The following is a 56,673-nucleotide window of genomic DNA, read 5'->3' as shown; positions in this document are numbered from 1 at the left end:
CGTGTTCGCCATCGTCCTCTGCGTCCTCGCCGCTGCCGCGGCCGTCGTCGCCTTCGTGGAGGGCAGCCTGCTCGGGATCGTGTGGGTGCTGATGGCCGGCATCACGTCGAACATGGCCTGGTTCTACGTGCGCAAGGCGAAGGCCGAGAAGGCGCGCGACGCGGGCTAGGCGGGACAGGCGGGCCGGACGGGCTCAATTCCCGGTCGGGGTCGTGCAGAAGCCGCTGGTGTCCTGCCAGAAGCGGTAGAGGTCGCGGCCGCAGTAGGTTTCCAGATCGCTCACCCCGAGGGTGGACAGCAGGCCGTCCACCACCTCGAAGAAGTACGCGTTGATCTCCGGGATCCACAGCAGCGCGAAGACGGCCAGCAGGCCGAACGGCGCCAGCGGCGCCACCTCGCGGCCCGGTGGGAGAGCCAGGGCTCGATGACGCCGTAGCCGTCGAGGCCCGGGACCGGCAGGAAGTTCAAGATCGCCGCCGAGATCTGGAGCAGGGCGAGGAAGGCGAGCGCGAAGCGGAACGCCGGCGGGACCCCGTCCAGGGCGTCCAGCCAGAACGGGGCCGTGCAGACGACCGCGAAGGCGACGTTCGTCAGCGGGCCGGCCGCCGAGATCAGGCTGTGCCGCCAGCGGCCCTCGATCCGGTCGCGCTCGATGTACACCGCGCCGCCGGGGAGGCCCACGCCGCCCATGATCACGAAGAGCACGGGCAGCACGATGCTGAGCAGCGCGTGCGTGTACTTGAGCGGGCTTAGAGTTCAGCCACGTAACCCTGTCTGACCTGCACTGGTGCCTGCTCAGCCCAGCGGGGTCGCGCAGAAGAAGCCGCCCTCGTCGCGCCAGAAGGTGTACAGCTCGCGGCCGCAGTGGGCCTCCAGATCGGTCACGCCGACGGAGTCCAGCAGGCCGTAGACCGCGTCGAAGAAGAACCGGTTCACTTCGGGGATCCACAGCAGCGCGAACACGGCGATCAGGCCGAACGGTGCTAGCGGCTCCACCTGCCGGCGGATGCCGTACGACAGCCAGGGCTCGATCACCCCGTAGCCGTCCAGCCCCGGCACCGGCAGGAAGTTCAGGATCGCCGCCGTGACCTGGAGCAGTGCCAGGAACGCGAGCGCGAGGCGGAACGGGCCCGGGACTCCCTCCAGGGCGTGCAGCCAGAACGGCGCCGTGCACACAACGGCGAACGCCACATTGGTGAGTGGGCCCGCCGCCGAGATGAGGCTGTGCTTCCAGCGCCCTTGGATCCGGCCGCGCTCGATGTACACCGCACCGCCCGGCAGACCGATGCCCCCGATGATGATGAAGAGCACAGGAAGGACGAAACTCAGCACTGCGTGGCTATACGCCATGGGATTGAGCGTCAGGTAGCCCTTGGCGCCGACGCTGAGGTCGCCGCTGTGCAGGGCTGTGCGGGCGTGCGCGTACTCGTGCAGGCAGAGGGAGACGATCCACGCCGCCGTGACGAAGAGGAAGACGGCCAGCCCGGTGCTGGTCGAGTACCCCGTCCACACGGCCCACCCCGTCACCGCCATGACGGCGAAGATGCCTATGAAGACGGGACTGATCTGCCGCTCGCCGCGGTGGTGGCTTCGGTTGCCCTGGTGACCCATACGGTGAACCTATCCCGGGGCACGGGCCGGAGCGGGGCCGGGGCCGGGGACAATGGACCGGTGCGCTACGCGATTCTCGGCACCACCCAGGCCATACGCGACGACGGGAGCACCGTCCCCGTCGGCGGTCCGCGCCTGCGCGCGCTCCTGACCGCGCTCGCGCTGCGGCCCGGGCGGGCGGTGCCGGCGGCCTCGCTCATCGCGGAAGTCTGGGACGGGGACCCGCCGGCCGACGCCCCGGCGGCGCTCCAGGCGCTGGTGGGACGGCTGCGGCGGGCGCTGGGGCACGAGGCGGTGGGGTCGGGGGAGGGCGGCTACGTGCTCGCCGCCGCCCGCGACGACATCGACCTGTACCGCTTCGAGCGGCTCACGCGGGCGGCGGCGACGGCCGCCCCGGCCGGGGCGGCCGACCTGTACGACGAGGCCCTCGCCCTGTGGCGCGGCGAGCCGCTGAGCTCCCTGCCCGGCGCGGAGCCGCAGGCCGCCCGCTGGGAGGCGCTACGGATGGACGCGCGCCGGGGCCGCCTGGAGGCGGCGCTGGCGCTGGGCGAGGCGGAGCGGGTCCTGCCGGAGCTGTCCGCGCTGTGCGCCGGGCTGCCGCTGGACGAGCCGCTGCAGGCCCTGCGGATCCGCGCCCTGCGCGACGCGGGCCGCCCGGCGCAGGCGCTGGCCGCCTACGACGAGGTCCGCCGCGACCTGGCCGACCGCCTGGGCACCAGCCCGGGCCCCACCCTCCGTGCCCTCCACGCGGCGCTCCTGACCCCGGCCGACCCCGTCTCGCGGCCCCCGTCATCCGGGGCTGCCCCCGTCACGCGGAACCCGTCCCCGCCCGCCCCGACCGCCCGCCCGGACGCCGCCGATGCCCGCCCCGCCGCCGATGCCCGCCCCGACGACGACGGCCGGCCCGCCGATGCCGCGGCCGCGGCAGGGCCCGTACCGGCGGGGCAGGGGAATCTGCGGGCACGGCTGACGACCTTCGTCGGGCGGGAGGACGACATCCGCGTCATCGGGGACGATCTCGCGCGGGCGCGGCTCGTCACCCTGCTCGGGCCCGGCGGCGCCGGCAAGACGCGGCTGTCGCAGGAGGCCGCCGAGGCGCATGCCGGGGACGGCTGGCCCGACGGGGTGTGGCTCGTCGAGCTGGCCCCCGTGGACGACCCCGAGGACGTCGCCGAGGCGGCCCTCGCCGCGCTCGGTGCCCGTGAGACCAAGCTGCGCGGCGCCTCCGCCGAGGAGATGCGGGTGCTCACCGACCGGGGCGGCGACAGCGCCCTCGACCGGCTCGCGGAGCACTGCGCCCGGCGCCGCCTGCTGCTGATCCTCGACAACTGCGAGCACGTCGTCGGGGCCGCCGCCGATCTCGCCGACCGCCTCCTCACGCACTGTCCCGGCGTGCGGATCCTGGCCACCAGCCGGGAGCCCCTCGGTGTGCCCGGCGAGACGCTGCGCCCGGTGGAGCCGCTGCCCGATCCCGTCGCGCTGCGCCTGCTCGGCGATCGCGGCTCCGCCGCCCGGGCCGGGTTCACCGTCGACGACGACCCGGCGGCCGCAGCCGAGATCTGCCGGCGTCTGGACGGGATGCCGCTCGCGATCGAGCTGGCCGCCGCCCGGCTGCGACTGCTGACCCCGCGCCAGATCGCCGACCGCCTCGACGACCGCTTCCGGCTGCTGACCAGCGGGAGCCGTACCGTCCTGCCCCGCCAGCAGACCCTGCGCGCGGTCGTCGACTGGTCCTGGGACCTCCTCGACGAGCCCGAACGGGCCGTCCTGCGCCGCCTGTCCGTCTTCGCCGGCGGCTGCGACCTCGACGCCGCCGAGGCCGTCTGCGCGGACGGCGAGGACGCCGCCGACCGCGCGGACGTCGCCGACCTCCTCGGCTCCCTCGTCGACAAGTCCCTCGTCGTCGCCGCCCCCGGCGCGGACGGCAACGGCATGCGCTACCGGCTCCTGGAGACCGTCGCCGAGTACGCCGCCGAGCGCCTCACGCGGGCCGGCGGGGACCGCGCCGCCACCGAGCGCCGCCACCTCACCCACTACCGGGAACTCGTCCGCACCATCGAGCCGCAGCTCCGGGGCCACGGCCAGCGCGCGGCCGCCGACCGGATCGGCACCGAGTACGAGAACCTCCGTACGGCCCTGCGCCGCTCCATCGCCGCCCAGGACGTAGGCGAGGTGCTCTGCCTCGTCCACTCCCTGTGCTGGTACTGGCAGATGCACGACCTGCGCACCGAGTTCCGCCACTGGTCCGGAGCCGTCGCGGCCCTGGGCCCCGACCCCTTCGCCCCGCCCCTCGTCCCCGCGCCGCCCGTCTACGAGCGGGTCGTCGACACGCCCCCGCCGTACGGGGGCGAGCTGCTCACCGAGGCCTGGCGCGGCGTCCAGATGATGTGCCTGGCCTCCAGCGACCAGACCAGCGAGAACTGGTCCAGCCCCGAGGTCCGCGCCAAGGTCGACTCCATGGTCGCCGTGTACCGCCCGGGGCTGCCGCAGACCTGCCGGGCCCCCGGCGTCCTGTGGATCTACGCCGTCATGATCGCGGGTGATCCCGCACTGCTCCAGCGCGTCGTCGAGGAGACCGTCGAGACAGCCCGGACGCTCGGCTACCGCTGGGAGCTCGCCTCCGCCCTCCAGCTGCGCGCCAACATCCTGGCCAACCGCGCCGACTGGGCCGGAGACGCCTCGCGCGACGCCGAGGAGAGCCTCGCCGTCTTCCGCTCGCTCGGCGACGACTGGGGCTGCGCCGAAGCGCTGTCCGCCCGCGCCGAGTCCCTGGAGAAGCGCGGCGAATACGCCCTGGCCGCCCAGGACTTCCGCGCCGCCATCGAACACGCGCGGCGGCTCGACGCCAAGGCCCAGGTCACGGTGTTGCAGGTGCGGATGGCCGGGACGCTCACCGAGGACGGGGACATCGAGCAGGCGGAGGAGATCCTCACCGGCCTGATCCCCGGCATCCGGCAGTTCGGCAACGAGGCGATGCCCGCCGCCCGGATGTTCCTCGCGGGCATCTACGGCCGCACCGGCCGCATCCCCGAGGCCAGGGCCGAACTCCAGTCGCTGCGCGACGAGTTCGCGCTCGGCGCCTACGCCATCTTCGACGGGTTCCTGCTCGGCACGATGGCCTGGCTCGACAACCAGGAGGGCAAGTACGAGGACGCCCTCGCCCTGGTCCGCCAGGCCATGGAGAGCGTCCGGGACCCGCTCGCCCTGATGATCGCCCCGCAGCTCCCGGCCGTGTACCTGCTGACCGCGGCCGTCGCCCACGTCGAACTCGGCGGCCCGCGGCGGGAGTACGACGCCGCGCGGCTGATCGGCGCCTATCGCGCCCAGCTGCCTCCCGCCCACTTCCCGATCAGCACCGAGCGCGCGGACCTGGAGCGGGCCGAGAGCCTGGCCCGGGCCGCGCTCGGCGACAGCGCCTGCGAGGCGGCGTACGCCGAAGGCGGCGGCCTCACCCTGGAGGAGGCCACCGCCCTCGTCTGATCCGGTCCCACTGATTCACGGCCCGTCCGGGACGCGATCCGAACGGACCGCCCGGATCAGGTCTTCTGGCGGAACTTGCGGATGGCGAGCGGCATCGTGATCGCCGTGATCGCCACCGACCAGCCGAGGGTCATCCACACGGAGTGGGCGACCGGACCGCCGTTGATCAGTCCGCGGGCCGCGTCGGCGAGGTTGGACAGCGGGTTGTAGTCGGTGAAGCTCTGGAGCCAGCCCGGCATCGTGGACGGCGGGGCGAAGATCGAGCTGCCGAACTGCAGCGGCATCAGGACGAGCATCGCCATGCCCTGGACGGCCTGCGCGGTCTTCATGGTCAGACCGAGCAGGATGAAGATCCACATCAGCGAGGCGCCGAAGATCGCCGACAGGCCGATGGCGAGGAACAGGTCCAGCACCGAGGTCTTGATCGACAGGCCGAGGATGAAGCCCACGGTCAGCAGGATCCCGATCGCGACCATCATGCGGCCGATCTCGACCACGATCTTCGCGAGGAGCACGGACGACCGGGCGATCGGCATGGACCGGAAGCGGTCCATCACGCCCTTCTTGAAGTCGTCGTTGACGCCGGTGCCCACCGCCATGGCGATGTTCATGCCCATCATGGCCATCAGGCCGGGCACCACGTAGTTGACGTAGTCCGCCTGGTTGCCCTTGCCGGAGATCGCGCCGCCGAAGACGAACACGAACAGCAGCGTGAAGATGATCGGCATGAACAGGACGTCGAACATCGACTCGGGGTCCTGCTTGATCTGCAGGACGTTGCGGCGCACCAGGGCGCCGATGTGCCGCAGATTGGCCCGCAGGCCGATCCGGCCCTCGCCGACCGGGCCCTGGGAAGAGCCCCGTGGGGCGGTCGCGGGGGCGTGGGGCTTCGTCGTGGTTACGGTGCTCATGCCGCGACCTCCTCGGTCTGCTCGGTGGGGATCGAGTCCTCGGGCGCGGAGGGCTTCTGGCCGGTGATGGACAGGAACACCTCGTCGAGGCTGGGCAGGTAGGTGCCGAGGTCGGCGATCGGGTACCCGCGGGCGGCCAGCAGGCCGACCACGGCGGTCAGCTGCTCGTCGCTCAGGATCGGGACCAGCAGCACGCCCTCGTCCGGGACGGCCTGCGAGCCGGCCACCCCGTCCAGCCCGGCCTCCGCGATCGAGCGGGCCATGCCCGGCAGGTCGGAGGAGGAGGCGGGACGGATCTTCAGCGTGCGGCCGCCGACCCGGGCCTTCAGGTCGTCGACCTTGCCCGTGGCGATGACCTTGCCGCGGTCGATGATCGTCAGCTCGCTGGCGAGCTGCTCGGCCTCTTCCATGTACTGGGTGGTGAGCAGGACGGTGGCGCCCTCGGCGACCATCCGCTGCACCTCGTCCCACACCTCGTTGCGGGTACGGGGGTCCAGGCCGGTCGTCGGCTCGTCCAAGTAGAGGACGGCCGGGCGGCCGATCATGGAGGCGGCCAGGTCGAGCCGGCGGCGCATGCCGCCGGAGTAGTGCATCGCGGCCTTCTTCGCGGCCTCCGTGAGGGAGAACCGCTCCAGCAGCTCGTCGGCGCGGGTCCGGGCGTCCTTGCGGGACAGGTCCAGCAGGCGGCCGATCATGTAGAGGTTCTCCCAGCCGGAGAGCTTCTCGTCGACCGAGGCGTACTGGCCGGTCAGGCCTATGGTGCGGCGCAGCTGCCGGGGCTGGCGGACCACGTCGTACCCGGCGACGGTGGCGGTGCCGGAGTCCGGGATCTCCAGGGTGGACAGGCAGCGCACCAGGGTGGTCTTGCCGGCGCCGTTGGGGCCGAGGACCCCGAGGACGGTGCCCTCGCGGACATCGAGGTCCACACCGTCGAGGGCCTTGGTCTCGCCGTAGTGCTTGACCAGCCCCCGCACCGTCACGGCGTGCGAGCCGTTCGGCGGATTGTCGTCGTTTCGCGTCATGCCCTCATGGGACCATCCGCCACTGACAAAGCACCGACATCCGACCGACAGCGAACCGACGGCCCGCCGACGGTCGTATCGGCGGGCCGTCGGCGGGCGGTTCGGCTAGTGGAACGAGTGCTCGGCCTGCGGGAACGTTCCGCCGACCACGTCCTCGGCGAAGGCCTTCGCCGCGTCGCCCATCGTCCGGCGCATGTCCGCGTACTGCTTGACGAAGCGCGGCAGCTTCCCGCTCGTCAGCCCCATCATGTCCGTCCACACCAGCACCTGCGCGTCGCACTCCGCGCCCGCGCCGATGCCGACCGTCGGAATGTGCAGGGACCGGGTGACCTCGGCGGCCAGCTCGGCCGGGACCAGCTCCAGCACCACCGCGAAGGCACCCGCGTCCTGCGCCGCCTTCGCGTCGCGCAGCAGCTGGTGCGCGGCCTCGTCGCCGCGCCCCTGCACCCGGTAGCCCATGGCGTTCACGGACTGCGGGGTCAGACCCAGGTGGGACATGACCGGGATGCCGGACTGCACGATCAGCTCGGTCTGTGCCAGCGAGCGCTCGCCGCCCTCCAGCTTCACCGCGCCGACCCCGGCCTCCTTGACGAGCCGGGTCGCACTGCGCAGCGCCTGCACGGCGCCTTCCTGGTACGAGCCGAAGGGCAGGTCGCCGATGATCAGGGCCCGGCTGGTGCCCCGTACGACGGCCGCCGACAGCAGGGTCATCTCCTCCATCGTCACCGGGACGGTGGTCTCGTAGCCGAGGTGACAGTTGCCCATCGAGTCGCCGACGAGCATGACCGGGATGCCGGCCTCGTCGAAGACGGACGCGGTCATCGCGTCGTAGGCGGTGAGCATGGGCCACTTCTCGCCGCGTTCCTTGGCGAGGGTGAGGTCGCGGACGGTGATGCGCCGGGTGCCCGTGCCTCCGTACAGCGTCTGGGAGGCTTCGCGGGCAGGCGAAACGGCATGCGTCATTGCAACTGCTCCTTGGTGTTCATCTCGAGGCACCCTTACAGCGTCCCCGGACTCACCACCATGGTGGCACTCGTCCGGCCCGGGCGGGAAGTGGCACGAGGACCGTTCGTCCCGCCGTTCATCACACTCCCGGCCCAGCACGCCCCCGTCCGGCCCAATGTGCGCGTTTCGTGACAAGCGGAACTACGACCGCTCGGCCGTTCGTCCTCCCGGACGTACGGCCGACACAATCGGCACGGAACGCTCCGCATATCGCCTAGGGTCAAGAGGCGGGGACGGAGCGCGAGCACGGCAGCGAGGGCAGTGGCATGGCACAGGCGTACATGACGGAGACGGGGAACGGCGGCTCGGAGCCCGAGCCCTCCCGATCCGGTCTCCGGCGCCGACTGGCCGATCTGAGGGGCGACCGCGGCATCTGGCGCCGCGGGGTCGTGCTCGCCGCGCTCGCGGCGCTGATCTCGCTCGTCATGATCTTCCACGCCTCCCTGCCCAACGACATCGGCAACCTCGGCAGCCTCACCGAGACCTTCCTGCCCTGGCTGGGCCTGGCCGTCCCGGTCCTGTTCGCCGCCGCGGTCTTCCGCAAGTCCGCGACCGCGTTGATCGCGATACTGCTGACCGCCGCGGTCTGGGTGAACCTCTTCGGCGGCCTGGTCACCGACAAGTCCCACGCCGGCGGCAACCTCACCGTCGCCACCCACAACGTCGACGCCGACAACACCGACCCGACCGGCACCGCCGCGTCCGTGGCCAAGTCCGGAGCCGACGTCCTGGCCCTGACCGAGCTCAAGGGCAGCGCCGTCCCCGTCTACGAGAAGGCCCTCGCGGGTACGTACAAGTACCACTCGGTCGAAGGGACCGTCGGCGTCTGGAGCAAGTACCCGCTCATCTCCAGCGCGCCCGTCGACATCAAGATGGGCTGGACCCGGGCCATGCGCGCCACCGTCAAGACCCCCCACGGCGACGTCGCCGCCTTCGTCGCCCACCTGCCCTCGGTCCGCGTCAAACTCAACGCCGGCTTCACCGCCAACCAGCGCGACAACAGCGCCGACGCCCTCGGCGCCGCGCTCGCCGCCGAACCGCTGGGCAAGGTCGTCCTCCTCGGAGACCTCAACGGCACCGTCAACGACCGGGCCCTGTCCGAGGTCACCTCGCAGCTGCGCTCCACCCAGGGCGCGTCCGGCGACGGCTTCGGCTTCAGCTGGCCCGCGCAGTTCCCCATGGCCCGCATCGACCAGATCCTGGTCCGCGGCGTCACCCCCGTGGCCTCCTGGACCCTGCCCCGCACGGGCAGCGACCACCTGCCCATCGCGGCCCGGGTCACGGTCAAGTAGGACCCGCCCCGCCCGCCCCGCCGTACACATGCCGGNNCCGGCATGTGTACGGCGGGGCCGAACTGCTACGCGTGCTCGCGCCAGCCGTTCGTGATGGGCAGCCGGCGGTCCTTGCCGAAGCCCTTCGCGGAGATCTTCGTGCCCGGCGGGTACTGCCGGCGCTTGTACTCCGCCGTGTCCACCATCCGCAGGGTCTTCGCGACGAGCTCGCGGTCGTAGCCTGCCGCGACGATCGACTCCAGGCCCTGGTCGCGGTCCACGTACAGCTCCAGGAGCCCGTCCAGCACGGGGTAGTCCGGCAGCGAGTCCGTGTCCACCTGTCCCGGGCGCAGTTCGGCGCTCGGCGGCTTGACGATGGAGTTCTCCGGGATGGGCGGGGTCTCGCCGCGCTCGGCCGCCGCGCGGTTGCGGTATTCGGCGAGCCGGAAGATGTCCGTCTTGTAGACGTCCTTGATCGGGCCGTACGCGCCCACCGAGTCCCCGTACAGGGTCGAGTAGCCGACGGCCAGCTCCGACTTGTTGCCCGGGGCCAGCACGATGTGGCCCTCCTGGTTGGAGACCGCCATCAGCATGGTGCCGCGCAGCCGGGACTGGAGGTTCTCCTCGGCGAGCCCGGTCAGGCCCAGCGAGCCCATGTACGCGTCGAACATCGGCTCGATCGGCACGGTCCGGAAGTTCAGGCCGGTCCGGTCGGCCAGGTCGGCCGCGTCGCCCTTGGAGTGGTCCGAGGAGTACTTGGACGGCATCGAGATGCCGTACACGTTCTGCGCGCCGATCGCGTCGCAGGCGATGGCGGCGACGAGCGCGGAGTCGATGCCGCCGGAGAGCCCGATCAGGACCGAGCGGAAGCCGTTCTTCCTGACGTACGCGCGCAGACCCACGACCAGCGCGTCGTAGATCTCCTCGTCGTCCTCCAGGCGCTCCGCGTAGCCGCCGGTCACGACCGCCTCGTACGGCTCGACCGGCTCCTCGGAGAGGACCACCCGGTCGATGCGCAGGCCGTCGTCGACGACGCCCTCGACGGGCGTGGCCGAGGCGGCCGGCAGGTCGAGGTCGACCAGTACGCAGCCCTCGGAGAACTGCGGGGCACGCGCGATGACCTCGCCGCCGGCGTCGACCACGATCGAGTCGCCGTCGAAGACCAGCTCGTCCTGGCCGCCGATCATCGCCAGGTAGGCGAGGGTGCAGCCGGCCTCCTGGGCGCGCTTGCGGACCAGTTCGAGGCGCAGGTCGTCCTTGTTGCGCTCGTACGGGGACGCGTTGATCGAGATCAGCAGCCCGGCCCCGGCGGAGCGGGTGGCGGGGACGCGGCCGCCCTCCTGCCAGAGGTCCTCGCAGATGGCCAGGGCCACGTCCACGCCCCGTACCCGGATGACGGGCTGGGTGTCGCCCGGCACGAAGTACCGGAACTCGTCGAAGACGCCGTAGTTGGGGAGGTGGTGCTTGGCGAAGCGCAGGACGACCTTCCCGCCGTGCAGCACGGCGGCGGCGTTCTCCGGGGACCCCGCCGGGCGGCCGAGCCGGGGCGCGGCCTTCTCCGTACGGTCGAGGTAGCCGACGACGACCGGCAGGTCGCCGAGGCCCTCGGCCGCCAGCCGCTCCGCGAGCTCGCGCAGCGCCATACGGGAGGCATCGACGAAGGAGCCGCGCAGGGCGAGGTCCTCGACGGGGTACCCGGTCAGCACCATCTCCGGGAACGCCACCAGGTGGGCGCCCTGTTCGGCGGAGTGCCGGGTCCAGTGGACGACCGAGTCGGCGTTCGCGGCGATGTTGCCGACGTGCGAGTCGATCTGATTCAGAGCGAGGCGAAGTTGAGGCACGGGCCCAGTGTAATCGTCTTTCTGACGCGATGTCCTGGGAGCCCGCGATTCAGCCGATCGGACCGCTGTACTTCACCGAGGGCAGCCGGCCGCCGGGGGTGATGTCGGCGCTGAGGTTCGCGGTGCCCTTGGGGACCTCGTAGGCGATGACCCCGGTCGCCGTGGCACCCGGCAGGATGTCGCCCTTGACCATCTTGGGCATCTCCCCGTCGAAGACGATCTTGCCGGCCAGGCCCTGCTCGTCACGGACGTTGGGCACCGAGTAGATGACGTTGAGGGTCTCGGTCGAGTTGTTGGTGATGGTGAGCGTCAGCTCGACCGCGTTGCCCACCTTGATGTACTCGCTGTCGGTGACGTACTTCTTCGGCACCGACACCTTCACCTCGACGCCGCTCGGGTACTTGAACGTCTCACCGAACGGCAGCGCGCTGGTCAGGCCGGGCACCTGGGACGGGGACGGCGAGGCCTTCGGCGTCGGGAGCGGCGGGACGCTGGGGCGGACCAGGTCGTCCTCGTAGTCCCCGTAGCGGCGGTCCTCGGCGACGATCTTGTCGATCTTGTCGGTGACGGCTTCGGTGATGAACCAGCCGCCGACCGAGGCGCCGAGGCCGAGGAGGCTCAGGGCGGTGCCGAAGGCGGCCATCGTTCCGCGCGGGGCGCCGTTGCGGGAGCGGACGACGGCCGCGATGCCGAGGCCGAGGCCGGTCAGGGCGAGGAGGGCGCCGGCCCAGAAGAAGAAGGGGATGAGGCCGACGAGGATGCCGAACAGGCCGAGGAGCAGCGCGGCGACCGCCATGCCGTTGCTCGCGGACGGGGGCGGCGGGAAGCCGGCCGGGTGCGGGGCCTGGAAACCACCGACGGGCGTACCCCAGGGATTGCCCGGGTTGGGGCCGCCGTGGCCGTACGGGGCTCCGTACGCGGGCGCCGGCGGAGCGGCGGCGGCCGGCGCGGGGTGGACCGGGGCGAAGGTGCCGGGGGCCGGGGCGGCGGGCGGCGTCGAAGGCTGCGCCTGCGCGGGGACCTCGGCCGGGACCTCGGCCTGCGCGGGGACCTCGGCCGGGACCTCGGCTTGGGTGGGGACCTCGGCCTGCGTGGGGACCTCGGCCGGGACCTCGGCCTGCGCGGGGACCTCGGCTTGGGTGGGGACCTCGGCCGGGACCTCGGCCTCCGCCGCGGGCTTCTCGAGCGACAGGGGCTGCGAGGGCGCGGGTATGGAAGCCGATTCGGGTATGGGGGTGCCCTCGGGCTCCGTCGGCGGGCCGGACGGGGTGAGGGGCGGGTTCTGCGGGGTGCTCATACCGGCGGGAAGTCCTTCAGGTCGCAATCGGCGCGTGACGATCACCAGCCTGTCATGCCCGGCGGCCTCCCCGCCGGGCAATTCGGACCGGGGCCGCGCGGCCCCGGAGGACGCGGGCCCGGTACCGCGCGGACGGCCGCACGGCACCGGGCCCGCACGAGGCGGCTATTGCCCGGACGGTGCCTGGCGCTGGTAGCCGAACGCCGTCATCATCCCGGCCTCCGCGTGGTACACGTTGTGGCAATGCACCATCCACAGGCCGGGGTTGTCGGCGTCGAAGTCCGCCGTCAGGGTCCCGTTCGGGAGGACCACCGCCGTGTCCTTGCGGACCCCGCCCGGCCGTCCTCCGACCGCGAAGGTGTGCCCGTGCAGGTGCAGCGGGTGCCACATCGTTGTGGAGTTGTTGAACTCCAGCCGGATCCTTTCGCCCGCCTTCACCGGGTGCAGCCGGTCCGGCGCGTACGGCTTGCCGTCGAAGGCCCAGTCGTACTTCGCCATCCCGCCGGTCAGCTTGATCTTCACCGTGCGGTCCGGCTCGCGCGCGGCCAGCGCCACCGGCTCCGCCGCCTTCAGGGCGTCTGCCGTCAGCGGCCGCCCGGACAGCTCGGCGGGCCGGGTCGCGGCGGTGGGCGCCGTGCCCGGAGCGGTGCGCAGCAGGGCGAGCGCCGACGCCGAATCCCCCTTGCCCTCGGCCAGCGCGGTCAGCGGGAACACCCCGTCGCCCGCCGTCACCAGGACGTCGTACCGCTCGCCCATGCCCAGCAGCAGTGAGCGCGCCTCGGCGTGCTCGACCGGGAAGCCGTCGGTGTGGGTCACCGTCAGTTCGTGGCCGCCGAGGGCGATCCGGAAGGCGGTGTCCCCGCCCGCGTTGATGATCCGCAGCCGGATCCGGTCGCCGGGGCGGGCGGTGAAGACCGACGGGTCCTCGGGAGTACGGCCGTTGACCAGGTAGTGCGGGTACGCGACGTCGCCCGCGTCCTTGCCGAGGACCTCGCTGTCGCCGCCCATCAGGACGCGGGACGGGCCGGCACCGTCCCCGGCCGCCGGGGCGGCGGGGGTGCCCGCCGAGCCGTGGCCCGAGTGACCGCCGCCGCCCGGGCTCGCGGCCATGCCCTTGCGCAGTTCGGCGAGGACGGCGTCCGGTGTGGAGCCGTCCACCCCGTCGAGCCAGTCGTCCAGGACCACCACCCACTCCTTGTCGTAGGAGAGGGGCTCCTTGGGGTCCTCGACGATCAGCGGCGCGTACAGGCCGCGGTCCTGCTGGACCCCGGAGTGCGGGTGGAACCAGTAGGTCCCCGGGTGCGGGACGGCGAACCGGTACGTGAAGGAGCCGCCCGGGGCGATGTCCCGCTGGGTCAGCCCCGGCACCCCGTCCATGTCGTTGCGCAGCGCCAGACCGTGCCAGTGCAGGGAGGTGGCCGCGGGGAGGTTGTTCGCGAGGGTCAGGGCGAGGGTGCCGCCCGCGGTGACGCGTACCTCCCGGCCGGGCAGCTGATCGCCGTACGCCCAGGAGCGGACGGTGCGGCCGCCGCCGAGGTCGAGCGGGGTGGCGGTGGCCGTCAGGCGGAGCTCTGTGAGCGGGCCGGTGGCCTTGCGGGCGGCCTCGGCGGCCCGTACTTCGGGGCCGGCCGGGTCCACGTAGCCGCCGGGGACCGTGGCGGGGGAGGGGCCGCCGCCCATGGAGCCGGAGCCGTGGTCCATGCCGGCCATGCCGGAGCCGGCGCCCGAACAGGCGGCGAGCAGCCCGGAGCCGGCGAGTGCGGCGCCCGCGCCGAGCACGGCGCGGCGGGAGGGCAAGGAGTCCCGGAGGGAGGGAGGGGCGGAGGGCGAGAGGGAGGACGAGAGGGAGGGCGAGTGGGAACGCGCGGAAGAGCGCATGGCGGAACACCTCGTGGTGTCGGTGTACGAGCGGGCGGGCACCGTCTGCCGCCGCCCCGAAGGCATGCGGGGGCGACGACGGAGCCCGGCCTATACGCGCAGCACCGTCAGCAGGTCGAGGAGTTCGCGGGGAGGTGGAGGGTCCCGGCCGCCGGGCAGGCCCGGCGCACGAGCCGCGCCCCCGAGCGGCGCGGCACGGCGCGGGCCGGCCAGCCCGGCTCCGAGGATCAGCAGGGTGAGCGCGCCGAGCACGGCGACGCACACCGACATGGGGTCCATGCCGGTGTGGGGGCGCGGTGCGGCGGCGGCCACCACGGCGACGACTTCGGTCAGGTCCCGGGCCTCCGCGGCGGCCGCCGCGGATGCCCCCGACATCGCGGACCCGTCCGGCAATTCGGTCGAGCCGTGTGCGGCCGGGGCAACGGAGTGGCCGGCGGGTGCGTCTTCCATGGCATGGGACCGATCCGGATGGCCCAGCGTGTGCATGGCGGCGATGCCCAGCAGCAGCGCGGCGAACAACAGCAGCCGGGACCACCGGACTGCTCGTCGCTCGGTACGCAGGGCGGGGCGCGTCATGGGCGGAACCCTACCCGGGGTGGGTATCCAATCGGAGTACCGGGCCCGCCGTGTTTAGGATTAGTCGCACTATGTCCCTAAAAGGTCAGCCACGTCATCCGGGTCGGCTCGTGAACAGCACACCGGGACCGCCCGGCCCGACCCCGGCCGGCGCACGCCCCGTCGCGGTCCTCGTCGGGCTCGGCGCCGCCGCGTACACCGCGTGGGTCCTCGAAGTCGTCCTCTCCACGGGCCTCAACCCCATCGAGACGTACGTCAGCGAGCTCGCCGCCCAGGACCAGCCGCTCGGCGGCCTGTTCCGGGCCACGGACTTCACCGCCGGGCTCCTCGTCTTCCTCGGCGGACTCCTGGCCCTGGCGCGCCTCGTCCGGCACCGCGACTCCCGCCGCTTCTGGTCGGTCACCGGCTGGGCCGGGGTCACCCTCTTCGGCGCGTCCACCGCCGCCGACGCCTGGCTGCCGCTGAGCTGTGCGCCGACCGTGGACCCCGAATGCGCGGCCCGGGAGACCGCCGGACTGGTCCCCGCCACCCATCAGGCCCATGCCGTCAGCAGCAGTCTGGCCATGACCGGCGCCCTCGTGGGGATCGTGGCCCTCACAGGCGCCGCCCGCCGCTACGGCCGCCTCGCCCCGCTCGCCCGCTTCGGCCCCGTGCTCGTCGTGTGCGAACTGCTCGCCACCGCCTGGACCCTGACCGCCATCGCGATGTTCACCGCCGGACACGGCACGTGGGCCCTCGGCGCCGGGCAGCGGCTGCAGGTGCTGTTCGTGGCCCTCTGGCTGGGACTGCTCGCGTACTCCGTCCACCGGGAAGGCCGTACGTGACCGGGCCCCCGGCCGTTCCCGGCCGGTTCCTGCGCGTCCCGGCCGTCGACGGGGTCCCGCTGCACGTGGTCGTCGAGGGGGCCGGACCCCCGGTCGTGCTCAGCGCCGGGCTCGCCATGGCCTGGTTCGACTGGGACCCCGTCGCCGAGCTGCTCGTCGCCGCCGGCCGCACCGTCATCCGCTTCGACCGGCCGGGGCACGGGCTCAGCGCCCCCGCCGTCCGGCCGCCGAGCGCCGCCGGGGAGGCCCACCGGATCGCCGGACTGCTGGACGCGCTGGGCCTGGGCAGCGCGCGCGCCACCGTGGCCGGGCACTCCATCGCCGGGTTCCACGTCGAGGCCTTCGCCCGGCTCCATCCCGGGCGGACCGCCGCCGTGGTGCTGGTCGACAGCAGCGTGGAGGAACACCCCCGCCCGGTCCTGTCCGCCGGCGTGCGCACCGCCGCCGCCCGCGCGCTCGGCCGGGCCGTGACCGCCGCCGGACTGCCCGCCGCGCTGGGGCCGTGGGCCCGGCGGGCCACCGTACGGGCCTCCCGCGTCGGCGGTACGGACCCGGCCGCGCGGGACCTCGTACGCCGCTGCTACCGGACCGGCCGGGTCTGGCGCGGAGCCCTCCTGGAGAACTCCCGCTACTTGGACGTGGCCGCCGAGGTGCCGGCGCTGCGCGCGGAGCACCCGCTGACCGCGCCCGCCACCGTCCTGATCGGCCACGACGGCACCACCAGCCGCCGGTCCCTGCACTGGCTGGCCCGCCAGGCGGAGCTGGCCGACCGGCTGGGCGCCCGCTTCGTGGTCGCGGAGCCGGCCGGGCACCTGGTCATGCTGGACCGCCCGCACCAGGTGGCACGGGCGGTCCTGCACGCGGCGGAGCCGGGGGCGTAGCCGGGGCCTGGCCCCGCGGTGGAACCGTGAGGCCTAGCCCTTCGCGTAGACCTTCTCCGCCCAGCCCGCTATCTGCTGGTCGGAGAGGTGCTTCGCCAGATCGGCCTCGCTGATCATGCCGACCAGCCGCTTGTCCTTGATGACGGGGAGCCGGCGGATCTGGTGGCTCTGCATCTCCTCCAGCACCTCGGAGATGTCCGCGCCCGCGTCGATCCAGCGCGGGGTGCCCTGGGCCATCTCGCCCGCGGTCGTCTTGGCCGGGTCGTGGCCCTTGGCCACACAGCCGACCACGATGTCGCGGTCGGTCAGGATGCCGCAGAGGCGTTCCTTGTCGTCGCTGATGGGCAGCGCGCCCACATTGAGGCGGCTCATCAGCTGAGCCGCCCGGTCCAGGGTCTCGGTGGCGGGGATCCACTGGGCCCCGGGGTGCATGATCTCTCCGGCGGTGGTCATCGCGTAAACCTCCTGAGCGCGCCGTAGCGGCAGGGCGCGGATGCGCCCACCTCGGCGTTCCCATCGTCATTCGCCCGTTCGGACCACGCGACTCCACAGGGGCGAGACGGGGCCGTACGGGTGACCGCGCAGGCGGCCGCGCGGCCGCGGCGGGCCTTGCGAGCGCCCGCGCGCGGCCGTACCAGCGCCCGCGCGGGCACCCGTACGAGCACCCGCGCGGCCACCCGTACGGCCGCGCCCCGTCGTCACTCCGCGGGCTCGGCCCCGCGCTGCCCGAGCATGTCGGCCATCAAGGCGAGCTCCGACTGCTGCGCCGCCACCATGCCCTGGGCCAGTGCCCGCTCGGCCGGGGTCTCGCACCGGGTGGCGCATCCCCGGGCCATCGCGACGCCGCCCTTGTGGTGCTCGGTCATCAGCCGGAGGTAGAGCACCTCGGCGTCCCGGCCCTCGGCGGAGCCCAGCCGGGCCAGCTCCTCCTTGGTGGCCATGCCGGGCATCAGGGCGCCGGGCTTGGTGACGACGCCGCCCATCTCGTGACCGCCCGCGGCGTGGCCGTCCGTGCCGTCGCCGTCCGTGCCGTGACCGTCCGTGCCGTGACCGCCCGCGGCGTGGCCCTCGGACCCCATCCAGGACATCGGCGGCTCGTCGGCCACCACCTTCGGCAGCCCCCACAGGTCCAGCCAGCCCAGCATCATGCCGCGCTGGTTGGCCTGGGTGTTGGCGATGTCGTAGGCGAGGCCGCGCACGGCCTCGTCCTTCGTGCGGTCGCGCACGATGAAGGACATCTCCACCGCCTGCTGGTGGTGCACGGCCATGTCCCGGGCGAAGCCCGCGTCGGCGGAGTGGAGCCCCGGGGCACGGGGAGACGTAGCGGAATCGGCCCCGCCGGCGGTGGCGACCGTGGCCCCCACCGCGAAGAGCAGCGCCAGGCCGACGGCCGTGCCCGCGGCCCAGTACGTCCGGGACGGGCGGGTCACTTGTCGGCCAGCCCGTTCGTGCAGGCCGCGCCCGGCTCGGGGGTCTGCGGGCCCTGCACGTACTTGGTGAAGAACTGCGCCACCCGGGGGTCGTCGGCCTTCTCCACGGTCAGCTGCTTGCCCCACGCGCTGAGCATGATCGTGCCGGTCTGCTCCTTGGCGGGGCTCATCAGCGTGTACGGGGTCTTGGCAACCGTCCCGGCGAGCGTCTCGACGTCGGCCTTGTCGGCCTTCTCGTTGTACGTCACCCACACGGCGCCGTGCTCCAGCGAGTGGACCGCGTTGACCTCGGGCAGCGGGTTCTTGTAGACGTCGCCGTTGCAGTTCATCCAGCGGGGGCTGTGGTCGCCGCCGACGGGCGGGTTCATCTCGTACTTCACCGGGGTGTCGACGTGCTTGCGGCCCAGCTTCGCCGCGTCCCAGGTCTGCTCGCCGTTGACCGGCGCCTTCGCGGCCGCCTCCTTGGCGTCCTTCTTGTCCTGCTGGTCGATCATCACCCACGCGCCGAAGCCGATCAGCCCGGCGACGATGGCCGCGGAGGCGGTGATCGCGATGGCCTTGTTGCGGCGGTCGCGCATCTGGTCGGCGCGGCGCATCTCGGCTATGCGCGACTGGCGGGAGCTGTTGTCTGACTTCCTGCTGGCCATGTGCCCTGAATCCTTCTGCTGAGGGGGGTGGAGGAGATACGCGCGTGATGTACGCGCGTGTGCCGGAGCCGGATCGGTCAGGTCCGCAGCACCTGGAGGGCGTACAGGTCGGGGCCGCGCGCGAGCGCCCGGGGCGGCCGGGCCGGGCCCGCGTAGGCGGGGGGCCCTCCGGGCCAGGGCGCGCCGGAGGCCGCCTGCAGGGCGGCGGGCGGCGGCACGGGCAGGACCCCGGGGGTCACGCGCGAGAGCGGGGAGCAGCCGGGCAGGTCGTGCGGCGACACGCAGACGACGTGCCGCGCACCCGGGGCGTGGGCGGCCGGATGGCCGGCCCCGTGCTCCGTACCGGGCCGCGCGCACAGGAACACCGTGCCGGCCAGCACCCCGAAGGCCATCAGGAGGACGGCACGCCGGGGCAGCGGACGTCCTCGACGTCCACGCTCCGCGTGCTTCCCGCCCCCCATGGGCGCCGATGGTAATGCTCATGACGGGCCCAAGGTCAGTGCGGGGGTGCGGTCGGCTTTCCGGGGTGCGTAATCTGGCGGAAACCACCGCTGGCGATACTGGGCCGGCCCGACTGTGCCCCCGGTCCCCGTGACAGTGGTGCACAGGCCGCCTGAACTGCGAGGATGAAGGTATGGACAAGCAGCAGGAATTCGTCCTCCGGACGCTCGAGGAGCGGGACATCCGCTTCGTGCGCCTGTGGTTCACCGATGTACTGGGCTTCTTGAAGTCCGTAGCGGTCGCGCCGGCGGAGCTGGAACAGGCCTTTGACGAGGGCATCGGGTTCGACGGCTCGGCGATCGAGGGGTTCGCGCGGGTCTACGAGTCCGACATGATCGCCAAGCCGGACCCGAGCACCTTCCAGATACTGCCGTGGCGCGCGGAGGCTCCCGGGACCGCCCGGATGTTCTGCGACATCCTCATGCCCGACGGCTCCCCCTCGTACGCGGACCCCCGGTACGTCCTCAAGCGCATCCTGAACAAGACCTCGGACCTGGGCTTCACCTTCTACACCCACCCCGAGATCGAGTTCTTCCTGCTGAAGGACAAGCCGCTGGACGGCACCCGGCCCACCCCGGCCGACAACTCGGGCTACTTCGACCACACCCCGCAGAACGTCGGCATGGACTTCCGCCGCCAGGCCATCACGATGCTCGAATCCATGGGCATCTCGGTCGAGTTCAGCCACCACGAGGGCGCCCCGGGCCAGCAGGAGATCGACCTGCGCTACGCGGACGCGCTCTCCACGGCCGACAACATCATGACCTTCCGCCTGGTCATGAAGCAGGTAGCCCTCGAACAGGGCGTCCAGGCCACCTTCATGCCGAAGCCCTTCTCGGAGTACCCCGGTTCGGGCATGCACACCCACCTCTCCCTCTTCGAGGGCGACCGCAACGCCTTCTACGAGTCGGGTGCCGAGTACCAGCTCTCGAAGGTGGGCCGCTCCTTCATCGCGGGCCTCCTCAAGCACGCCGCGGAAACGGCCGCGGTCACCAACCAGTGGGTCAACTCCTACAAGCGCATCTGGGGCGGCTCCTCGCGCACCGCCGGCTCCGGCGGCGAGGCCCCCTCGTACATCTGCTGGGGCCACAACAACCGCTCGGCCCTGATCCGCGTCCCGATGTACAAGCCGGGCAAGACCGGCTCCTCCCGCGTCGAGGTCCGCTCGATCGACTCCGGCGCCAACCCGTACCTGACCTACGCCGTCCTCCTGGCCGCCGGCCTGAAGGGCATCGAGGAGGGCTACGAACTCCCGGCGGGCGCCGACGACGACGTCTGGGCCCTCTCCGACGCCGAACGCCGCGCGATGGGCATCGAGCCCCTCCCGCAGAACCTCGGCGAGGCCATCTCCCTGATGGAGCGCAGCGAACTGGTCGCCGAAACCCTCGGCGAGCACGTCTTCGACTTCTTCCTGCGCAACAAGAAGCAGGAGTGGGAGGAGTACCGCTCGGAGGTCACGGCCTTCGAACTCCGCAAGATGATGCCGGTGCTGTAGCACGAGCACCGGGCACGCTCCATCCCTCCGGGCCGACGGTCGACGACCGCCGGCCCGGAGCCGTCTCGCGAGAAACAGAGCATGGTCGTCCACACCGCCGACCACCGCCGCGCAGGAGATGTACAGGAATTCGGGGGCGGACCTGGACCTGACCACGGTCTTGCGCCTGGGACGCGACGAGTTGGGTCCGGGGCGGTACGAGACGCTGATCTGCCCGGGAACGATCGAAAGCATCCCGCTGCTGACGTTCACCGCCCCATGGACGCTCCAGGACATCGAGCCGCTCATGCCCTCCGCCGCGTACCTGCGCTACCTGGCCGGCGGCCTGCTGGAATCGGGACCCTGGGAGGAGCCGGACATCGCCGACTACCTGTCCTCCCGCCCCGGCGCGGCCGGAAACCGGACCCCGGCACACGTGCTGGAGCTCCTCACGGGCAACACCGGCCGCTAGCACCGGCGTACGGGTAGGGCCCCGCTCCCGGGTGACCGGTCGCGGGGCCTTTTGCGCGGGTGTCTCGCCGGCTACGGCCGGGGGATCGCCTTGTGCCAGACCAGGCGGGTGGGGTTGGGGAGGGTCGTGGTGACGTGGAGTTCGGCGTCCAGGCCCAGGACCGCCGTGGTCGTGGCGCCGCCCTGCTCCTGGGTGCCCGCCGGGGCGCCCGCGTAGAGCATCTGGGACTCCGTCCACGCGGGCGGGCCGCCGAGGCCCGTCGTGCTGATGGTGCCCGAGTCGGCGCGGCCCGACAGGAGGCGGCCCGCGACGCCTACCGCGCCGTAGCCGGCCCGGCCGCCGGCCTCGGCGATGCTGGAGACGGCCGGCTTGGCGGCTCCGGCGCCGGCCGTGACCAGGGCGGTGCGCACGACGCCCGAGTCGGGGCGCCGGAAGTACAGGCGCACGCCCGCGGCCTCCGGGGTCGCGGTGAGGGGCACGGTGGTGGCGGGCAGGCCGGTCGGGAAGGGCCCGGCCAGCGGGGCGCCCGGAGCGGGCTGGATCCAGGCGAGCACGGACCCGGTGGTGGCGACGTAGAGGTGGCGCCGCCCGGCGGCGTCCGTGGCGGTCACCGGGTCGCTCTGCAGGTCGGTGCCGCCCAGCTGCTGCCAGTCGGAGAAGGCGCCCGAGGGCTGCTGGAAGCGGGCGAGCAGGGTGCGGCGGGAGTCGCGGACGTACACGGTCAGCCGGCCGTCCTGGTCGGCGGCCGCCGAGGGGGCGCTGATCGCGGAGGTGCCGGCCTCGTCGGTGGATTCCGGGGTGCCGAGCGAGACCCACGCCCCGAACGGGCCGCCGGGCACGGCCTGGACGGCGTAGACGATCTCGCGCCGGTAGTCCTGCGGCCGCTCGCCGAAGACGGTCCGGGTGGCGAGGACGGCCACGCGCCCGTCGGGGAAGCGGGCGGTGGTCGCGCCCGGGTCGATGCCCGTGCCCGGCAGCAGGTCCGGCCCCTGCCAGGCGGCCGCGGCACCGGTGCCGGGGCCGCGGGTCCAGACGGCCATCTGGCCGTCGAGCGCGGCGAAGGCGTACAGCCGGCCGGGCGTGCCCTGCGCCAGCCAGGAGGAGTTGTCGGCGCGTGCGTAGCGCAGCGACTGGGCCCAGTTGTGGCCGGTCGGGTTGCCCGCCACTTTGCGGTCGCCGCAGCCGTAGGGGGAACCGCAGTGGTTCTGCTTGTCGTGCCACGCGTACGTCTTGAGGAAGCCGATCTTCGTCTCGGCCGTCTGCGGGTCCAGCGTGTGAGGCAGCGTGCCGTTGTGGTACCCGAGGTAGCTCTGGACGGAGAAGTGGGGCCGCTGCCCGACCGGGACGCGCGCGGCGTACGAGGCCGCGGCGGCCTGCGCGAACCGCGCCCCGTACATGTGGTCCTGGTGGTCGGTGTAGCGCCCGCTGTCGGCGTAGCGCCCCGGCGTCGGGTCCTGCATCCGTATCGTCGTCGGCTTGTACCGCTCCAGGATCCCGGCTATCGCCGCTATCGCCTGGTCCTTGGTGTACGTGTACGCATGCTTGACCGGGGTGCCGGTCGCGAACTGGGGGACGAGCGCCGGTATCCGGCCGTTCCACAGGCCGCGCAGGCTCTCCGGCGTGTCCGCGATGGGGGCGCGGGCCTCGCGCATCTGCAGCCAGACCAGGTTGATGTGCGGTTTCGCCACGAGGACGTCCAGCTCGGCCTGTCCGCCGCCGGCGGTGGGTATGACCGTACGCTGCCACGCGCTGGTGCGGTCGCCGGTGGCCATCTGCGCGTAGGCGGAGCGTATGCCGTTCTGCCGGGCCTCCGAGTAGTGGCCGCGGTCGGCGGGCTGCGTCGGGTCCTTGGCGCCATCGCCGTCGGCCTCGTTGCGGCCGTCGGCCTCGCCGGAGGTGAGGTACACGGTGGTGAGCGGGGTGCCGGCCAGCAGGGAGCGGCTGAGGTCGGGGTTCATGAAGAACAGGTCGTCGTCGGGGTGTGCGGCGATCTGGACGACCGATCCGGCGGTGGTGCTCGCCGGGCGGGCGGTCGCCGGGTCCGTTCCCGCCGAGGCTTCGGCGGCCGTCTGCTGCCCGGAGGCTACGGCGAGCGCGCCGGTGACCCCGAGGGTGAGCATCGGGAGCACGGTCGCCAGAAGGAAGCGTCGGCGGGAAACGGGCATGGGATTACGCCTTGGGTGTCGTTCGGCAGGAAGAACCACTGAGCAGCCGGTCGGTCGGTGTCGGTCAGTCAGTGAGAGGCCATTCCGGGCAAGTTGGTTCACCGGGTTCGCCGATGACTTCACATTTCCGGAAGTGGCCGATTGGGATTGTGCCTCGTGTGATCCGTGTGTGCGGATGTGATCGGTATGTGGACGGTATGCGGAGCTTGTCCCTCCGGACCGGGCCGCCGTGGCCGGGCGGATCGACGGGGCCGTGCGGGCCGCCGGCCGGCAGTGCGGGGTCGGGCATGGGGCTCCTCCTGGCCGGTCGCCGGGAGGCGGGCCCCAGTGCGCCCCAAATCTGCCAATAATCTGACAATCCATCCCACCGTGTCGGTGAGTCGAACGCCTGCTCCGGCTAGGCTCTCCCCGGGCGGACGCGCGGACCCGGACCACGCCGGCAGTGGGATCCCGCGAAACCGCCCGGCCAGGGCAAAGGCAGGCGACGTACGCGGGAGGCGGCGGGATGACAGTCCCGGGACGCAGGAGCAGTACCTTCAGCCGGCTGCTGCGCAGCGGCTTCACCGACCCCTCCGCCGCCGCCCGGCTGCTCGACACCGAGGCGCTGGCCGCCGTACGCACCGATCCGGTGCTCCTCGACGCCCTCGGGGCCACCGCCGACCCCGACCTCGCCCTCCTCGGGCTGGTCCGGCTCGCCGAGGCGCAGTCCGCCGACGAACTGCCCGTACTGCTCGACACCCTCGTCAGCGCCAAACCCCTGCGCGACCGCCTCCTCGGCGTGCTCGGCGCCTCCGAGGCCCTCGGCGACCACCTCGCCCGCCACCATCAGGACTGGCGGGCGCTGGTCACCTACGAGGCCGCCGACCTGCACCCGGGGCTCCCGGAGTTCGAGCTCGGCCTGGCCGCCGCGCACGATCCCATCGCCCTGCGCGTCGCCTACCGCCGCTGCCTGCTCTCCATCGCCGCCCGCGACGTCTGCGGCACCACCGACGTCGCCCAGGCCGCCGCCGAGCTCGCCGACCTCGCCACTGCCACCCTCCGCGCGGCCCTGCGCATCGCGAGCGCCGCCGCCCCCGCGGACGCGGCCGCCTGCCGGCTCGCCGTCATCGCGATGGGCAAGTGCGGCGGCCACGAGCTGAACTACGTCTCCGACGTCGACGTCATCTTCGTCGGGGACGCCGCCGCCGGAGCCGACGAGGGCAAGGCGATCCAGGCCGCCACCCGGCTCGCCTCCCACCTCATGCGGATCTGCTCCGAGACCACCATCGAGGGCACCATCTGGCCCGTCGACGCCAACCTCCGCCCGGAGGGCAGAAACGGTCCGCTCGTCCGCACCCTCGCCTCCCACCTCGCCTACTACCAGCGCTGGGCCAAGACCTGGGAGTTCCAGGCCCTCCTCAAGGCCCGCGCCGTCGCCGGCGACGAGACGCTCGGCGTCGAGTACGTCCAGGCCATAACTCCCCTCGTCTGGCAGGCCGCCGAGCGCGACAACTTCGTCGCCGACGTCCAGAAGATGCGCCGCCGCGTCGTCGACAACATCCCCGCCGCCCAGGTCGACCGGGAACTCAAACTCGGCCCCGGCGGCCTGCGCGACGTCGAATTCGCCGTCCAGCTCCTCCAGCTCGTGCACGGCCGCTCCGACGCCACCCTGCGCTCCTCCAGCACCCTCGACGCGCTCCACGCCCTCGCCGCCGGCGGCTACGTCGGGCGCGCCGACGCCGCCCAGCTGAACGACGCCTACCGCTTCCTGCGCGCCATGGAACACCGCATCCAGCTCTACCGGCTGCGCCGCACCCACCTCGTCCCCGAGGACGAGAACGACCTGCGGCGCCTGGGCCGCTCCATGGGCCTGCGCACCGAACCGGTCGCCGAGCTCAACAAGGCATGGCGCCGGCACGCCTCCGTCGTCCGCCGCCTCCACGAGAAGCTCTTCTACCGGCCGCTCCTGGACGCCGTCGCCCAACTCGCCCCCGGCGAGACCCGGCTCTCCCCGCGCGCCGCCGGCCAGCGCCTCGAAGCCCTCGGGTACGCCGACCCGGCCTCGGCCTTGCGCCACCTCGAGGCCCTCGCCTCCGGCGTCACCCGCAAGGCCGCCATCCAGCGCACCCTGCTGCCCGTGCTCCTCGGCTGGTTCGCCGACTCCGCCGACCCGGACGCCGGCCTGCTCAACTTCCGCAAGGTCTCCGACGCCCTTGGCAAGACCCCCTGGTACCTGCGCCTCCTGCGCGACGAGGGCGCCGCCGCCGAGAACCTCGCCCGCGTCCTGTCCGCCGGCCGCCTCGCCCCCGACCTGCTCATGCGCGCCCCCGAAGCCGTCGCCCTGCTCGGCGACGCCGGAGGCCTGGCACCCCGTACCCACGAGGCCCTGGAGCAGGAGGTACTCGCCGCCGTAGGCCGCGCCGAGAACCCGGAAGCCGCCGTCGCCGTGGCCCGCGGAGTGCGCCGCCGCGAGCTCTTCCGCACCACCGCCGCCGACATCATCGGCTCCTACGGTACGGAGGAGAACCCGGCCGAGGAGGACCACGGAGCCCTGGTCGACCGGGTCGGCGACGCCGTCTCCGACCTCACCGCCGCCACGATCGCCGGAGCCCTGCGCGCCGCCGTCCACGCGCACTGGGGCGACACCCTCCCCACCCGGTTCGCGGTCATCGGAGTCGGCCGCTTCGGCGGCCACGAGCTCGGCTACGGATCCGACGCCGACGTCCTGTTCGTCCACGAACCCCGCGAGGGCGTCGGCGAACAGGAGGCCGCGAAGGCTGCCCAGAACGTCATCGCCGAGATGCGCAGACTGCTCCAGCTGCCCACCGCCGACCCGCCGCTGCTCATCGACGCCGACCTGCGCCCCGAAGGCCGCTCCGGCCCGCTGGTCCGCACCCTCCCCTCCTACGCCGCCTACTACCGCCGCTGGTCCCTGACCTGGGAGTCCCAGGCCCTGCTGCGCGCCGAACCGATCGCGGGCGACGCCGAGCTCGGGGCCCGCTTCATCGAGCTCATCGACCCGCTGCGCTACCCGATGGAAGGCCTCGGCGAGGACGCCGTCCGCGAGATCCGCCGGCTCAAGGCCCGGATGGAATCCGAACGCCTGCCCCGCGGCGCCGACCCGACCCTGCACACCAAACTGGGCCGCGGCGGCCTCAGCGACGTCGAGTGGACCGTCCAGCTGATCCAGATGCGGCACGCCTGGGCCGAGCCGGGCCTGCGCACGACCCGGACCCGCCGGGCCCTGGCCGCCGCCCACTCGGCCGGGCTGATCCCGACCGAGGAGGCGCAGATCCTGGACGAGGCCTGGGTGCTGGCCACCCGGGTCCGCAACGCCGTGATGCTGGTCCGCGGACGGGCCGGCGACACCTTCCCCTCCGACGCCCGCGAACTGGCGGCGGTGGGCCGCTACCTCGGCTATCCGGAGGGCCGGGTCGGCGACATGCTGGACGACTACCGGCGCATCACCCGCCGTGCGCGGGCGGTCGTGGACGAGCTCTTCTACGGCGCGTAGACCGCCGGGAGGGAACACTGAGACCATGACCGACAACGCCTTCGTCATCGTCTCCGGCCTCCCTGCCAGCGGGAAGAGCACCCTGGCCCGCGGGCTCGCCACGCGATTGAGCCTGCCGGTCATCGACAAGGACGTGATCCTCGAGTCTCTCTACGACTCCCTCGGCGTCGGCGACAAAACGTGGTGCCACAAGCTGAGCCGGGCCAGTGACGACATCCTGTTCGCCCTCGCCGCCGATGCCGGGCGAGCCGTGCTCGTCAACTGGTGGCACCGCGACACCGCCCCCGGCCGACTGCACCAGCTCGACGCCCACCTGATCGAGGTGTTCTGCGACTGCGACACCACGCTCGTCGCCGAACGGTTCCACACACGCAAGCGCCACCCAGGACACCTCGACCAGAACTCCACCCGCGAACAGATCGACGACCGCGTCGCCACCTGGGCATCCCACCCAGGCCCGCTCGGACTGGGCGGGCCCGTCCTGACCGTCGACACCAGCCGGCCCGTCGACATCGCTGCCCTCGGCAAGGAGATCGGCACACTCCTCCCCGGCGAACGTTCCCGGTCGGAGACTCCCTAGCCGCGTACGACCCCGCCGCCGACCCCTGTACGGCGGCGGGGTCCTACGCGCCCCTCCCGGCCGGATCGCCAGGACCGGGGGTCAAGGGAGGAGCTTGTCGTAGCCCTTGTCCTGGTCGGAGTCGTAGACCTGCTTGCCCTGGGCGTCGTAGCCCTTGATCCGCGGGGCCTTGGTGACGGCCTCGTCCAGGACGCCGGTGGCGGCGAACCAGCCGTGGTCGAGGGCTGCTTCCACGGTGGCGCCGCCGTAGCTGACGGTGACCCGGGCGACGCCGGCGTCGACGGTGCCGATGCTGCCCCAGCGGTAGGGCAGCTTCCAGGGACCCTCGGAGCTCAGCCGCTGCAGGTAGAGCTTGCCTCCGTTGATGTCGGGGGCGACGGATCCGCTCTCGGGGTCCGAGTTCCCGCCGCTGGAGGCGTTGATGCCGCTCGCCCCGCCGTCCTTGATGTTGCAGATGAGCCGGGCCTGCGTCGGACCGTCCTTGACGGCGACGATGAACCGGCCGTCCCCCGGGGTGTTGTCGTTGCCGGTACTGCGGTGCGCGAGCAGGATCCGGTAGTCGGAGGCCACGCCCAGGTCCGGCCGCTGGATCCCCGACGGGGTGACGTGCTGCCGGTCGTAGTCGAGGCACTGCTCGAGCCCGGCGGCCGCGACCTGGAGGGTGATCCCGTCGGCGAGCTGCCCGGGAGTCGCGGGTGCGGTCGGCCCCGCGGGCGGCGGGGGGGACGGCGGGGCCGCGCTCGGTGTCGGGCCTCCCGCTACGGACACGACCGCGGGCCCGCCGCCGGCGTTGCCGGTGAAGGCGAGGGCCGTGACCGGTACGACGGCCAGCGCGACCAGGGCTGCCCCCGCCACCGCCAGCCTGCGCCGCCGCTCCGCGCGGCCCTGCCGGACGATCGCCGGATACGGCACGGCCGCGGGCTGTACGGCTTCCGCGCCCTGGGCCATCCATTCCCGCAGGCCGAACTCGAATTCGTCGCCCTGCCCGTCGCCCTGCCCGCCGCCCTGCCCGTCGCCCTGTGTGTTGTCCCGCCCGTTCACAGGACCGCCCCCTCGTTCCTCGTCGCGATCCGGCCCAGTCCGGGCCAGGCGCGCAGTTTCACCAGTGCCTTGGAGGCCTGGCTCTTGACGGTGCCCTGGGAGCACCCCAGGACGTCGGCGGTCTCGGCCTCGGAGAGGTCCTCCCAGTAACGCATCACCACCACCGCGCGCTGCCGGGCGGGCAGTTGGGCAAGCGCTTCCATCAGCACACTGCGTTCGTCGGCCCACGCCACGGCGTTGTCGCCCGCGGACGTGTCCGGCACGCTGGCCGTCAGGCGCTCGGCGACCCGGCGCTTGCGGAACCGGTCGCTGTTGCACGTGACCAGCATCCGGCGGACGTACGCCTCGGGACTGTCCATGCGCGACACGCGCCGCCACGACCGGTACGCCTTCGCGAGCGCGGTCTGGGTCACGTCCTCCGCGTCATGCGGATCGCCGGTCAACAGGTACGCGGTGCGCACCAGATGAGACCAGCGCGCGGCCACGAACGAGTGGAACTGAGCTTCTTCCTCGGCCTGCATCGGCACCCCCTTCGCCCCCTTGACCACCACCCGCCCGCATTCGGTTGCCCGGCGGCGGAAGGAATCTCGCGCGGCCCCGGCGGAACGCGGGACGGCACCCGGTCACGAGCAGTCGAACCAGTGCCCGACGGGGCGGTCCGGGCAGGTGCGGCACTCGAAGACGTAGACACTGCCGGCGTCGCCGAGGCACAGGTCCGCAGGGTTGTGGGCGGGCCCGTCCCAGCCGTCGTCGGCCCGGTCCTCCACCGGCAGCCAGGTCCGCCCGGACTCCCCGTCGAACTCCCAACTCGCAACGGTCAGCAGGTGGTCCATCGGGCCACCGCAGGCTTCGCAGTCGGGCCAGCAGGGTTCCTGGGTCCAGCCCGGGTACCCGCCCAGCTTGATCCCGGGGGCATCGGCCAGGTGGTACCAGTAATCCAGGCCGGTGGTGGCCCGCAACTCGGTGAAGCGGGCCGCCAACGAAGCCCGGACGCGGATGCAGACGGACGGCCTCACGGCGGTGGGGAGCCAGCTCGGGGAAGAGGCTCTCGACATCCACCGGGCGGGCAGGTGTGTGACGGGTCATGTGCCGGACTGTAGGACAGTGGTGCGACAACGGCCGAGGTCTCAGGAGGCCTTGGCCGCAGTGCAGGAGCGGCAGCGCCCCGGGGCGGGGGCACGAAAGGCCCGGTCGCAATCGTCGCAGGTCTGGAGCGGGTGGATGTCCATGTCCGGGCCCGGCGGGGGACCGGGCGGGCGCTCCGGCAGGCGGGGCGGCCGCAACTCCCTGAGCCGGTACGCCAGCAGTGCCGCGGGCGACCGGATCGGCGCGTCCGGAAGACAGCCCGCCAGGGTGCCGCTGATGGCGGCGCGGCTCAGGCCGAGCTCCAGCCAGCAGGTGAGGCCGGGCGCGAGCCGCGCCACCTCGCGCTCCGAGAGCATCAGCCGCGGATCGCGCAGCCGCAGCCCGGCGAGCAGCTCGGCGGCCTCCCGGTGCTCTTCGGGGAGCGGCCCGACGGGCGCGGGCTCGTCCTGGCGACGAGCGGGACGTTGTACGACACCGTTCGGGTGACGACCTGCCCCGACGGAAGCCGCTCCCTGGTCCGGGACAGGTAGCCGTGCGCTTCCAGTTCGCGCAGGGCCCCGGCGATGCGGGTCTCGCCCTCGGAGAAGCGCTCCGACAGGGCCTTGATGGACACCTTGGCGCCTGTGGGCAGGGACTGGATGTGCGTGGACAGGCCGATCGCGGTCAGGCTCAGCTCGCCGTGCTGGGCGAGGTGGTTGCCGATCTTGACGTAGCGCTCGCGCTGGGGGTTGCTCGGGGCCGAGCCTGCACCCTGAAATGGCATATGCGCCAGCCAGGTTGGCCGCATTCACCCGACCGAGTGAGCGGGCCTGGTTTGGTTTGGTTGGGTCATTTCCCGGGGTTGTTTATCTCCGGTTACGTCGTGCCGGACCGCTACGTCGTCCACCGGGACGTGGAAACCCAGATCCGGTGATCCGGGAACCGGTGAGCCTCCTCCCGCCAGACCATTTCCGATTCATGTCACTCAGCGTGGTCGGTCGTGCGTAACCTGAACAGGTAGGGGCGGTCCCGCTGTCCCGCCTGTCCCTCGGGGGTGGAAGTGCACGCAGAAGGCGCGGACGAGTCGAGCGAGTCGAGTTGGGAACTCGATCCGGAGGATGAATCGGGGGCGGTTATCGCCACCGTGGGCCGCCAGTTGAAAATGTGGCGGGAGGCGTCCGGGCTCGACCGCGCGCAGTTCGGTACGCGCATGGGATACGGGCCGGACTTGATCTACAAGATCGAGCGCGGTGCCCGAATTCCGCGCCCGGAGTACTTGGACAAGGCGGACGACATCCTCGGCGCGAGCGGCAAGATCGCCGCGATGAAGACCGACGTGGAAAAGGCCCGCCATCCCAAGAAGGTCCGGGACCTGGCCAGGCTGGAGGCCGACGCGGTCGAGATCGGTGCTTACGCCAACATCGTCGTGCACGGTCTGTTGCAGACGGAGGAGTACGCCCGCGCCCTGTACGAGCTCCGGCGGCCGGCGTATCGGGAGGAGCAGGTGGAGCGGCTCGTCTCGGCCCGGTTGGCCCGCCAGGAACTTGTCCGCCAACACCCGGCTCCGCTGCTGACCGTGGTGCAGGAGGAGTCGGTGCTCCGACGGCCGATCGGGGGCGCATCAGTGCTGCGCCGACAGCTCGAATTCCTGCTGGGGGTGGGGAAGTTACGGCATGTCGAGATCCAGGTGATGCCCACCGCCGTGGAGGAACATGCCGGCCTTGCTGGTTCGTTGCAGGTCATACGCCTCAAAGACGGTACGACGATCGGGCACAACGAGGTTCAGCTGGTCAGCCGCTTGATCACCGAGCCGAAAGAGGTCCAGGTCCTGGACATGCGCTATGGGATGATCCGAGCGCAGGCTCTCACGCCGCGGGAGTCGCGGACTTTCATCGAGAAGGTACTAGGGGAGACATGACAGCCTCCAACCCGACCTGGGTCAAGAGCAGCTACAGCGCCAGCGACAGCAACGACTGCGTCGAAGTCGCCTGGGTGAAGAGCAGCTACAGCACCAACGACGGTCCGGAGTGCGTCGAGGTCGCGGTCCTCCCCGAGGCGGTCCTCGTCCGGGACTCCAAGAACACGGACGGCCCCCGGCTCGCCGTCGGCCCGGCGGCCTGGACCGGGTTCGTCGGGTACGCGACCAGGCGTCGGTGACGTCATGCGCCGATGCGTACCAGCGCGAGGGTGATGTTGTCGGGGCCTCCGGCTTCGATGGCGGCCTTCCACAGCTCGAACGCCGCCTTGCCGTCGTCGTGCACCCGCAGCACATCGTGGATGGCTTCGTCGGGCACCGGGTCGGTCAGCCCGTCGCTGCACACCAGGTAGCGATCGCCCGTGGTCAGCGCGAGGTCCGCCACGTGGGGAGTGATCGTGCTGTGCCCGCGGCTTCCGCCGAGCGTCTGCGTGACGGCCGACGTGGTGCGGTGCCCCGGCGCCGGCGGCGGGCTGTCGTCCACGCTGACCTGGCGCAGCCCGTCCCCGGTCACGTGGAACACCTTGCTGTCACCGACGTTGAACGACAGCAGCGACTCCGGCAGTACGAGGGCGCCGGCGACCGTGGTCCCCATGGCGGTCAGGTCCGGACGGCCGGCGGCGGCTGAGTGCACCGCGCGGTTGCAGAGGTTCAGGGCGTCCTCGACGGCTTGGGCGCCGTCCAGTGAAGGGCCGAGCAAGGCGAGCTCGCGGACGACCAGCTCGCTGGCGACCTCGCCGGCCGGCTGCCCGCCGAGCCCGTCGGCGACCGCGACGACGAGCGGTCTGCCGAGGGGGAACAGAAGCGTCTGGGGGCTCAGGGTCGTGGTCCCGCACAGGGTCCACGGTCCGATGACCAGGCTGTCCTCGTTGTGATCGCGGACCAGCCCGACGTGACTCAGGGCGGTCACGGCTATGTACGCCACCACGACGTCCCGCCTTTCCGCAACGGCAGACGCGTCCCTCACCCCCATTGTCACGCCGCTCGGCATGCGGCGCGTGACCTGCCGGAGCACGCTGGTCCTGGGGCCCGAAGGAAAGGACTGCGGCGGATGTTCGCGAGGCTGAGCACCTACCAGGGATCACCGGTTCCGGCGGAGGGAGACCTGACCGCGAATTCGGAGGCGATCGTCCAGCAGGTTCGGGACGTTCCCGGCTTCCTGGGCGTGTACTACCTCGTCGACCGCGCCTCGGGTCAGGCCAAATCGCTGACCTTGTGGGAGGACGAGGGGACCATGCGGGCGAGCGAGGAGCGCGCCGCCCGGATCCGCGAGGAAACCGCGCAGCGGGAAGGCCAGCGGATCGTCTCGGTCGAACGCTTCGAGGTCGGATTCAGCCACCTGGAGCCGTAGGGAGCTGAACGGAGCCATAGGCGCCGGAACAGGTCCCGGCAGCGAAGCAGGCCCAGGCCCGTGACCTGGGCCTTCTCTCGGCGCGCCCGGCACGGTCAGGTCACCCTTCGCCACCCGGTTCCGCCCCGCCCCGCAGGTCCCTCGCGTACGCCAGGAAGGCCGCCAGGCCGACCTCGAAGGCGGCCTCCGCGCGCCCCGGCCCCTGCGCGGCCAGTGCCCCCGCCAGGAGCGGGGTCTGCGGGGTCGGCTCCCACATGGCGTCCGGTGCCGCGAGGTCCAGGGCCGAGCCCAGGACCAGGTTCTCCAGGCCCGTCAGCAGCGGCATCACCTGCTCCGCGCGGAATCCGGCCCCCAGCAGCAGCGCCACCGCCTGCTCGTACTGCGCGAGCACCGCGGGCGCCCGTACCGGTGTGGTCATCAGCAGCGGGATGGCCCGTGGGTAGGCGGCGAAGGCGGCCCGGTAGGAGCGCGCCCAGGCCTCCAGGGCCCCGTCCCAGGGCTCGGCGGCCAGGGTTCCGCCGTCGATTCCGGCGCACACCCGCTCCCGTACCAGCTCGATCACCCCGGCCCGGCCGTCCACGTGGTGATACAGCGACCCGGTCTGCACCCCGAGCGCCCGGGCGACCTGCGGGACGCTGAACTCGCCCTGTTCCGCCAGCAGTTGCAGGGCGGCAGCGCCGATCCGCTCCCGGTCGAGCAAGGGGGTGCGCGGCCGCGCCATCGTATTTCTCCCGCCGTCAGGTCTTCCCGTACGCCAAAACCGGAGGCTACATTGCCGCAAACCGAAAGCCTTTAGGTTTCCGCCTCCCCGCCGACGCCGCTTGCCGTACGCAGAAGGGTGCCTCCCATGTCCGAAACGCCAGAGCCACCAAGACCCGGTACCGGAACCGACCTGCGCCGCGGAGCGCTCGGTACCGCCGACATCTCCTTCTTCGTCGTCTCAGCCGCCGCACCGCTCACCGTCATGGCCGGCGTCGCCCCCGTCGCGATCCTCCTCGGCGGCATCGGCGCCCCCGCCGGCTACCTCCTCGCCGGCCTCACCCTCGCGATCTTCGCCGTCGGCTTCACCACCATGAGCCGCCACGTCCGCAGCGGCGGCGCCTTCTACGCCTACATCGCCCGAGGCCTCGGCAAGCGCGTCGGCATCGGCGCCGCCCTGCTCGCCCTCGTCGGCTACAACGGCATGGAGATCGGCGTCTACGGCCTTCTCGGCACCACCACCGCCGACACCGCCCACGCCCTGGCCGGCACCGACGTCCCCTGGCTGCCCGTCTCCCTCGCCGGCCTCGCCCTCATCTGGTACGGCGGCTTCCGCTCCATCGACTTCGGCGCCAAGCTGCTCGGCGTCCTGCTCGTCGCCGAGACCGGGATACTCATCCTGCTCGCGGGCGGCGTCCTCCTCGAGGGCGGCGCCCACGGGCTCTCCCTCGGCTCCTTCGCCCCCGGCGCGGTGTTCGTCCCCGGCACCGCCGCCGTCCTGGCCTTCGCCTTCGCCGCGTTCACCGGCTTCGAGTCCACCGTCATCTACCGCCGCGAAGCCCGCGACCCCGACCGGACCATCCCGCGCGCCACCTACATCGCCGTCGCCTTCCTCGGACTCTTCTACGCCTTCGTCGTCTGGACCGTCATCCAGGCCTTCGGCGCCGAGGAAGTCATCACCGCCGCCACCGAGGACCCCGGCGGCCTCTTCTTCGCGGCCATCACCACCTACGTCGGCCCCTGGGCGGCCGACCTGATGCACGTCTTCATCGTCACCAGCGTCATCGCCTCCCTCCTCGCCTTCCACAACGCCATCAACCGGTACGTGCTCGCCCTCGCCGAAGAAGGCGTACTGCCCGCAGCCCTCGGCCGGATCCACCCGCGCCACGGCTCTCCGTACCTCGCCGGCCTCGCCCAGACCGCCCTCGGCGCCGTCATCGTCCTCGGCTTCGCCCTCGCCGGAGCCGACCCGTACCAGCAGCTCCTGCTCTGGGTGAACACCCCCGGCATGGTCGGCCTCATGGCCCTGATGCTGCTCGCCGCCATCGCCGTACCGGTCTACTTCCGCCGGATCGCCCACGACGAGGGCCCGTGGCGGACACTGGTCGCGCCCGTCACCGCCGCCGTCCTGCTGGCCGTCGCGATCTGCCTGGTCGTCTCCAAGGTGGACCTGTTCACCATGGCCTCCACCACCGTCAACACCGTCCTCGTCGCCCTCGTCCCCGCCGTCTTCGCGGCCGGCCTCGTCCTCGCCCAGCGGCTGAAGACCCACCGCCCCGAGGTGTACGCACGCTTCGCCGAAGAGCCCGCCGCCGCAACCGGACCCGTCACCCCCGAAGGAGAAGAACAGCCGTGCCCGCTGCCGACACCGTCCTCACCGGAGCCCGCGTCCGCACCCTAGACCCCGACCGCCCCGAGGCCCGCGCGGTAGCCGTCCTCGGCGGCGAGATCGTCGCCGTCGGCGACGAGGCGGACGTACGCGACTGGCGCGGCCCCGGCACCGAAACCGTCGACCTGGCCGGCGCCACCCTCACCCCCGGCCTCACCGACGCCCACAGCCACCCCGTCTGGGGCATCGAGATGGCCGCCGGTACGGACCTCTCCGCCGTCACCGACCTCGACCAGCTCCGCACCGCCCTGCGCGAGGCCGGCCGCGGCCCCGGCGGCTGGGTCCTCGGCCACGGCCTCGACCACAACGCCTTCGGCGGCCGCCCCGTCGACAAGGCGCTGATCGAGGACGCCCTCGCCGGCGCCCCCGCCCTCCTGCGCCTCTACGACGGCCACTCCGCCCTCGCCTCCGGCGAGGCCCTGACCGCCGCCGGGATCACCGGCCCGCGCACCTTCGCCCAGCGCTCCGAGATCGTCTGCGACGACGCCGGGCGGCCCACCGGCCACCTCATCGAACACGCCGCGATGGACCTGGTGGGCTCCCTCGCGCCGAAGCCCACGTACGCGGAGCGTCGCGGCAGCCTCACCCGGCTGCTCGCCGACATGGCGGCCACCGGCCTGACCGGCGCCCACGTCATGGACCTCGGCGACGACGTACCGGCGCTGCTCGCGAGCGTCGAGTACGAGGGCGACCTGCCGCTGCGGCTGCGGCTGTCCCCCTGGTGCATGCCGGGCGCGACCGACGGCGACCTGGACGATCTGATCGGGATCCAGCGGCTCGCCGGCCGGCACTGGCAGGTCGACGGCGTGAAGTTCTTCATGGACGGCACCGTCGAGGGCGGCACCGCCTGGCTGGAGCACGCCGACTGCCACGGCCGGGGCACCGACGCCTTCTGGCCCGACCCGCACGCCTACGCCCGGGCGGTACGGGTCCTCGACGCGGCCGGGGTCCGCACCGCGACCCACGCCATCGGCGACGCGGCGGTCCGCCACGTCCTGGACACCGTGGCCTCACTGGGCGAGCAGGCCCGGACGCGGCACCGGATCGAGCACATCGAGACGGTCCCCGACGACCAGCTGAAGCGGTTCGCGGAGCTCGGGGTGATCGCCTCGATGCAGCCGCCGCACACCGCGTACACCCGGGCCGACCACGGCGACGAGTGGTCCAAGCGGCTGGGGGCGGAGCGGGCCGGACGCGCCTGGCGCTGCCGGGACCTGCGCGAAGCCGGTGCGGTGCTCGCCATCGGCTCGGACTGGCCGATCGCCCACTACGACGCCCGTCGGGTGCTGGCCGTGGCCCGCAGCCCGCTCGGAGCGGCCTCGGCCGGTACGCCGGCCTGGCGCGGGGCGGCCCTGACCGGGCTGATGGCCCTGGAGGGCATGACCTCGCACGCCGCGCTCGCGGCGGGGGAGGAGCGGGTGGCGGGCCGGATCGCGACCGGGTTCCGGGCGGATCTGACGGCCCTCGGGCTGGATCCGGTGGACACCCCGGCGGACGAGCTGGCGCAGGCCCCGGTCCGGCTGACGATGTCGGGCGGCCGCATCACGCACCGAACGGGGTGAGGCTCAGAGCCGGAGGCGGCTGAGCTCCGAAGGCGGCTCCGAAAAAAGGCTCCGAAAGCGGGTCAGCGCCGGAAGCGGTTCAGTGCCGGAATGCCCAGGACGGCCGCCGCCACCGGGTGGCGGCCCGTTTCCTCGGGCCGGCGCGGCAGCCGGTGCGGGAGGGACCCGTACCAGGTGCGGGAGACGGCGTAGCCGAAGGCCAGGCAGAGCATGCCGCCGACGGCGTCGAGCCAGAAGTGGTTGGCGGTGGCCACGATCACGATCAGCGTCGCGGTCGGGTAGAGCAGGCCCAGGATCCGGGCCCAGGGGGCGGAGGCGACCGCGAAGATCGTCAGCCCGCACCAGAGCGACCACCCTATGTGCATGGAGGGCATGGCCGCGTACTGGTTCGACATGTGCTTGAGGTTGCCCGAGGCCATGGAGCCCCAGGTGTGGTGCACCAGCACGGTGTCGACGAAGTTCTGCCCGTTCATCAGCCGGGGCGGCGCGAGCGGGTAGAAGTAGTAGCCGACCAGGGCCACGCCCGTGGTGGCGAAGAGGACGAGCCGCGTGGCCGCGTAGCGCCCCGGATGGAAACGGTAGATCCACACCAGGACGCCGATGGTCATGACGAAGTGGAGCGTGGCGTAGTAGTAGTTCATGCCCACGATCAGCCACGTCACCGAATTGACGGCGTGGTTGACGGACTCCTCCACGGCGATGCCGAGGGTCCGCTCCGTCCGCCAGATCCAGTCGGCGTTCGCGAGGGCGGCCGCCTTCTGCTCGGGCACGGCGTTGCGGATCAGCGAGTAGGTCCAGTAGCTGACCGCGATCAGCAGGACCTCGAACCAGATCCGGGGCCGGCGGGGCGCCCGTAGCCGGGAGAGCAGGGCACGCTCGGACGGCGCCGGGCGGTCCTGGCTCTCGGTCACGGTGGGTGACGAGACGTCCGTCCGGGTTTCCAGTGTCTTCACGCTCGCTTCACCCATAGGGAGAGAGTCTGCCAGATCCGTTCTCGCCTTCGATCATCCCTTGGGACGGTCTTGGCCGCAGCCCCTCCGCCTCCTGGACGACTCGATCCCTTGCGCCCCTAAGGGTTTCGGGACCAAGGGGACGAGAGGGGCACCAGGGGCCTCAGGGGCGCGCGGGACCCCTGCCCTGCTGCGGCCCGGACGCGGTCGAACCGCGGACCACCAGCTCGGGCAGGAAGACGAACTCGCTGTGCGGCGCCGGGGTGCCGCCGATCTCCTCCAGCAAGGTCCGCACCGCGGCCTGGCCCATGGCCTGCACGGGCTGGCGGATCGTGGTCAGCGGCGGGTCCGTGAACGCTATGAGCGGGGAGTCGTCGAAGCCCACGACCGAGACGTCCTGCGGGACCTTGAGCCCCTGCTGCCGCGCGGCCCGGATCGCACCGAGCGCCATCATGTCGCTCGCGCACACCACCGCCGTGCAGCCCCGCGCGATGAGCGCGGCCGCGGCGGCCTGGCCGCCCTCCAGCGTGTAGAGGGAGTGCTGGATGAGCTCCTCGATCTCGTCCTCGCCGAGTCCGAGCCGCTCCTTCATGCCGAGCCGGAAGCCCTCGATCTTGCGGAGGACCGGCACGAACCGCTTGGGTCCGACGGCCAGCCCGATCCGGGTGTGCCCGAGCGCGGTCAGGTGGGTCACCGCGAGCTGCATGGCGGCCCGGTCGTCGGGGGAGACGAAGGGGGCCCGCACCTTGTCGGAGAAGCCGTTGATGAGGACGTACGGGACGCCCTGTCCGCGGAGTTGGTCGTAGCGGCCCATGTCGGCCGTGGTGTCCGCGTGGAGCCCGGAGACGAAGATGATGCCGGAGACCCCGCGGTCGACGAGCATCTCGGTCAGCTCGTCCTCGGTGGACCCGCCGGGCGTCTGCGTGGCCAGCACCGGCGTGTACCCCTGCCGGGTCAGGGCCTGGCCGATGACCTGGGCGAGCGCCGGGAAGATGGGGTTGTCCAGCTCGGGGGTTATCAGGCCGACGAGCCCCGCGCTGCGCTGGCGCAGTCGTACGGGGCGTTCGTAGCCGAGAACGTCGAGGGCGGCCAGCACGGATTCACGGGTGCCTGCGGCCACACCGGGCTTGCCGTTGAGCACGCGGCTGACTGTGGCTTCGCTGACCCCCGCTTGGGCTGCGATGTCGGCTAGCCGTGCGGTCACGGGATTGGACTGTACCGGTCGCACGCTACAAAGCCCACCAGGTGCACGAATCCGGGGGAAGCCGGACGGTACGGCCGTCCGTCTCCACCGGAGAGCTGGAGAGAACGGGGCGTCCGGGGGAGGGGAGTTCGAGCACGGCGGGCCGGGTGTTGAGGGTGCAGGCGAAGCCGGGCCGGGTGAAGAGGAGGACGTCCTTGGGCGCGGACAGCCAGGTCGGCGGCCCGGCGTCGGGGGCGCCGAGGCCGGGCAGCGCGCGGCGCAGTTCCAGGGCGGCGCGGTACAGCTCCAGGGTGGAGTGCGGGTCGCCGGTCTGGGCGGCCACGCTCAGGCCGCCCCAGTCGGCGGGCTGGGGCAGCCAGCTGCCGCCGTCGCCGAAGTCGTACGGGGCTTCGCCGCCGGACCACGGGATCGGTACCCGGCAGCCGTCGCGCAGCCCGTCCTGGCCCTCGCCCCGGGCGAAGGCCGGGTCCTGGCGGACCGAGTCCGGAAGGTCGAGCACCTCCGGCAGACCCAGCTCCTCGCCCTGGTAGACGTACGCCGACCCGGGCAGCGCCAGCATCAGCAGAGCGGCAGCCCTCGCCCGGGCCAGACCCCGCTCCCCACCCCCGTACCGCGTCACATGACGCACCACATCGTGGTTCGACAACACCCACGTCGTCGGAGCACCGACCGAGGAGGTGGCGGCCAGGGACTCGTCGATGACCTTCCGCATCGCTGCCGGGTCCCACGGGCAGTTCAGGAAGCGGAAGTTGAAGGCCTGGTGCAGCTCGTCGGGGCGGACGTAGAGCGCCAGCCGCTCCGAGGTGGGCGCCCAGGCCTCGGCGACCCCGATGCGCGGGCCCTCGTAGGAGTCGAGCAGCCGCCGCCAGGAGCGGAGGATCTCGTGGACCCCGTCCTGGTCGAAGAAGGGGAGCGGCTCGGTGCCGATCAGCGTGGCCTGCGCGCCGTGGCCGATGTCCGGCAGCCCCGGGGCCTTGACCATGCCGTGGGCCACGTCGACGCGGAAGCCGTCGATGCCGAGGTCGAGCCAGAACCGCAGGACGGAGGCGAACTCCTCCGCGACCTCCGGGTGCTCCCAGTTCAGGTCGGGCTGCTCGGGGGCGAAGAGGTGCAGGTACCACTCTCCGTCGGGGGTCCGGCTCCAGGCCGGCCCGCCGAAGACCGACTTCCAGTCGTTGGGGGGCTCGGCGCCGCCGGGGCCGCGCCCGGGGCGGAAGTGGTAGAGGTCCCGGGCTCCGGGGACGCCGGCCAGGGCCTCGCGGAACCAGGGGTGCTGCTCGGAGGTGTGGTTCGGCACCACGTCCACGATGACGCGCAGGCCGAGCGCGTGGGCGGAGTCGACGAGGGCGTCGGCGTCGGAGAGGTCCCCGAAGAGCGGGTCGACGGCCCGGTAATCGGCGACGTCGTAGCCGCCGTCCGCCTGCGGGGAGACGTAGAAGGGGGTCAGCCACACCGCGTCGACCCCCAGCCGGGCCAGGTGGGGGAGGCGCTCACGGACCCCGCGCAGGTCCCCGAAGCCGTCGCCGTCGCTGTCGGCGAAGGAGCGCACGTACACCTGATAGATGACGGCATCGCGCCACCAGCCGCCGCTTGCGGTGGCATTGCTGGAAGCGCTTGCAAGCCGGGAGGCGGTCAACTCGTGGGTCATATCGGGTCAACGCGAGTGCATGCCCCCTGGTTGCGGGCCCGGACAGTCGAAGAAGGTTCGAACTAACAGCAAGCTGCGGCAACCGTACGGACACACGGATGTAACGATCAGCTTCTCTTGCAGAAATTTGCCGCAAGCTCTTTCGGACGGCTTGCAGGCTTGTTACGTTCTCGGCAACTCAGGACCGCGAGGCGCGGCCGGGATCTTCGAAGGAGTTCATATGCGGCGTGGCATAGCGGCCACCGCGCTGGTCGCGACTCTGGCGCTCGCGGCGACGGCTTGCGGCGGTGACGGCAAGAACGACAGCGGCGACACCAAGGCCGGCGGAGAGCTTTCCGGCACGGTCACCTGGTGGGACACCTCGAACGACGCCGAGAAGGCGTCGTTCCAGAAGATCGCCGAGGCGTTCACCGCCAAGCACCCCAAGGTGACCGTCAAGTACGTCAACGTTCCGTACGGTGACGCCCAGAACAAGGTCAAGAACGCCTTCAGCAGCGGCTCCGAGGCCCCCGACGTGATCCGCGCCGACGTGGGCTGGGTCGCCGACTTCGCCTCCCTCGGCTACCTCGCCGAGGTCCCGGCCGACACGGCCAAGAAGGTCGACGCCGAGTTCCTGCCCCAGGCCGCGGCCAGCGGCAAGTACGAGGGCAAGACCTACGGCGTCCCGCAGGTCATCGACACGATGGGCCTCTTCTACAACAAGAAGATGCTCGCCGACGCCGGCGTCCAGCCCCCCAAGACGCTGGAAGAGCTGAAGACCGCCGCCGCCGCCATCAAGGCCAAGACCGGCAAGGCCGGCCTCTACCTGCGCGGCGACGACTCCTACTGGTTCCTCCCGCTCATCTACGGAGAGGGCGGCGACCTCGTCGACGCGAAGACCAAGACGGTCACCGTCGACAACGCCGCGGGCGTCAAGGCCTTCAAGGCCGCCCGCGACCTGGTCACCTCCGGCGCGGCGATCACCAACGCCACCGACGGCTGGACCAACATGCAGACCGCCTTCAAGTCGGGCGAGGCCGCCATGATGATCAACGGCCCCTGGGCCGTGGCCGACAGCTACGCGGGCGACCAGTTCAAGGACAAGGCCAACCTCGGCATCGCCGCGGTCCCGGCCGGCTCCGTCAAGGCGGGTGCCCCGCAGGGCGGCCACGACCTCGCCGTCTACGCGGGCTCCAAGAACATCACCGCCGCGCAGGCCTTCGTCGACTACATGACCTCGCAGGAGGTGCAGGTCCAGTCCGCCAAGGAGCTGAGCCTGCTCCCGACCCGGACCGCCGCCTACGAGCAGCCCGAGGTCAAGGCCAGCGAGATGGTCCAGTTCTTCAAGCCGGCCGTCGACAAGGCCGTCGAGCGCGCCTGGATCCCGGAGAACGGCTCCCTCTTCGAGCCGCTCAAGGTCGAATACACCAAGGCGATCACCGGGGCGACGAGCCCGGAGGACGCGGCCAAGGCGGCCGGCGTCGAATTCCGCAAGATCCTCAAGGGCTGGAAGTAACGAACCATGGCTGCTCACACCAGCCAGTCGGTGGCGAAGGCCGCGGGCAGCGAGGTCGGTCCTGACGCCGACCCCGCCGCCCGCGGCCGGAGCCGCAGGACTGACCGCGGGAACCGCCCCGGACTCGGCAACCGCCCCGGACTGAGGCGCGCGCTGGCCACCCACTGGTACGCCTGGGCCATGGTCACCCCGGTGGTGCTCGTCCTCGGCGTGATCATCGGCTGGCCGCTCGTCCGCGGCATCTACCTGTCGCTGACCGACGCCACCGAGCGCAACGTCGCCCGGACGATCGGCGCCAACCACATCGAGGCGACGTACCAGTTCGTCGGACTCGACAACTACGCCACCGTCCTCGCCGACCCGGTGTTCCTGCAGCGGCTGGTGTGGACGGTGCTGTGGACCGTCGCCTGCGTGTCGATCACCTTCACGCTCGGCCTCGCCCTCGCCACCATGCTCAACCGGGACTTCAAGGGCCGCGCCGCCTACCGGATGGCGCTCATCCTGCCCTGGGCCGTGCCCGGATTCGTCTCCGTCTTCGCCTGGCGGTTCCTCTTCAACCGCGACAACGGCATCCTCAACAAGCTCCTCGAAGGCGGCGGCATCACCGCCGTCCCGTGGCTCGACGACCCGACCTGGGCCAAGCTCTCGGTCATCGCCGTCAACGTCTGGCTCGGCGTCCCCTTCATGATGGTCGCCCTGCTCGGCGGGATGCAGTCCATCCCCGGCGAGCTCTACGAGGCCGCCGAGATGGACGGGGCCGGCCCCTGGCAGCGCTTCCGCCACATCACCCTGCCCGGACTGCGCGCGGTCAGCATGACGGTGATCCTGCTCTCCACCATCTGGACCTTCAACATGTTCCCGGTGATCTTCCTGCTCACCCGGGGCGGACCGGGCGACTCCACCGAGATCCTGGTGACCCAGGCCTTCCGCGAGGCGTTCGTGACGAGCCCGCGCGACTTCGCCGGCTCGGCGACCTGGGGCGTACTGATCCTCCTGCTGCTCATGATCTTCGCGCTGGTCTACCGGCGCTCGCTGCGCAAGCAGGGAGAGGTGTGGTGACCGTGACGACCTCGCCCAAGACCGCCGTCCGCCCCCGCGGCCGGCGCTCCCCGCTCGCCTCCGCGGGCCTGCACGCCACGCTGATCGGCGCGTCCGTGATCGCCGTCTTCCCGGTGCTGTGGGTCCTGCTGACCTCGATCAAACCCGCGAAGCACGCCATCACCACGGACTTCGTGAAGGAACCGACCCTCGACAACTACCGCTACCTGGTGGAGTCGACGTCCTTCCTCACCTGGTTCGGCAACTCCGTCCTGGTCGCCGGCATCACCACCGTCCTCGGGGTGTTCATCGCCGCCACCACCGGATACGCCGTCAGCCGCTTCAAGTTCCCCGGAATGAAGCCGCTGATGTGGACCCTGCTCATCACGCAGATGTTCCCGATGGCCATCCTCATCGTCCCGCTCTACAACCTCATGGGACAGCTGGGGCTGCTGAACCAGTCGCTCGGCCTGATCATCACCTACCTCACCATCGCCGTGCCGTTCTGCGCCTGGATGATGAAGGGCTTCTTCGACACCATCCCGGTGGAGATCGACGAATCCGGCCGCGTCGACGGGCTCAACCCCTTCGGCACCTTCTGGCGCCTCATCCTCCCGCTGGCCAAGCCCGGCCTCGCCGTCACCGGCTTCTACGCCTTCATCACCGCCTGGGGCGAAGTCGCCTACGCCTCCGCCTTCATGGTCGGGGACGAGCACCTCACCCTGGCCGGAGGCCTGCAGACCTTCGTCACCCAGTACACCTCCAACTGGGGTGCGATGAGCGCGGCCTCCGTCCTCATCGCCATCCCCGCGGCGTTCTTCTTCCTCTTCGCCCAGCGTCACCTCGTCGCCGGGATGACGGCAGGCGCGACCAAGGGCTGACCACCCCGCGCCCCGCCCCTCGTACCGCCCGGCCCGACCTCTCCAAGGACGACATGACCCAGCACCTCGCCGACGCACTCCCCACCTCCACCGGCACCCTGCCCGGCTGGTGGAGAGAAGCGGTGATCTACCAGGTCTATCCGCGCAGCTTCGCCGACTCCAACGGGGACGGCATGGGGGACCTCGAAGGCATCCGGAGCCGGCTGCCCTACCTGAAGGAACTCGGCGTCGACGCCGTGTGGCTCAGCCCCTTCTACGCCTCCCCGCAGGCCGACGCGGGCTACGACGTCGCCGACTACCGGGCCATCGACCCGATGTTCGGCACGCTGCACGACGCCGACGCCGTGATCCGCGAAGCCCACGCGCTGGACCTGCGGATCATCGTGGACCTGGTCCCCAACCACTGCTCCGACCAGCACGAATGGTTCAAGCAGGCGCTGCGCGAGGGCCCCGGCTCCCCGCTGCGCGAACGCTTCCACTTCCGGGCCGGATCCGGCGAGGACGGCACCGAGCCGCCCAACGACTGGGAGTCGATCTTCGGCGGGCCGGCCTGGACCCGAGTCGCCGACGGAGAGTGGTACCTCCACCTCTTCGCCCCCGAACAGCCCGACTTCAACTGGGAACACCCCGCGGTCCAGGACGAGTTCCGCTCGATCCTGCGCTTCTGGCTCGACCTCGGCGTCGACGGCTTCCGCATCGACGTCGCCCACGGCCTCGTCAAGGCTCCCGGCCTGCCCGACCTCGGCCGGGGCGGGCAGCTCAAACTGCTCGGCAACCAGGTCCTGCCCTTCTTCGACCAGGACGGGGTCCACGAGATCTACCGCTCCTGGCGGACCGTGCTCGACGAGTACGCGGGCGACCGCATCGGCGTCGCCGAGGCGTGGACGCCGAGCGCGGACCGCACGGCCATGTACCTGCGCCCCGACGAGCTCCACCAGGCGTTCAACTTCCACTACCTGAACACCGGGTGGGACGCGCAGGCGCTGCGCGCCACCATCGACGACTCGCTGGACGCGATGCGCCCGGTCGGTGCTCCGACGACGTGGGTGTTGTCGAACCACGATGTGGTGCGTCATGTGACGCGGTACGGGGGTGGGGCGCGGGGTCTGGCCCGGGCGAGGGCTGCCGCTCTGCTGATGCTGGCGCTGCCCGGGTCGGCGTACGTCTACCAGGGCGAGGAGCTGGGTCTGCCGGAGGTGCTCGACCTTCCGGACTCGGTCCGCCAGGACCCGGCCTTCGCCCGGGGCGAGGGCCAGGACGGGCTGCGCGACGGCTGCCGGGTACCGATCCCGTGGTCCGGCGGCGAAGCCCCGTACGGCTTCGGCGACGGCGGCAGCTGGCTGCCCCAGCCCGCCGACTGGGGCGGCCTGAGCGTGGCCGCCCAGACCGGCGACCCCGCCTCGACGCTGGAGCTGTACCGCGCCGCCCTGCGGATCCGCCGCGAGCACCCCGAACTGGGCGCCGGCGACGCCGTCGAGTGGCTGGAGGCCCCCGCGGGCGTCCTCGCCTTCCGCCGGGGCGACTTCACCTGCACGGTGAACACGACGGACGAGCCGGTACGCATACCCGCGCCGGGCACCGCCCTGCTGTCGAGCGGGGACCTTGCCGACCCGGACGTACTGGCACCCGACACGGCGGTGTGGTGGCGGGGGTGACTTCGCCGCTCCGGCTGACGGACATCGCCGCGCAGGCCGAGGTCAGCGAGGCGACCGTCAGCCGCGTCGTCAACGGCAAATCGGGCGTCGCGGCCGGCACCCGGCACAAGGTGCTGGCCGCCATGGACCTGCTGGGCTACGAACGCCCGGTAAGGCTGCGCCGGCGCAGCAACGGCCTGGTCGGCCTGCTGATACCGGAGCTCACCAACCCCATCTTCCCGGCGTTCGCCCAGGTCATCGAGCAGGCGCTGGCGGGGCACGGCTACACGCCGGTGCTCTGCACGCAGACCCCGGGCGGGGCCACCGAGGACGAGCTGGTGGAACAGCTGGAGGAGCGCGGGGTCACGGGCATCGTCTTCCTGTCGGGCCTGCACGCGGACTCCTCCGCCGACCCGTCCCGCTACCAGCGGCTCGCGGCCCGGGGCGTCCCGTTCGTCATGATCAACGGCTTCAACGAACAGGTCCAGGCCCCGTTCATCTCCCCGGACGACCGCGCGGCGGCGGACATGGCCGTCCGCCACCTGGAGGACCTGGGCCACCGCAGGATCGGCCTCGCCATCGGGCCGACGCGCTACGTCCCGTCGGCCCGCAAGGAGGCGGGCTTCAAGGCCGCGCTTCCCTCGGCCGCGGCCGACGGGCTGATCCAGCGCACCCTGTTCACGGTGGAGGGCGGCCACGCGGCGGGCGGAGCCCTGCTGGACCGCGGCTGCACGGGCATCGTGTGCGGCAGCGACCCCATGGCCCTGGGCGTCATCCGCGCGGCGCGCGAGCGGGGGCTGCGCGTCCCGGAGGACGTCTCGGTGGTCGGCTTCGACGACTCCCCGCTGATCGCCTTCACGGACCCGCCGCTGACCACGATCCGCCAGCCGGTGCGCGCGATGGCGACGGCGGCGGTCGGAGCCCTCCTCGAAGCGGTGGCCGGGACCCCGGTCCAGCGCACGGAGTACGTCTTCCAGCCGGAGCTGGTGGTCAGGGGGTCGACGGGACAGGGGCCGGGGCACTGAGCGGGCGGCCGATCCGGCTGCCCGCAAGTGATCTTGATACTTAAGTACTACGCGCGAATCCCACTCCACAGCGGGACGCGGCCTAAAAGCTCCCCGCGGGAGCATGAGCCTGTCACCGAGGCCCACCCAGCGGGGAGCAGCACGATGTCCAGTCAGAAGACCACCATGCTCGGCACCCTCGTTCCGGCCCTCCGGACGTGGGGTGCGCGGGCCGCGCGCACGGCCTTGGCGCTCCCGGTGGGACTCGCGAGCGTCGCCCTCACCGGAGTCGGCCAGGGCCGGCGGGCCGACCGGCTGCAGACCTGGGCCAGCGGCGCCCCCGGCTGGACCGCCCCGCGCGTCACGGCCCGAATACTCCTCGGCCTCCCGCTGGACCTCGCCGCCCTCGTCCTCGGCGCGTACTCGGTGTTCAACACGGTGCGCAACCTCGGATACCCGATCTGGTACGGCGCCACCGACTACCACCAGGCCTGGGGCGGCCCCACCCTGGCCGGCGTCTGGCTGGTCCACGCACTCGGCTGGCTGGCCTGCCTGTACGTCATCGGCTGGATCCTCAAGGCAATGGCCCGCGCCCAGCACGCGATAGCCAGCCGCGTCACGCGCACGCCGGCGCTTTGAGCGGGGGCTGCGGGGTGGGGGCTGCGGGGTGGATGGCCTGTGCTGCGGGTGCCCCGCCAACCCGACGCCCCACCCCTCCACCCTCACCCCCGCCCAGCCGTCAACGCCCGGCTCGCCGTCCCGCCGCCCCCGGCCACCCCCACGAAACAATTCTGCAATCTCTTGCGCAAACTCTTGCAGCACCCCCGCCTGGCACCTACGGTCGCTCCAATCCCCAACTCGGCCGCGACCGGTCTCCCACCACCGCTCGGTCCGTGCCTCTCCGCCAGGAGGAACGCCGCATGTTCACCCCCGCTCGCGCCGCCAGAGCCGCCGCCGCGCTGCTTTCCGTATCCGCCGTGACCGCCCTGTCCGCCCTCGCCGTCATCGGAGGCCCCGCGCCGCAGGCCGTGGCCGCCGCGCCCGGGGAGAAGGACGTCACCGCCGTGCTCTTCGAGTGGCGGTTCGACTCCGTGGCCAAGGCCTGCGGCGACAGCCTCGGGCCCGCCGGGTACGGCTACGTCCAGGTCTCGCCCCCGCAGGAGCACATCCAAGGGTCCCAGTGGTGGACCTCGTACCAGCCCGTCAGCTACCGGATAGCCGGGCGGCTCGGTGACCGGGCGGCCTTCAAGGCGATGGTCGACGCCTGTCACGCCGCCGGAGTGAAGGTCGTCGCCGACTCCGTCATCAACCACATGGCCGCCTCCGACGGCACCGGGACCGGGGGGACTTCGTACACGAAGTACAACTACCCGGGGCTGTACTCCGGGACCGACATGGACGACTGCCGGGCGACGATCTCCACCTACACCGACCGCGCCAACGTCCAGAACTGCGAGCTGGTCCAGCTCGCCGACCTCGACACCGGCGAGGACTACGTGCGCGGCCGGATCGCCGGCTATCTCAACGACCTGCTGTCCCTCGGCGTCGACGGCTTCCGGATCGACGCCGCGAAGCACATGCCCGCCGCCGACCTCGCCAACATCAAGTCCCGGCTGGCGAACCCGAACGCCTACTGGAAGCAGGAGGCGATCTACGGCGCGGGCGAGGCCGTCTCGCCGTCCGAGTACCTGGGCAGCGGCGACGTGCAGGAGTTCCGCTACGCCCGCGACCTCAAGCGGGTCTTCCAGAGCGAGAACCTCGCCTACCTGAAGAACTTCGGGGAGGCCTGGGGCCACATGCCCTCCGGCCAGGCCGGCGTCTTCGTCGACAACCACGACACCGAGCGCGGCGGCGACACCCTCAGCTACAAGGACGGGTCCGCCTACACCCTCGCCAGCGTGTTCATGCTGGCCTGGCCCTACGGGTCCCCGGACGTGCACTCCGGCTACGAGTGGACCGACCGTGACGCCGGCCCGCCCAACGGCGGGACCGTGAACGCCTGCTACTCCGAGGGCTGGAAGTGCCAGCACGCCTGGCGCGAGATCTCCTCGATGGTCGGCTTCCGCAACGCGGCGCGCGGGCAGGCCGTCACCAACTGGTGGGACAACGGGGGCGACCAGATCGCCTTCGGGCGCGGTGCCAAGGCGTACGTGGCGATCAACCACGAGGGCTCGGCGCTCACCCGGACGTTCCAGACCTCCCTCGCGGCCGGCGACTACTGCGACGTGCAGAGCGGCCGCGCGGTCACCGTGGACTCCGGCGGGCGGTTCACCGCCACCCTCGGCGCGGGTACGGCCGTCGCCCTGCACGTCGGTGCCCGGACCTGTGCCGGTACGGGTACACCCGTGCCCGACCCGGTCCCGGCCGCCGGAGCCTCCTTCGCCGTCAACGCCACCACCGTCCTCGGCCAGAACGTCTACGTCACCGGTGACCGCGCCGAGCTCGGCAGCTGGAACACCGGCAGCGCCCTCAAGCTCGACCCGGCCGCCTACCCCGTCTGGAAGCTGGACGTCTCGCTCCCGCCCGGCACGGTCTTCGCGTACAAGTACGTCCGCAAGGACGCCGCCGGGAACGTCACCTGGGAGAGCGGGGCCAACCGCTCCGCGACCGTCCCCGCGAGCGGCAAGGTCACGCTGAACGACACCTGGCGCAACTGACCCTCCCGTCCCGCCCGTCCCGCACCCGAGGAGAACCCTCTTGATACGCCCCGCCGCGGGAGTGCTCGCCGCCGCCCTGGCCGTGACGCTCCTGCCCGCCCTCCCCGCCGCCGCGGCGGCCGCCAAGGCGCCGCCGGCCCCGCCCTCGGACGCCAAGCTGGCGGCCGAGCCCGCGCGGCACGATCTGACCCGGGAGCAGTTCTACTTCGTGCTCCCGGACCGGTTCGCGAACGGCGATCCGCGCAACGACCGGGGCGGCCTGACCGGTACCCGGCTGGAGACCGGTCTGGACCCGACGGACAAGGGCTTCTACCAGGGCGGCGACCTCAAGGGGCTGACCGACCGGCTCGACTACATCAAGGGGCTCGGCACCACGGCCATCTGGATGGCGCCGATCTTCAAGAACCAGCCGGTGCAGGGGACGGGCAAGGACGCGTCGGCCGGCTACCACGGCTACTGGATCACCGACTTCACCCAGGTCGACCCGCACTTCGGGACCAACGCCGACCTGGAGCGCCTGATCGACAAGGCGCACGGGAAGGGCATGAAGGTCTTCTTCGACGTCATCACCAACCACACCGCCGATGTCGTCGACTACCGGGAGGCGTCCTACGAGTACCTCTCCAAGGGCGCCTTCCCCTACCTGGCCAAGGACGGCGTGCCCTTCGAGGACAACACTGCGTTCCATTCGGGAGCGGCCGCCGACGGCGGGAAGAAGTTCCCGGCCGTGGACAACGACTCCTTCCCGCGGACACCCTTCGTCCCGGACGCGAAGAAGAACCTCAAGTCGCCGTCCTGGCTCAACGACCCGGCGATGTACCACAACCGGGGCGACTCCACCTTCGCCGGCGAATCGTCCGACCAGGGCGACTTCTTCGGCCTCGACGACCTGTGGACCGAGCGTCCCGAGGTCGTGGAGGGGATGGAGAAGATCTACGAGAAGTGGGTCAAGGACTTCGACATCGACGGCTTCCGGATCGACACGGTCAAGCACGTCAACACCGGCTTCTGGTCGCAGTGGGCCACCGCCCTCGACAAGTACGCGGCCCGGCGCGGCCGCGAGGACTTCTTCATGTTCGGCGAGGTCTACTCGGCCGACACGGCCGTCACCTCCCCGTACGTGACGCGGGGCCGCCTCGACGCCACGCTCGACTTCCCGCTGCAGGAGGCGATCCGCTCCTACGCCTCCCAGGGCGCGGGAGCCCAGCGGCTGGCCTCCGTCTTCGGTGACGACTACCGGTACACGACGGACAAGGCGAACGCGTACGAGCAGGTCTCCTTCCTCGGCAACCACGACATGGGCCGCTTCGGGACCTTCCTGAAGCAGGACCGGCCGGGCGCGGGGGAACAGGAGCTGCTGGGCCGCTACCGGCTGGCGAACGAGCTGATGTTCTTCTCACGGGGCAATCCGGTCGTCTACGCCGGTGACGAGCAGGGCTTCACCGGCGCCGGCGGCGACAAGGACGCGCGTCAGCCGCTCTTCGCCTCGCAGATCGCCGACTACCTGGACGACGACCAGCTCGGAACGGTGCGCACACACGCGAGCGATGCTTACGATCCGGAGCACCCGCTCTACAAGCAGATCAGTGCTCTCTCGAAGCTGACGAAGGACCACCCGGCCCTGCGGGACGGCGTCCAGAGTGAACGTTTCTCCGACGGTTCGGCCTACGCCTTCGCCCGCACCGACGCCCGGACGCGCACCGAGTACCTGGTCGCCGCCAACAACGGCACCGAGCCCCGCACCATCGAGCTCGACGCCCCGGCCGGCGCCCAGTACCGCACTCTGTACGGAGGAGGAGCAGCCGCCGGCACCGCGCTCGTGCGCGCCTCCGCCACCGGCAAGCTCACCGTCACCGTCCCCGCGCTCGGCTCGGTGGTCCTCCAGGGTGCCGCCCCGCTCGCCGCCCCCGCCGCCAAGCCCGCCGTCACCCTCAAGGCACCGGCCCCCGGCGCCACCGGCACCGTCGAGCTCACCGCCGACGTCACCGGCGGCGGCCTGAACCGGGTCGTCTTCGCAGCCCAGACCGGCAACGGCAAGTGGCAGGTCCTCGGCTCCGCCGACCACGCCCCGTACAAGGTCACCCAGCACATCGACGGTGCCACCGCCCCCGCGGGCACCGCCCTGCGCTACAAGGCCGTCGTCGTCGACTCCGCCGGCCGCACCGCGAGCGCCCTCGCCGGGTCCACCGCCGGCCAGGCCCCGCCCGCCGAGATCCCCACCGCCACCCAGCGCGACTACGCCGTCGTCCACTACAACCGCCCCGACGGCGACTACACCGACTGGCGCCTCTACGCCTGGGGCGACCTCGCCGACGGAGAGGCGACCCCCTGGCCCGCCGGCCACGACTTCACCGGCCGCGACGCGTACGGCGCCTTCGCCTACGTGAAGTTGAAGCCCGGTGCGAGCAGCGTCGGTTACCTCGTCATCGACAAGAACGGCAACAAGGACGTCGCCGCCGACCGCACCATCGACGTGACGAAGACCGGCGAGGTCTGGCTCGAGCAGGGCAAGGAAGCCCCGCGCCCCGAGCGCCCCGCCTACCCGCCGCAGGACACCGCGAAGGCCGTCCTGCACTACCAGCGCCCCGACGGCGCCTACGACGGCTGGGGCCTGCACGTCTGGACCGGCGCGGCGAACCCGACCGAGTGGTCCAAGCCGCTGCTTCCCACCCGCACCGACTCCTACGGCGCGGTGTACGAGGTCCCGCTCGCGGCCGGGGCGACCAGCCTCAGCTACATCCTCCACAAGGGCGACGAGAAGGACCTGCCCTCCGACCAGTCCCTCGACCTGAAGGCCACCGGCCACGAGGCGTGGATGCTGGGCGGCAAGGACAAGTACCTCCTTCCGCAGCCCGCCGGTTCGGCCGCGGCCCTCGACCTCACCAAGGCCCAGGCCGTCTGGATCGACCGCGACACCCTCGCCTGGAACGCCCCGCCCGCCGCCGCCTCCCTCCAGCTCCTCGCCTCCCGCGACGGCAAGGTCAAGGCGGAGAACGGCACCCTGACCGGCACCGAGGCCGCCGCCTGGCTCCGCCTGGCCAAGACCGAGCTCACCGCCGCGCAGAAGCAGAAGTTCCCGCACCTGGCCTCGTACGCCGCGTTCACCATCGACCCGCGCGACCGCGACCGCGGCCGGATCCAGGAAGCGCTGCGCGGCCAGCTCGTGGCGAGTGCCCGTACGGCCGGCGGCGCCGTCCTGGCCGCCACCGGCGTCCAGCTCGCGGGCGTACTCGACGACCTGTACGCGAACGACGCCCCGCTCGGCCCCGTCTTCAAGGACGGCCGCCCCGCCCTCTCCGTCTGGGCCCCCACGGCCCGGGAGGTCGCCCTCGAACTCGACGGGGACGGCGGCCGCACCGTCGCCATGCACCGCGACGACGCCACCGGCGTCTGGTCGGTGCGCGGCGACCGGAGCTGGACCGGCAAGCGGTACCGCTTCGCCGTCACCGTCTGGGCGCCGGCCGCCGGGCAGGTCGTCCGGAACCTGGTCACCGACCCGTACTCCACGGCCCTGACCACGGACTCCACGTACAGCCTGGCCGTGGACCTGGCCGACCCGAAGCTGGCCCCGCCCGGCTGGCGCGACCTGAAGAAGCCCGCGCCCGTCCCCTTCACCTCCGCGCAGATCCAGGAGCTGCACATCCGCGACTTCTCGGTCGCGGACCGCACCACCACCCACGCCGGCCAGTACCTGGCCTTCGCGGACACCGGCTCTGACGGCATGCGCCACCTGCGCGACCTGGCCGCCGCCGGGACCTCCTACGTCCACCTCCTGCCCGCCTTCGACATCGGCACCATCCCCGAGAAGGCGGCGGACCGCACCGAGCCCGCCTGTGACCTGAAGGTCTACGCCCCGGACTCGCAGGAGCAGCAGGCCTGCGTGGCGGCCGCGGCCGCGAAGGACTCGTACAACTGGGGCTACGACCCGCTGCACTACACGGTCCCCGAGGGCTCCTACGCGAGCGACCCGAACGGCACGGCGCGCACGGTGGAGTTCCGCCGCATGGTGCAGTCCCTGAACGGCGCGGGCCTGCGCACGGTCATGGACGTGGTCTACAACCACACGGTGGCGTCCGGCCAGTCGGACAAGTCGGTCCTGGACCGCATCGTCCCCGGCTACTACCAGCGGCTCCTGGCCGACGGATCCGTCGCGACGTCCACCTGCTGCGCCAACACCGCGCCCGAGAACGCCATGATGGGCCGTCTCGTCGTGGACTCGGTGGTCGCCTGGGCCAAGCAGTACAAGGTCGACGGCTTCCGCTTCGACCTCATGGGCCACCACCCGAAGGCCAACATCCTGGCGGTGCGCGCCGCCCTCGACGCGCTGACCGTCGCCAAGGACGGCGTGGACGGGAAGAAGATCGTCCTCTACGGGGAGGGCTGGAACTTCGGCGAGGTCGCCGACGACGCCCGCTTCGTCCAGGCCACCCAGCGGAACATGGCCGGCACCGGCATCGCCACCTTCTCCGACCGGGCCCGCGACGCGGTGCGCGGCGGCGGCCCCTTCGACGAGGACCCGCGCGTACAGGGCTTCGCGTCCGGCCTGTTCACGGCGCCGAACTCATCCCCGGCGAACGGCACTTCGGAACAGCAGCGGGTCCGGCTGCTGCACGGCCAGGACCTGATCAAGGTCGGGCTGACCGGCAACCTCGCCTCGTACGCCTTTACGGACTCCACCGGCCGCGAGACCAAGGGCTCCGAGGTGGACTACAACGGCTCCCCGGCCGGGTACGCGGCCGCCCCCGGCGACGCGCTGGCCTACGTCGACGCGCACGACAACGAGTCGCTCTTCGACGCCCTGAAGTACAAGATTCCGGAGGGTACTTCGGCCGCCGACCAGGCCCGTTCGCAGGTCCTGGCGATGTCCGTCGCCGCCCTCTCCCAGGGCCCGTCGCTCTCCCAGGCGGGCACGGACCTGCTCCGCTCCAAGTCCCTGGACCGCAACTCGTACGACAGCGGCGACTGGTTCAACGCCATCCACTGGGACTGCCGCGACGGCAACGGCTTCGGGCTCGGCCTGCCGCCGGCCGCCGACAACCGCTCGAAGTGGCTCTACGCCCAGCCGCTGCTGGCCGCGGGAGCCGCCCCGGGCTGCGCGGAGATCACCGGAGCCTCGGCCGCCTACCGCGACCTGCTGAAGATCCGTACGACGGAGCCGGCCTTCGCCCTCACGACGTCCGAGGCGGTCCAGTCGAAGCTGGCCTTCCCGCTGTCGGGAACCGCGGAGACCCCGGGCGTGATCACGATGACCCTGGGCAACCTGGTGGTCGTCTTCAACGCCACCCCCGCCGCCCAGACCCAGCGCGTCCCCGCCCTCGCCGGCACGGGCTACGCCCTGCACCCGGTGCAGGCCGCGGGCTCCGACGCGGCGGCCCGGCAGGCGGCGTACGACACGGCGAAGGGAGAGTTCACGGTCCCGGCCCGCACGGTGGCCGTCTTCAAGCGGGGCTGAGCCGGGGGCGGGGCGGATCCTGCGAGGGGGCGGGTCAGACGAGCGTGAGCTGATCGAGCCGCTTCTCCAGCAGGATCACCCCGTAGACCCTGCCGTCCTTCCCCACCTTGTTGGGGAGCTCCCCGGTCACCCGGTAGCCCGCGCCCTGGTAGTACGCGAGCAGCCGGGGGTTGGTGGAGACGCAGTCCAGCCGCGCCCGTTCGCGGCCGGTCCTGGCGATACGCCGCTCGGCATGTTCGAGCAGCCGCCGGCCGGCCCCGGCGGGCGCGGCCTCGCGTTCGACCATCAGCCGGTGCACGTAGCCGGCGACGGGCGGCTGGATGCCCCAGGCCTCCTCGTCGGACCACCACAGCTCGTAGGCCCCGACCACCCGCCCGTCGGAGTCCCCGCCGAGCCACACCTCGCCGTCGCCCATCCGCGCACGGAAGTGGTCGACATCCTTCTCGCCGGGCTTCCACTGGTCGATCCCATTGGCCCGCATCCACCGGGAGGCCTGGTCGTACAGCGCCACCAGGGTGCCGGCGTCCTTCGCCTCGGCCTGCCGGAACAAGATCCCGTCGTCAATCATCACGCGAGCATTATGACCACCCGGATGATCAACGCGGAGCGGGCACCCCGGCCGGAACGAGCGCCACCAGCCGCCCCACCAGTTCCCCGAACGGCCCGTCGGCCGGCTCGTCCGCGAGGATCCGTACGAGGATGCCCGCCATCTCCGCGTCGTACGCGGCACTGACCGCGGCCAGCGCCGCGAAGTCGTGCACGAGCTGCAACTCCAGCTCGGAGCGCGGGATCTCCCGGCCGTCCAGCCAGAGCAGTGCCGTCGACTCGGCCAGCGACACCCACGACCGCACGACGAGCGCGAGGCGCGCGGGCGGCTTGTCGACGCCCAGGTGCGCGAGGATCTGCTCGTACGCGGCCTGGCGGACCTCGTCGATCATCGCGTTGGCCCGGCTGCTCCCGATGGCCGGCCCGCCCCGCATCAGCGCCGAGAACCCGGGCCCGTGGTCGTCGACGAAGGCGAAGAACCGCCCCATCACCCGCAGCAGCCGCGACCCGAGCGAGCCCTCCTGCGGCTCCACGAACCGCAGCGCCAGCTCATCGGCGGCCCGCCGCAACGCAGCCTCGTACAGGCTCAGTTTGCCCGGAAAATAGTGGTAGACGAGCGGCCGCGATATCCCCGCGGCCGCCGCGATCTCGTCGATGGACACATCGTCGGGCGACCGGTGGCTGAACAGCTCCAGCGCCACCCCGATCAGCTGCTGCCGCCGCTCCTCGACACCCATCCTGCGCCGCACCCCGGTTGTCATGCGGCCCACCCTACTGCGCGCCCCCACCGGCCCCCGCCGGAGGCCGCCGTCCCCGCCGGCGGCCCGCCGCGGCGCGGCTTCGTGCGGAGCCTGGATGTCCGGAAAGCGGTGGTCGGCGGGCGGCTGAGACGCCCCCGCCACCGTTTCCCGCCGACCGGATCGCGTCGGTCTCCCGGGTGTCCCCTGAGCGCCTACTGCCCCTCCCCTCAAGGGCGTTAACCCCTTTGGCCTGCGGCTTTAACGGGCGTTTAGCCCTGGAGGGTGCACTCCGGGTGTCTGCCGCAGGGGTGCGGCTGGATTCGTTTCACGCCGGATCGGGGATCCGGTGTCACTTGGGGAAGTTGACAACATGCCTTCAGACAGAGGCCGACTTTGGCGTGCCGTCGCCACGGTGCTCGGCGCGGTGCTCGTGGTGAGCGCCGCACCTTCGTTCACTTCGGTGGCGGATGCTGCCGCCGCTCCACCGGTCAGCGAGAGCGATCAGGCGCTCAAGGACGCGAAGAAGTCCGGTAAGCCCGTCGAGGTGATGGGTGAGCGCACCGATTCGTCGACGACGTTCGCGAATCCGGACGGCAAGTCCTTCCGCCTGGACACCTCGGCCGTCCCGGTCCGGGTGAAGGCGAAGAGCGGCTCGGGCTGGGTCGCGCCGGACGCCACGCTCGAGGTCCGTGCGGACGGGACG

At 72.1% G+C, this 56,673-nt stretch carries 48 protein-coding genes and 1 pseudogene (1 of these 49 only partly in view); 23 read left to right on the top strand and 26 right to left on the bottom strand.

The features are described from left to right. A protein-coding gene (locus J7F03_RS23010) for a hypothetical protein (protein ID WP_214952370.1) crosses the window boundary here: on the top strand, positions 1–169 show its 3' portion. The gene continues 14 nt to the left of window position 1, outside the view; the window shows 169 of its 183 coding nt (coding positions 15–183); its start codon lies beyond the left edge, outside the window; its stop codon occupies positions 167–169. Positions 170–193: 24 nt separating this feature from the next. Here J7F03_RS23010 and J7F03_RS23005 read toward each other — a convergent pair. Continuing rightward, a pseudogene (locus tag J7F03_RS23005) lies at positions 194–756 on the bottom strand (site-2 protease family protein); the annotation flags it as partial. A 39-nt stretch (positions 757–795) separates the two neighbouring features. Continuing rightward, positions 796–1,611: a site-2 protease family protein gene (locus J7F03_RS23000; protein ID WP_214952368.1), complete on the bottom strand. Its 816-nt coding sequence runs from the start codon at positions 1,609–1,611 to the stop codon at positions 796–798. Positions 1,612–1,671: 60 nt separating this feature from the next. Here J7F03_RS23000 and J7F03_RS22995 point away from each other — a divergent pair, with 60 nt between their 5' ends. Continuing rightward, positions 1,672–5,091 (top strand): BTAD domain-containing putative transcriptional regulator, encoded by a 3,420-nt coding sequence (locus J7F03_RS22995; protein ID WP_214952366.1) that lies wholly within the window; start codon positions 1,672–1,674, stop codon positions 5,089–5,091. Positions 5,092–5,147: 56 nt separating this feature from the next. On the opposite strand, the gene J7F03_RS22990 is transcribed toward J7F03_RS22995, so the two are convergent. The 3 genes from J7F03_RS22990 to panB all read right to left on the bottom strand — a co-directional run bounded on the left by J7F03_RS22990 (position 5,148) and on the right by panB (position 7,987). After that, positions 5,148–6,002 (bottom strand): ABC transporter permease, encoded by an 855-nt coding sequence (locus J7F03_RS22990; RefSeq protein ID WP_214952364.1) that lies wholly within the window; start codon positions 6,000–6,002, stop codon positions 5,148–5,150. Then, complete coding sequence (locus tag J7F03_RS22985) at positions 5,999–7,024, bottom strand: ATP-binding cassette domain-containing protein (RefSeq protein ID WP_214952362.1); 1,026 nt, start codon at positions 7,022–7,024, stop codon at positions 5,999–6,001. The genes J7F03_RS22990 and J7F03_RS22985 overlap by 4 nt, the downstream gene beginning before the upstream one ends. A 105-nt stretch (positions 7,025–7,129) precedes the next feature. Continuing rightward, a complete protein-coding gene (gene panB, locus J7F03_RS22980) occupies positions 7,130–7,987 on the bottom strand; it encodes a 3-methyl-2-oxobutanoate hydroxymethyltransferase (RefSeq protein WP_214952361.1) in 858 nt (285 codons plus the stop codon). A gap of 308 nt (positions 7,988–8,295) precedes the next feature. On the opposite strand from panB, the gene J7F03_RS22975 reads away from it, so the two are divergent. Beyond that, entirely contained in the window at positions 8,296–9,321 is a 1,026-nt protein-coding gene (locus tag J7F03_RS22975) for an endonuclease/exonuclease/phosphatase family protein (protein WP_214952359.1), read from the top strand. A gap of 65 nt (positions 9,322–9,386) precedes the next feature. Here J7F03_RS22975 and J7F03_RS22970 read toward each other — a convergent pair whose 3' ends face one another. The 4 genes from J7F03_RS22970 to J7F03_RS22955 all read right to left on the bottom strand — a co-directional run bounded on the left by J7F03_RS22970 (position 9,387) and on the right by J7F03_RS22955 (position 14,892). Further along, positions 9,387–11,141: an NAD+ synthase gene (locus J7F03_RS22970; protein ID WP_214952357.1), complete on the bottom strand. Its 1,755-nt coding sequence runs from the start codon at positions 11,139–11,141 to the stop codon at positions 9,387–9,389. 49 nt (positions 11,142–11,190) lie between these two features. Further along, the gene (locus J7F03_RS22965) at positions 11,191–12,438 is read right to left on the bottom strand and encodes a DUF4352 domain-containing protein (RefSeq protein WP_214952355.1); all 1,248 of its coding nucleotides are present in this window, start codon (positions 12,436–12,438) and stop codon (positions 11,191–11,193) included. Between the two features lie 165 nt (positions 12,439–12,603). Further along, a complete protein-coding gene (locus J7F03_RS22960; protein ID WP_214952353.1) occupies positions 12,604–14,316 on the bottom strand; it encodes a multicopper oxidase family protein in 1,713 nt (570 codons plus the stop codon). A 90-nt stretch (positions 14,317–14,406) separates the two neighbouring features. Next, positions 14,407–14,892, bottom strand: coding sequence for a hypothetical protein (locus tag J7F03_RS22955; protein ID WP_214952351.1), 486 nt, complete (start codon positions 14,890–14,892; stop codon positions 14,407–14,409). Positions 14,893–15,002: 110 nt separating this feature from the next. Between J7F03_RS22955 and J7F03_RS22950 the strand changes: the two genes are divergently transcribed. Then, on the top strand, positions 15,003–15,716 hold the full coding sequence (locus tag J7F03_RS22950; RefSeq protein ID WP_308379931.1) for a DUF998 domain-containing protein: 714 nt from the start codon (positions 15,003–15,005) through the stop codon (positions 15,714–15,716). Further along, a complete protein-coding gene (locus J7F03_RS22945) occupies positions 15,713–16,597 on the top strand; it encodes an alpha/beta fold hydrolase (protein WP_214952346.1) in 885 nt (294 codons plus the stop codon). Before J7F03_RS22950 ends, J7F03_RS22945 begins: the two co-directional genes overlap by 4 nt. A gap of 33 nt (positions 16,598–16,630) precedes the next feature. Here J7F03_RS22945 and J7F03_RS22940 read toward each other — a convergent pair whose 3' ends face one another. The 4 genes from J7F03_RS22940 to J7F03_RS22925 all read right to left on the bottom strand — a co-directional run bounded on the left by J7F03_RS22940 (position 16,631) and on the right by J7F03_RS22925 (position 19,135). Beyond that, positions 16,631–17,050, bottom strand: coding sequence for a CBS domain-containing protein (locus J7F03_RS22940; RefSeq protein WP_214952344.1), 420 nt, complete (start codon positions 17,048–17,050; stop codon positions 16,631–16,633). A gap of 245 nt (positions 17,051–17,295) precedes the next feature. After that, entirely contained in the window at positions 17,296–18,027 is a 732-nt protein-coding gene (locus J7F03_RS22935; protein WP_214952342.1) for a DUF305 domain-containing protein, read from the bottom strand. Then, positions 18,024–18,674, bottom strand: coding sequence for a DUF3105 domain-containing protein (locus J7F03_RS22930; RefSeq protein ID WP_214952340.1), 651 nt, complete (start codon positions 18,672–18,674; stop codon positions 18,024–18,026). The genes J7F03_RS22935 and J7F03_RS22930 overlap by 4 nt, the downstream gene beginning before the upstream one ends. A gap of 77 nt (positions 18,675–18,751) precedes the next feature. Next, positions 18,752–19,135, bottom strand: coding sequence for a hypothetical protein (locus J7F03_RS22925; protein WP_214952338.1), 384 nt, complete (start codon positions 19,133–19,135; stop codon positions 18,752–18,754). Positions 19,136–19,308: 173 nt separating this feature from the next. Between J7F03_RS22925 and glnA the strand changes: the two genes are divergently transcribed. Beyond that, positions 19,309–20,670 carry a type I glutamate--ammonia ligase gene (glnA, locus tag J7F03_RS22920; protein ID WP_214952336.1) on the top strand — a complete coding sequence of 454 codons (1,362 nt, stop codon included), beginning with the start codon at positions 19,309–19,311 and terminating at the stop codon, positions 20,668–20,670. Between the two features lie 118 nt (positions 20,671–20,788). Next, entirely contained in the window at positions 20,789–21,121 is a 333-nt protein-coding gene (locus J7F03_RS22915) for a hypothetical protein (protein WP_214952334.1), read from the top strand. Between the two features lie 71 nt (positions 21,122–21,192). Here the strand turns inward: J7F03_RS22915 and J7F03_RS22910 are convergent, their stop codons facing one another. Next, the gene (locus J7F03_RS22910; protein WP_214952332.1) at positions 21,193–23,286 is read right to left on the bottom strand and encodes a PIG-L family deacetylase; all 2,094 of its coding nucleotides are present in this window, start codon (positions 23,284–23,286) and stop codon (positions 21,193–21,195) included. A 505-nt stretch (positions 23,287–23,791) separates the two neighbouring features. On the opposite strand from J7F03_RS22910, the gene J7F03_RS22905 reads away from it, so the two are divergent. Both J7F03_RS22905 and J7F03_RS22900 read left to right on the top strand, forming a co-directional pair. Further along, the gene (locus J7F03_RS22905) at positions 23,792–26,779 is read left to right on the top strand and encodes a bifunctional [glutamine synthetase] adenylyltransferase/[glutamine synthetase]-adenylyl-L-tyrosine phosphorylase (protein WP_214952330.1); all 2,988 of its coding nucleotides are present in this window, start codon (positions 23,792–23,794) and stop codon (positions 26,777–26,779) included. Between the two features lie 25 nt (positions 26,780–26,804). Continuing rightward, entirely contained in the window at positions 26,805–27,359 is a 555-nt protein-coding gene (locus J7F03_RS22900) for an AAA family ATPase (protein ID WP_214952328.1), read from the top strand. Positions 27,360–27,440: 81 nt separating this feature from the next. Here J7F03_RS22900 and J7F03_RS22895 read toward each other — a convergent pair whose 3' ends face one another. The 5 genes from J7F03_RS22895 to J7F03_RS41210 all read right to left on the bottom strand — a co-directional run bounded on the left by J7F03_RS22895 (position 27,441) and on the right by J7F03_RS41210 (position 30,249). After that, positions 27,441–28,400, bottom strand: a complete 960-nt coding sequence (locus J7F03_RS22895; protein WP_214952326.1) for a hypothetical protein — start codon at positions 28,398–28,400, stop codon at positions 27,441–27,443. After that, complete coding sequence (locus J7F03_RS22890) at positions 28,397–28,921, bottom strand: SigE family RNA polymerase sigma factor (RefSeq protein ID WP_214952324.1); 525 nt, start codon at positions 28,919–28,921, stop codon at positions 28,397–28,399. Before J7F03_RS22890 ends, J7F03_RS22895 begins: the two co-directional genes overlap by 4 nt. Before the next feature lie 102 nt (positions 28,922–29,023). Next, the gene (locus J7F03_RS22885) at positions 29,024–29,455 is read right to left on the bottom strand and encodes a hypothetical protein (protein WP_214952322.1); all 432 of its coding nucleotides are present in this window, start codon (positions 29,453–29,455) and stop codon (positions 29,024–29,026) included. A 72-nt stretch (positions 29,456–29,527) separates the two neighbouring features. Then, entirely contained in the window at positions 29,528–29,842 is a 315-nt protein-coding gene (locus tag J7F03_RS41215) for a hypothetical protein (protein WP_251072334.1), read from the bottom strand. Then, positions 29,842–30,249: a helix-turn-helix domain-containing protein gene (locus J7F03_RS41210; RefSeq protein ID WP_251072333.1), complete on the bottom strand. Its 408-nt coding sequence runs from the start codon at positions 30,247–30,249 to the stop codon at positions 29,842–29,844. Before J7F03_RS41210 ends, J7F03_RS41215 begins: the two co-directional genes overlap by 1 nt. Before the next feature lie 276 nt (positions 30,250–30,525). On the opposite strand from J7F03_RS41210, the gene J7F03_RS22875 reads away from it, so the two are divergent. Together J7F03_RS22875 and J7F03_RS22870 are read left to right on the top strand one after the other, a co-directional pair. Beyond that, entirely contained in the window at positions 30,526–31,383 is an 858-nt protein-coding gene (locus J7F03_RS22875) for a helix-turn-helix transcriptional regulator (protein ID WP_308379933.1), read from the top strand. Then, positions 31,380–31,622, top strand: coding sequence for a DUF397 domain-containing protein (locus J7F03_RS22870; RefSeq protein WP_214952320.1), 243 nt, complete (start codon positions 31,380–31,382; stop codon positions 31,620–31,622). The genes J7F03_RS22875 and J7F03_RS22870 overlap by 4 nt, the downstream gene beginning before the upstream one ends. 2 nt (positions 31,623–31,624) lie before the next feature. Here the strand turns inward: J7F03_RS22870 and J7F03_RS22865 are convergent, their stop codons facing one another. Further along, on the bottom strand, positions 31,625–32,365 hold the full coding sequence (locus J7F03_RS22865; protein WP_214952544.1) for a PP2C family serine/threonine-protein phosphatase: 741 nt from the start codon (positions 32,363–32,365) through the stop codon (positions 31,625–31,627). 126 nt (positions 32,366–32,491) lie between these two features. On the opposite strand from J7F03_RS22865, the gene J7F03_RS22860 reads away from it, so the two are divergent. Then, on the top strand, positions 32,492–32,791 hold the full coding sequence (locus tag J7F03_RS22860) for a hypothetical protein (RefSeq protein ID WP_214952318.1): 300 nt from the start codon (positions 32,492–32,494) through the stop codon (positions 32,789–32,791). A gap of 100 nt (positions 32,792–32,891) precedes the next feature. Here J7F03_RS22860 and J7F03_RS22855 read toward each other — a convergent pair whose 3' ends face one another. Beyond that, a complete protein-coding gene (locus J7F03_RS22855) occupies positions 32,892–33,512 on the bottom strand; it encodes a TetR/AcrR family transcriptional regulator (protein ID WP_214952316.1) in 621 nt (206 codons plus the stop codon). A 126-nt stretch (positions 33,513–33,638) separates the two neighbouring features. Here J7F03_RS22855 and J7F03_RS22850 point away from each other — a divergent pair, with 126 nt between their 5' ends. Together J7F03_RS22850 and J7F03_RS22845 are read left to right on the top strand one after the other, a co-directional pair. Next, entirely contained in the window at positions 33,639–35,171 is a 1,533-nt protein-coding gene (locus J7F03_RS22850) for an APC family permease (protein ID WP_214952314.1), read from the top strand. After that, positions 35,123–36,721, top strand: a complete 1,599-nt coding sequence (locus J7F03_RS22845) for an amidohydrolase (protein ID WP_214952312.1) — start codon at positions 35,123–35,125, stop codon at positions 36,719–36,721. Before J7F03_RS22850 ends, J7F03_RS22845 begins: the two co-directional genes overlap by 49 nt. 62 nt (positions 36,722–36,783) lie before the next feature. Here J7F03_RS22845 and J7F03_RS22840 read toward each other — a convergent pair whose 3' ends face one another. The 3 genes from J7F03_RS22840 to J7F03_RS22830 form a co-directional block, all read right to left on the bottom strand. Beyond that, on the bottom strand, positions 36,784–37,689 hold the full coding sequence (locus J7F03_RS22840; protein WP_251072332.1) for a phosphatase PAP2 family protein: 906 nt from the start codon (positions 37,687–37,689) through the stop codon (positions 36,784–36,786). Positions 37,690–37,834: 145 nt separating this feature from the next. Then, on the bottom strand, positions 37,835–38,875 hold the full coding sequence (locus tag J7F03_RS22835) for a LacI family DNA-binding transcriptional regulator (RefSeq protein WP_214952310.1): 1,041 nt from the start codon (positions 38,873–38,875) through the stop codon (positions 37,835–37,837). A 25-nt stretch (positions 38,876–38,900) separates the two neighbouring features. Next, positions 38,901–40,523 (bottom strand): glycoside hydrolase family 13 protein, encoded by a 1,623-nt coding sequence (locus tag J7F03_RS22830; protein ID WP_214952308.1) that lies wholly within the window; start codon positions 40,521–40,523, stop codon positions 38,901–38,903. Between the two features lie 220 nt (positions 40,524–40,743). On the opposite strand from J7F03_RS22830, the gene J7F03_RS22825 reads away from it, so the two are divergent. The 8 genes from J7F03_RS22825 (at position 40,744) to pulA (ending at position 54,684) form a co-directional block, all read left to right on the top strand. After that, positions 40,744–42,018 (top strand): extracellular solute-binding protein, encoded by a 1,275-nt coding sequence (locus J7F03_RS22825; RefSeq protein WP_214952306.1) that lies wholly within the window; start codon positions 40,744–40,746, stop codon positions 42,016–42,018. 6 nt (positions 42,019–42,024) lie between these two features. Next, positions 42,025–43,077, top strand: a complete 1,053-nt coding sequence (locus J7F03_RS22820; RefSeq protein ID WP_214952304.1) for a carbohydrate ABC transporter permease — start codon at positions 42,025–42,027, stop codon at positions 43,075–43,077. Then, positions 43,074–43,937 carry a sugar ABC transporter permease gene (locus J7F03_RS22815; RefSeq protein WP_214952302.1) on the top strand — a complete coding sequence of 288 codons (864 nt, stop codon included), beginning with the start codon at positions 43,074–43,076 and terminating at the stop codon, positions 43,935–43,937. The genes J7F03_RS22820 and J7F03_RS22815 overlap by 4 nt, the downstream gene beginning before the upstream one ends. 53 nt (positions 43,938–43,990) lie before the next feature. After that, positions 43,991–45,592: a glycoside hydrolase family 13 protein gene (locus J7F03_RS22810; protein ID WP_214952300.1), complete on the top strand. Its 1,602-nt coding sequence runs from the start codon at positions 43,991–43,993 to the stop codon at positions 45,590–45,592. Next, positions 45,577–46,596, top strand: a complete 1,020-nt coding sequence (locus tag J7F03_RS22805) for a LacI family DNA-binding transcriptional regulator (RefSeq protein ID WP_214952298.1) — start codon at positions 45,577–45,579, stop codon at positions 46,594–46,596. The genes J7F03_RS22810 and J7F03_RS22805 overlap by 16 nt, the downstream gene beginning before the upstream one ends. 144 nt (positions 46,597–46,740) lie before the next feature. Continuing rightward, a complete protein-coding gene (locus tag J7F03_RS22800; RefSeq protein WP_214952295.1) occupies positions 46,741–47,214 on the top strand; it encodes a hypothetical protein in 474 nt (157 codons plus the stop codon). 281 nt (positions 47,215–47,495) lie between these two features. Beyond that, complete coding sequence (locus tag J7F03_RS22795; protein ID WP_214952292.1) at positions 47,496–49,232, top strand: carbohydrate-binding module family 20 domain-containing protein; 1,737 nt, start codon at positions 47,496–47,498, stop codon at positions 49,230–49,232. Between the two features lie 40 nt (positions 49,233–49,272). Beyond that, positions 49,273–54,684, top strand: coding sequence for a pullulanase-type alpha-1,6-glucosidase (gene pulA, locus J7F03_RS22790; protein WP_251072331.1), 5,412 nt, complete (start codon positions 49,273–49,275; stop codon positions 54,682–54,684). A 34-nt stretch (positions 54,685–54,718) separates the two neighbouring features. Here pulA and J7F03_RS22785 read toward each other — a convergent pair whose 3' ends face one another. Then, positions 54,719–55,255, bottom strand: a complete 537-nt coding sequence (locus J7F03_RS22785; protein WP_308379929.1) for a GNAT family N-acetyltransferase — start codon at positions 55,253–55,255, stop codon at positions 54,719–54,721. 25 nt (positions 55,256–55,280) lie between these two features. Then, on the bottom strand, positions 55,281–55,991 hold the full coding sequence (locus J7F03_RS22780; RefSeq protein WP_214952290.1) for a TetR/AcrR family transcriptional regulator: 711 nt from the start codon (positions 55,989–55,991) through the stop codon (positions 55,281–55,283). Between the two features lie 391 nt (positions 55,992–56,382). On the opposite strand from J7F03_RS22780, the gene J7F03_RS22775 reads away from it, so the two are divergent. Beyond that, on the top strand, positions 56,383–56,673 hold a 291-nt coding region (locus J7F03_RS22775; RefSeq protein ID WP_214952288.1), incomplete at its 3' end, for a hypothetical protein.

Origin of the sequence: Streptomyces sp. ISL-43 (genome assembly GCF_018614195.1) — a bacterium.
GTDB lineage: Bacteria > Actinomycetota > Actinomycetes > Streptomycetales > Streptomycetaceae > Streptomyces.
Note: the sequence above shows the minus strand (reverse complement) of the source record. Positions and strands in the feature narration are given on the sequence as shown.

What these genes read in the sequence shown, in the direction of transcription:
- J7F03_RS23000 (WP_214952368.1), bottom strand. Translation starts at nt 1,611, where the DNA reads ATGGGTCACCAGGGCAACCGAAGCCACCACCGCGGCGAGCGGCAGATC.
- J7F03_RS22990 (WP_214952364.1), bottom strand. Translation starts at nt 6,002, where the DNA reads ATGAGCACCGTAACCACGACGAAGCCCCACGCCCCCGCGACCGCCCCA.
- J7F03_RS22985 (WP_214952362.1), bottom strand. Translation starts at nt 7,024, where the DNA reads ATGACGCGAAACGACGACAATCCGCCGAACGGCTCGCACGCCGTGACG.
- panB (WP_214952361.1), bottom strand. Translation starts at nt 7,987, where the DNA reads ATGACGCATGCCGTTTCGCCTGCCCGCGAAGCCTCCCAGACGCTGTAC.
- J7F03_RS22975 (WP_214952359.1), top strand. Translation starts at nt 8,296, where the DNA reads ATGGCACAGGCGTACATGACGGAGACGGGGAACGGCGGCTCGGAGCCC.
- J7F03_RS22965 (WP_214952355.1), bottom strand. Translation starts at nt 12,438, where the DNA reads ATGAGCACCCCGCAGAACCCGCCCCTCACCCCGTCCGGCCCGCCGACG.
- J7F03_RS22960 (WP_214952353.1), bottom strand. Translation starts at nt 14,316, where the DNA reads ATGCGCTCTTCCGCGCGTTCCCACTCGCCCTCCCTCTCGTCCTCCCTC.
- J7F03_RS22955 (WP_214952351.1), bottom strand. Translation starts at nt 14,892, where the DNA reads ATGACGCGCCCCGCCCTGCGTACCGAGCGACGAGCAGTCCGGTGGTCC.
- J7F03_RS22940 (WP_214952344.1), bottom strand. Translation starts at nt 17,050, where the DNA reads ATGACCACCGCCGGAGAGATCATGCACCCCGGGGCCCAGTGGATCCCC.
- J7F03_RS22930 (WP_214952340.1), bottom strand. Translation starts at nt 18,674, where the DNA reads ATGGCCAGCAGGAAGTCAGACAACAGCTCCCGCCAGTCGCGCATAGCC.
- J7F03_RS22925 (WP_214952338.1), bottom strand. Translation starts at nt 19,135, where the DNA reads ATGGGGGGCGGGAAGCACGCGGAGCGTGGACGTCGAGGACGTCCGCTG.
- glnA (WP_214952336.1), top strand. Translation starts at nt 19,309, where the DNA reads ATGGACAAGCAGCAGGAATTCGTCCTCCGGACGCTCGAGGAGCGGGAC.
- J7F03_RS22915 (WP_214952334.1), top strand. Translation starts at nt 20,789, where the DNA reads ATGTACAGGAATTCGGGGGCGGACCTGGACCTGACCACGGTCTTGCGC.
- J7F03_RS22910 (WP_214952332.1), bottom strand. Translation starts at nt 23,286, where the DNA reads ATGCCCGTTTCCCGCCGACGCTTCCTTCTGGCGACCGTGCTCCCGATG.
- J7F03_RS22905 (WP_214952330.1), top strand. Translation starts at nt 23,792, where the DNA reads ATGACAGTCCCGGGACGCAGGAGCAGTACCTTCAGCCGGCTGCTGCGC.
- J7F03_RS22900 (WP_214952328.1), top strand. Translation starts at nt 26,805, where the DNA reads ATGACCGACAACGCCTTCGTCATCGTCTCCGGCCTCCCTGCCAGCGGG.
- J7F03_RS22890 (WP_214952324.1), bottom strand. Translation starts at nt 28,921, where the DNA reads ATGCAGGCCGAGGAAGAAGCTCAGTTCCACTCGTTCGTGGCCGCGCGC.
- J7F03_RS22885 (WP_214952322.1), bottom strand. Translation starts at nt 29,455, where the DNA reads ATGTCGAGAGCCTCTTCCCCGAGCTGGCTCCCCACCGCCGTGAGGCCG.
- J7F03_RS41215 (WP_251072334.1), bottom strand. Translation starts at nt 29,842, where the DNA reads ATGCTCTCGGAGCGCGAGGTGGCGCGGCTCGCGCCCGGCCTCACCTGC.
- J7F03_RS41210 (WP_251072333.1), bottom strand. Translation starts at nt 30,249, where the DNA reads ATGCCATTTCAGGGTGCAGGCTCGGCCCCGAGCAACCCCCAGCGCGAG.
- J7F03_RS22870 (WP_214952320.1), top strand. Translation starts at nt 31,380, where the DNA reads ATGACAGCCTCCAACCCGACCTGGGTCAAGAGCAGCTACAGCGCCAGC.
- J7F03_RS22860 (WP_214952318.1), top strand. Translation starts at nt 32,492, where the DNA reads ATGTTCGCGAGGCTGAGCACCTACCAGGGATCACCGGTTCCGGCGGAG.
- J7F03_RS22855 (WP_214952316.1), bottom strand. Translation starts at nt 33,512, where the DNA reads ATGGCGCGGCCGCGCACCCCCTTGCTCGACCGGGAGCGGATCGGCGCT.
- J7F03_RS22850 (WP_214952314.1), top strand. Translation starts at nt 33,639, where the DNA reads ATGTCCGAAACGCCAGAGCCACCAAGACCCGGTACCGGAACCGACCTG.
- J7F03_RS22840 (WP_251072332.1), bottom strand. Translation starts at nt 37,689, where the DNA reads ATGGGTGAAGCGAGCGTGAAGACACTGGAAACCCGGACGGACGTCTCG.
- J7F03_RS22830 (WP_214952308.1), bottom strand. Translation starts at nt 40,523, where the DNA reads ATGACCCACGAGTTGACCGCCTCCCGGCTTGCAAGCGCTTCCAGCAAT.
- J7F03_RS22825 (WP_214952306.1), top strand. Translation starts at nt 40,744, where the DNA reads ATGCGGCGTGGCATAGCGGCCACCGCGCTGGTCGCGACTCTGGCGCTC.
- J7F03_RS22820 (WP_214952304.1), top strand. Translation starts at nt 42,025, where the DNA reads ATGGCTGCTCACACCAGCCAGTCGGTGGCGAAGGCCGCGGGCAGCGAG.
- J7F03_RS22810 (WP_214952300.1), top strand. Translation starts at nt 43,991, where the DNA reads ATGACCCAGCACCTCGCCGACGCACTCCCCACCTCCACCGGCACCCTG.
- J7F03_RS22800 (WP_214952295.1), top strand. Translation starts at nt 46,741, where the DNA reads ATGTCCAGTCAGAAGACCACCATGCTCGGCACCCTCGTTCCGGCCCTC.
- J7F03_RS22795 (WP_214952292.1), top strand. Translation starts at nt 47,496, where the DNA reads ATGTTCACCCCCGCTCGCGCCGCCAGAGCCGCCGCCGCGCTGCTTTCC.
- J7F03_RS22780 (WP_214952290.1), bottom strand. Translation starts at nt 55,991, where the DNA reads ATGACAACCGGGGTGCGGCGCAGGATGGGTGTCGAGGAGCGGCGGCAG.